The sequence below is a fragment of the Bradyrhizobium sp. USDA 4451 genome, assembly GCF_054822585.1.
Genome location: NZ_JBTRCH010000001.1, coordinates 519043 through 573221 on the forward strand (window position 1 = coordinate 519043; position 54179 = coordinate 573221).

61 protein-coding genes and 2 pseudogenes (2 of these 63 only partly in view) are annotated in these 54179 nt (G+C 65.2%); 27 read left to right on the forward strand and 36 right to left on the reverse strand.

Annotated features, from left to right (window positions below):
* The 9 genes from ACVMB0_RS02240 to ACVMB0_RS02280 all read right to left on the reverse strand — a co-directional run.
* Positions 1 to 905, reverse strand: partial view of a phosphoserine transaminase gene (locus ACVMB0_RS02240; RefSeq protein ID WP_461345184.1) — the 5' portion only. It extends 268 nt beyond the left edge of the window; 905 of the gene's 1173 nt are visible here — the first part of the coding sequence; its start codon is at positions 903 to 905; its stop codon lies off the left edge, out of view.
* Between the two features lie 78 nt (positions 906 to 983).
* The gene (locus ACVMB0_RS02245; protein WP_456752417.1) at positions 984 to 1196 is read right to left on the reverse strand and encodes a hypothetical protein; all 213 of its coding nucleotides are present in this window, start codon (positions 1194 to 1196) and stop codon (positions 984 to 986) included.
* Positions 1197 to 1363: 167 nt separating this feature from the next.
* Entirely contained in the window at positions 1364 to 1834 is a 471-nt protein-coding gene (locus tag ACVMB0_RS02250) for a GNAT family N-acetyltransferase (RefSeq protein ID WP_461345185.1), read from the reverse strand.
* Between the two features lie 18 nt (positions 1835 to 1852).
* On the reverse strand, positions 1853 to 2443 hold the full coding sequence (locus tag ACVMB0_RS02255; RefSeq protein WP_461345186.1) for a glutathione S-transferase family protein: 591 nt from the start codon (positions 2441 to 2443) through the stop codon (positions 1853 to 1855).
* Positions 2444 to 2515: 72 nt separating this feature from the next.
* Positions 2516 to 3406 (reverse strand): outer membrane protein, encoded by an 891-nt coding sequence (locus ACVMB0_RS02260; protein WP_456752414.1) that lies wholly within the window; start codon positions 3404 to 3406, stop codon positions 2516 to 2518.
* A 191-nt stretch (positions 3407 to 3597) separates the two neighbouring features.
* Positions 3598 to 4449, reverse strand: a complete 852-nt coding sequence (locus ACVMB0_RS02265) for an outer membrane protein (protein WP_456752413.1) — start codon at positions 4447 to 4449, stop codon at positions 3598 to 3600.
* Between the two features lie 307 nt (positions 4450 to 4756).
* Positions 4757 to 6013, reverse strand: a complete 1257-nt coding sequence (locus ACVMB0_RS02270; protein WP_461345187.1) for an MFS transporter — start codon at positions 6011 to 6013, stop codon at positions 4757 to 4759.
* 265 nt (positions 6014 to 6278) lie between these two features.
* Positions 6279 to 7625: a phosphoglucosamine mutase gene (gene glmM / locus ACVMB0_RS02275; RefSeq protein ID WP_456752411.1), complete on the reverse strand. Its 1347-nt coding sequence runs from the start codon at positions 7623 to 7625 to the stop codon at positions 6279 to 6281.
* Positions 7626 to 7841: 216 nt separating this feature from the next.
* Positions 7842 to 8015, reverse strand: coding sequence for a hypothetical protein (locus tag ACVMB0_RS02280; protein WP_456752410.1), 174 nt, complete (start codon positions 8013 to 8015; stop codon positions 7842 to 7844).
* A 136-nt stretch (positions 8016 to 8151) separates the two neighbouring features.
* On the opposite strand from ACVMB0_RS02280, the gene ACVMB0_RS02285 reads away from it, so the two are divergent.
* Positions 8152 to 9288, forward strand: a complete 1137-nt coding sequence (locus ACVMB0_RS02285) for an alpha-hydroxy acid oxidase (protein ID WP_461345188.1) — start codon at positions 8152 to 8154, stop codon at positions 9286 to 9288.
* 94 nt (positions 9289 to 9382) lie between these two features.
* On the opposite strand, the gene ACVMB0_RS02290 is transcribed toward ACVMB0_RS02285, so the two are convergent.
* The 8 genes from ACVMB0_RS02290 to ACVMB0_RS02325 form a co-directional block, all read right to left on the reverse strand.
* On the reverse strand, positions 9383 to 9991 hold the full coding sequence (locus ACVMB0_RS02290; RefSeq protein ID WP_461345189.1) for a single stranded DNA-binding domain-containing protein: 609 nt from the start codon (positions 9989 to 9991) through the stop codon (positions 9383 to 9385).
* Between the two features lie 171 nt (positions 9992 to 10162).
* Positions 10163 to 10741, reverse strand: a complete 579-nt coding sequence (locus ACVMB0_RS02295; RefSeq protein WP_461349580.1) for a hypothetical protein — start codon at positions 10739 to 10741, stop codon at positions 10163 to 10165.
* Positions 10742 to 10859: 118 nt separating this feature from the next.
* Positions 10860 to 11702: a shikimate dehydrogenase gene (locus tag ACVMB0_RS02300; protein ID WP_461345190.1), complete on the reverse strand. Its 843-nt coding sequence runs from the start codon at positions 11700 to 11702 to the stop codon at positions 10860 to 10862.
* A 31-nt stretch (positions 11703 to 11733) separates the two neighbouring features.
* Positions 11734 to 12375, reverse strand: a complete 642-nt coding sequence (locus ACVMB0_RS02305) for a YoaK family protein (protein ID WP_461345191.1) — start codon at positions 12373 to 12375, stop codon at positions 11734 to 11736.
* A 202-nt stretch (positions 12376 to 12577) separates the two neighbouring features.
* Entirely contained in the window at positions 12578 to 14626 is a 2049-nt protein-coding gene (locus tag ACVMB0_RS02310; RefSeq protein ID WP_456752405.1) for an elongation factor G, read from the reverse strand.
* A 293-nt stretch (positions 14627 to 14919) separates the two neighbouring features.
* Positions 14920 to 15402: a DUF992 domain-containing protein gene (locus ACVMB0_RS02315; protein WP_456752404.1), complete on the reverse strand. Its 483-nt coding sequence runs from the start codon at positions 15400 to 15402 to the stop codon at positions 14920 to 14922.
* A 260-nt stretch (positions 15403 to 15662) separates the two neighbouring features.
* Positions 15663 to 16184, reverse strand: a complete 522-nt coding sequence (locus ACVMB0_RS02320) for a DUF992 domain-containing protein (protein WP_461345192.1) — start codon at positions 16182 to 16184, stop codon at positions 15663 to 15665.
* A 254-nt stretch (positions 16185 to 16438) separates the two neighbouring features.
* Positions 16439 to 17641, reverse strand: a complete 1203-nt coding sequence (locus ACVMB0_RS02325; RefSeq protein WP_461345193.1) for a pyridoxal phosphate-dependent aminotransferase — start codon at positions 17639 to 17641, stop codon at positions 16439 to 16441.
* A gap of 633 nt (positions 17642 to 18274) precedes the next feature.
* Here ACVMB0_RS02325 and ACVMB0_RS02330 point away from each other — a divergent pair.
* The 3 genes from ACVMB0_RS02330 to ACVMB0_RS02340 all read left to right on the forward strand — a co-directional run bounded on the left by ACVMB0_RS02330 (position 18275) and on the right by ACVMB0_RS02340 (position 19500).
* Entirely contained in the window at positions 18275 to 18925 is a 651-nt protein-coding gene (locus ACVMB0_RS02330; protein WP_456756418.1) for a glutathione S-transferase family protein, read from the forward strand.
* Positions 18926 to 19105: 180 nt separating this feature from the next.
* Positions 19106 to 19282, forward strand: coding sequence for a hypothetical protein (locus tag ACVMB0_RS02335; RefSeq protein WP_456752401.1), 177 nt, complete (start codon positions 19106 to 19108; stop codon positions 19280 to 19282).
* Positions 19283 to 19344: 62 nt separating this feature from the next.
* Positions 19345 to 19500 carry a hypothetical protein gene (locus tag ACVMB0_RS02340; protein WP_456752400.1) on the forward strand — a complete coding sequence of 52 codons (156 nt, stop codon included), beginning with the start codon at positions 19345 to 19347 and terminating at the stop codon, positions 19498 to 19500.
* Between the two features lie 10 nt (positions 19501 to 19510).
* Here ACVMB0_RS02340 and ACVMB0_RS02345 read toward each other — a convergent pair whose 3' ends face one another.
* Positions 19511 to 19864: a DMT family protein gene (locus ACVMB0_RS02345; RefSeq protein ID WP_456752399.1), complete on the reverse strand. Its 354-nt coding sequence runs from the start codon at positions 19862 to 19864 to the stop codon at positions 19511 to 19513.
* A gap of 211 nt (positions 19865 to 20075) precedes the next feature.
* Here ACVMB0_RS02345 and ACVMB0_RS02350 point away from each other — a divergent pair, with 211 nt between their 5' ends.
* Entirely contained in the window at positions 20076 to 20891 is an 816-nt protein-coding gene (locus ACVMB0_RS02350; RefSeq protein WP_461345194.1) for a PAS domain-containing protein, read from the forward strand.
* Between the two features lie 92 nt (positions 20892 to 20983).
* A complete protein-coding gene (locus ACVMB0_RS02355; protein ID WP_461345195.1) occupies positions 20984 to 21445 on the forward strand; it encodes a GNAT family N-acetyltransferase in 462 nt (153 codons plus the stop codon).
* Positions 21446 to 21835: 390 nt separating this feature from the next.
* On the opposite strand, the gene ACVMB0_RS02360 is transcribed toward ACVMB0_RS02355, so the two are convergent.
* Entirely contained in the window at positions 21836 to 23065 is a 1230-nt protein-coding gene (locus ACVMB0_RS02360) for a DUF1501 domain-containing protein (protein WP_461345196.1), read from the reverse strand.
* Positions 23062 to 24633: a DUF1800 domain-containing protein gene (locus ACVMB0_RS02365; protein WP_461345197.1), complete on the reverse strand. Its 1572-nt coding sequence runs from the start codon at positions 24631 to 24633 to the stop codon at positions 23062 to 23064. The genes ACVMB0_RS02360 and ACVMB0_RS02365 overlap by 4 nt, the downstream gene beginning before the upstream one ends.
* Before the next feature lie 315 nt (positions 24634 to 24948).
* Here ACVMB0_RS02365 and ACVMB0_RS02370 point away from each other — a divergent pair, with 315 nt between their 5' ends.
* Complete coding sequence (locus ACVMB0_RS02370) at positions 24949 to 25617, forward strand: HAD family hydrolase (RefSeq protein ID WP_461345198.1); 669 nt, start codon at positions 24949 to 24951, stop codon at positions 25615 to 25617.
* Here ACVMB0_RS02370 and ACVMB0_RS02375 read toward each other — a convergent pair.
* The 4 genes and pseudogenes from ACVMB0_RS02375 to ACVMB0_RS02390 all read right to left on the reverse strand — a co-directional run bounded on the left by ACVMB0_RS02375 (position 25614) and on the right by ACVMB0_RS02390 (position 28667).
* Complete coding sequence (locus ACVMB0_RS02375) at positions 25614 to 26279, reverse strand: VOC family protein (RefSeq protein WP_461345199.1); 666 nt, start codon at positions 26277 to 26279, stop codon at positions 25614 to 25616. The genes ACVMB0_RS02370 and ACVMB0_RS02375 overlap by 4 nt on opposite strands.
* 106 nt (positions 26280 to 26385) lie before the next feature.
* Positions 26386 to 26673, reverse strand: a pseudogene (locus ACVMB0_RS02380) (TetR/AcrR family transcriptional regulator); the annotation flags it as partial.
* Between the two features lie 65 nt (positions 26674 to 26738).
* Positions 26739 to 27581: a hypothetical protein gene (locus ACVMB0_RS02385; protein WP_461345200.1), complete on the reverse strand. Its 843-nt coding sequence runs from the start codon at positions 27579 to 27581 to the stop codon at positions 26739 to 26741.
* A 489-nt stretch (positions 27582 to 28070) separates the two neighbouring features.
* On the reverse strand, positions 28071 to 28667 hold the full coding sequence (locus tag ACVMB0_RS02390; protein WP_461345201.1) for a TetR/AcrR family transcriptional regulator: 597 nt from the start codon (positions 28665 to 28667) through the stop codon (positions 28071 to 28073).
* A gap of 91 nt (positions 28668 to 28758) precedes the next feature.
* Between ACVMB0_RS02390 and ACVMB0_RS02395 the strand changes: the two are divergent.
* Positions 28759 to 29549: pseudogene (locus ACVMB0_RS02395) on the forward strand (crotonase/enoyl-CoA hydratase family protein).
* 112 nt (positions 29550 to 29661) lie between these two features.
* On the opposite strand, the gene ACVMB0_RS02400 reads toward ACVMB0_RS02395, so the two are convergent.
* Positions 29662 to 30369, reverse strand: a complete 708-nt coding sequence (locus ACVMB0_RS02400) for a glutathione S-transferase N-terminal domain-containing protein (protein WP_461345202.1) — start codon at positions 30367 to 30369, stop codon at positions 29662 to 29664.
* A gap of 48 nt (positions 30370 to 30417) precedes the next feature.
* On the opposite strand from ACVMB0_RS02400, the gene ACVMB0_RS02405 reads away from it, so the two are divergent.
* The 3 genes from ACVMB0_RS02405 to ACVMB0_RS02415 are packed head-to-tail and all read left to right on the forward strand — an operon-like array spanning position 30418 to position 32357.
* Positions 30418 to 30555, forward strand: coding sequence for a hypothetical protein (locus tag ACVMB0_RS02405; RefSeq protein ID WP_461345203.1), 138 nt, complete (start codon positions 30418 to 30420; stop codon positions 30553 to 30555).
* A 48-nt stretch (positions 30556 to 30603) separates the two neighbouring features.
* Positions 30604 to 31719 (forward strand): MBL fold metallo-hydrolase, encoded by a 1116-nt coding sequence (locus ACVMB0_RS02410; RefSeq protein ID WP_461345204.1) that lies wholly within the window; start codon positions 30604 to 30606, stop codon positions 31717 to 31719.
* Positions 31720 to 31727: 8 nt separating this feature from the next.
* Entirely contained in the window at positions 31728 to 32357 is a 630-nt protein-coding gene (locus tag ACVMB0_RS02415) for an SCO family protein (RefSeq protein WP_461345205.1), read from the forward strand.
* A gap of 12 nt (positions 32358 to 32369) precedes the next feature.
* Here the strand turns inward: ACVMB0_RS02415 and ACVMB0_RS02420 are convergent, their stop codons facing one another.
* Positions 32370 to 32603 (reverse strand): hypothetical protein, encoded by a 234-nt coding sequence (locus ACVMB0_RS02420; RefSeq protein WP_029083480.1) that lies wholly within the window; start codon positions 32601 to 32603, stop codon positions 32370 to 32372.
* Between the two features lie 273 nt (positions 32604 to 32876).
* Between ACVMB0_RS02420 and ACVMB0_RS02425 the strand changes: the two genes are divergently transcribed.
* The 6 genes from ACVMB0_RS02425 to ACVMB0_RS02450 all read left to right on the forward strand — a co-directional run bounded on the left by ACVMB0_RS02425 (position 32877) and on the right by ACVMB0_RS02450 (position 38994).
* Positions 32877 to 33779 (forward strand): LysR substrate-binding domain-containing protein, encoded by a 903-nt coding sequence (locus ACVMB0_RS02425; RefSeq protein WP_461345206.1) that lies wholly within the window; start codon positions 32877 to 32879, stop codon positions 33777 to 33779.
* Positions 33772 to 34992, forward strand: a complete 1221-nt coding sequence (locus ACVMB0_RS02430) for an NAD(P)-binding domain-containing protein (RefSeq protein ID WP_461345207.1) — start codon at positions 33772 to 33774, stop codon at positions 34990 to 34992. Before ACVMB0_RS02425 ends, ACVMB0_RS02430 begins: the two co-directional genes overlap by 8 nt.
* A gap of 359 nt (positions 34993 to 35351) precedes the next feature.
* The gene (locus ACVMB0_RS02435; RefSeq protein WP_456752380.1) at positions 35352 to 35588 is read left to right on the forward strand and encodes a hypothetical protein; all 237 of its coding nucleotides are present in this window, start codon (positions 35352 to 35354) and stop codon (positions 35586 to 35588) included.
* Positions 35585 to 35791: a hypothetical protein gene (locus ACVMB0_RS02440; protein WP_461345208.1), complete on the forward strand. Its 207-nt coding sequence runs from the start codon at positions 35585 to 35587 to the stop codon at positions 35789 to 35791. Before ACVMB0_RS02435 ends, ACVMB0_RS02440 begins: the two co-directional genes overlap by 4 nt.
* Positions 35792 to 36080: 289 nt before the next feature.
* Positions 36081 to 38030, forward strand: coding sequence for a DEAD/DEAH box helicase family protein (locus ACVMB0_RS02445; protein ID WP_461345209.1), 1950 nt, complete (start codon positions 36081 to 36083; stop codon positions 38028 to 38030).
* Positions 37999 to 38994 (forward strand): helicase-related protein, encoded by a 996-nt coding sequence (locus ACVMB0_RS02450; RefSeq protein WP_461345210.1) that lies wholly within the window; start codon positions 37999 to 38001, stop codon positions 38992 to 38994. The genes ACVMB0_RS02445 and ACVMB0_RS02450 overlap by 32 nt, the downstream gene beginning before the upstream one ends.
* A gap of 17 nt (positions 38995 to 39011) precedes the next feature.
* Here ACVMB0_RS02450 and ACVMB0_RS02455 read toward each other — a convergent pair whose 3' ends face one another.
* From ACVMB0_RS02455 to ACVMB0_RS02465, 3 genes are all read right to left on the reverse strand, one after another.
* On the reverse strand, positions 39012 to 39398 hold the full coding sequence (locus ACVMB0_RS02455; protein ID WP_461345211.1) for a hypothetical protein: 387 nt from the start codon (positions 39396 to 39398) through the stop codon (positions 39012 to 39014).
* Between the two features lie 875 nt (positions 39399 to 40273).
* Positions 40274 to 40465 (reverse strand): hypothetical protein, encoded by a 192-nt coding sequence (locus ACVMB0_RS02460; protein ID WP_456797322.1) that lies wholly within the window; start codon positions 40463 to 40465, stop codon positions 40274 to 40276.
* 98 nt (positions 40466 to 40563) lie between these two features.
* A complete protein-coding gene (locus tag ACVMB0_RS02465; protein ID WP_461345212.1) occupies positions 40564 to 40803 on the reverse strand; it encodes a hypothetical protein in 240 nt (79 codons plus the stop codon).
* 196 nt (positions 40804 to 40999) lie between these two features.
* On the opposite strand from ACVMB0_RS02465, the gene ACVMB0_RS02470 reads away from it, so the two are divergent.
* The 7 genes from ACVMB0_RS02470 to ACVMB0_RS02500 all read left to right on the forward strand — a co-directional run bounded on the left by ACVMB0_RS02470 (position 41000) and on the right by ACVMB0_RS02500 (position 45744).
* On the forward strand, positions 41000 to 41791 hold the full coding sequence (locus tag ACVMB0_RS02470; RefSeq protein ID WP_461345213.1) for a hypothetical protein: 792 nt from the start codon (positions 41000 to 41002) through the stop codon (positions 41789 to 41791).
* Positions 41792 to 42240: 449 nt separating this feature from the next.
* Positions 42241 to 42684: a nuclear transport factor 2 family protein gene (locus ACVMB0_RS02475; RefSeq protein ID WP_456752374.1), complete on the forward strand. Its 444-nt coding sequence runs from the start codon at positions 42241 to 42243 to the stop codon at positions 42682 to 42684.
* Positions 42685 to 42807: 123 nt separating this feature from the next.
* Complete coding sequence (locus tag ACVMB0_RS02480) at positions 42808 to 43068, forward strand: hypothetical protein (RefSeq protein ID WP_461345214.1); 261 nt, start codon at positions 42808 to 42810, stop codon at positions 43066 to 43068.
* 196 nt (positions 43069 to 43264) lie between these two features.
* Entirely contained in the window at positions 43265 to 43699 is a 435-nt protein-coding gene (locus ACVMB0_RS02485; protein WP_456752372.1) for a nuclear transport factor 2 family protein, read from the forward strand.
* A gap of 147 nt (positions 43700 to 43846) precedes the next feature.
* On the forward strand, positions 43847 to 44803 hold the full coding sequence (locus ACVMB0_RS02490) for a hypothetical protein (RefSeq protein WP_461345215.1): 957 nt from the start codon (positions 43847 to 43849) through the stop codon (positions 44801 to 44803).
* Positions 44804 to 44957: 154 nt separating this feature from the next.
* On the forward strand, positions 44958 to 45380 hold the full coding sequence (locus tag ACVMB0_RS02495; RefSeq protein ID WP_456752370.1) for a hypothetical protein: 423 nt from the start codon (positions 44958 to 44960) through the stop codon (positions 45378 to 45380).
* 226 nt (positions 45381 to 45606) lie between these two features.
* The gene (locus ACVMB0_RS02500) at positions 45607 to 45744 is read left to right on the forward strand and encodes a hypothetical protein (protein ID WP_456752369.1); all 138 of its coding nucleotides are present in this window, start codon (positions 45607 to 45609) and stop codon (positions 45742 to 45744) included.
* A gap of 105 nt (positions 45745 to 45849) precedes the next feature.
* Here the strand turns inward: ACVMB0_RS02500 and ACVMB0_RS02505 are convergent, their stop codons facing one another.
* From ACVMB0_RS02505 to ACVMB0_RS02515, 3 genes are all read right to left on the reverse strand, one after another.
* Positions 45850 to 45993: a hypothetical protein gene (locus tag ACVMB0_RS02505; RefSeq protein WP_024584466.1), complete on the reverse strand. Its 144-nt coding sequence runs from the start codon at positions 45991 to 45993 to the stop codon at positions 45850 to 45852.
* Between the two features lie 171 nt (positions 45994 to 46164).
* Positions 46165 to 46647 (reverse strand): MaoC family dehydratase, encoded by a 483-nt coding sequence (locus tag ACVMB0_RS02510; RefSeq protein ID WP_461345216.1) that lies wholly within the window; start codon positions 46645 to 46647, stop codon positions 46165 to 46167.
* Between the two features lie 8 nt (positions 46648 to 46655).
* The gene (locus ACVMB0_RS02515; RefSeq protein ID WP_461345217.1) at positions 46656 to 47114 is read right to left on the reverse strand and encodes a MaoC family dehydratase; all 459 of its coding nucleotides are present in this window, start codon (positions 47112 to 47114) and stop codon (positions 46656 to 46658) included.
* A 265-nt stretch (positions 47115 to 47379) separates the two neighbouring features.
* Between ACVMB0_RS02515 and ACVMB0_RS02520 the strand changes: the two genes are divergently transcribed.
* On the forward strand, positions 47380 to 47676 hold the full coding sequence (locus ACVMB0_RS02520; RefSeq protein WP_456752366.1) for a DUF4282 domain-containing protein: 297 nt from the start codon (positions 47380 to 47382) through the stop codon (positions 47674 to 47676).
* A gap of 363 nt (positions 47677 to 48039) precedes the next feature.
* Here ACVMB0_RS02520 and ACVMB0_RS02525 read toward each other — a convergent pair whose 3' ends face one another.
* The 3 genes from ACVMB0_RS02525 to ACVMB0_RS02535 all read right to left on the reverse strand — a co-directional run bounded on the left by ACVMB0_RS02525 (position 48040) and on the right by ACVMB0_RS02535 (position 49723).
* Entirely contained in the window at positions 48040 to 48720 is a 681-nt protein-coding gene (locus ACVMB0_RS02525) for a ParA family protein (protein ID WP_021081815.1), read from the reverse strand.
* 180 nt (positions 48721 to 48900) lie between these two features.
* Positions 48901 to 49233 (reverse strand): hypothetical protein, encoded by a 333-nt coding sequence (locus ACVMB0_RS02530; protein WP_456752364.1) that lies wholly within the window; start codon positions 49231 to 49233, stop codon positions 48901 to 48903.
* Between the two features lie 157 nt (positions 49234 to 49390).
* A complete protein-coding gene (locus tag ACVMB0_RS02535) occupies positions 49391 to 49723 on the reverse strand; it encodes a hypothetical protein (protein WP_461345218.1) in 333 nt (110 codons plus the stop codon).
* A gap of 273 nt (positions 49724 to 49996) precedes the next feature.
* Between ACVMB0_RS02535 and ACVMB0_RS02540 the strand changes: the two genes are divergently transcribed.
* Both ACVMB0_RS02540 and ACVMB0_RS02545 read left to right on the forward strand, forming a co-directional pair.
* Entirely contained in the window at positions 49997 to 53176 is a 3180-nt protein-coding gene (locus ACVMB0_RS02540; RefSeq protein WP_461345219.1) for a DUF7379 domain-containing protein, read from the forward strand.
* Positions 53173 to 53700, forward strand: a complete 528-nt coding sequence (locus tag ACVMB0_RS02545) for a DUF5681 domain-containing protein (protein ID WP_461345220.1) — start codon at positions 53173 to 53175, stop codon at positions 53698 to 53700. The genes ACVMB0_RS02540 and ACVMB0_RS02545 overlap by 4 nt, the downstream gene beginning before the upstream one ends.
* 33 nt (positions 53701 to 53733) lie before the next feature.
* Here ACVMB0_RS02545 and ACVMB0_RS02550 read toward each other — a convergent pair whose 3' ends face one another.
* Positions 53734 to 54179, reverse strand: partial view of a lysozyme inhibitor LprI family protein gene (locus ACVMB0_RS02550; protein WP_461345221.1) — the final stretch only. It continues 1120 nt past the right edge of the window; the window shows 446 of its 1566 coding nt (coding positions 1121–1566); its start codon lies beyond the right edge, outside the window; its stop codon occupies positions 53734 to 53736.

Here is a 54179-nt window from a genome sequence, read left to right on the forward strand (position 1 = left end):
ATCGCGGCATCCTTGGCCAGGAAGTCGATCCAGGGTGTCTTCGCCTTCCAGTCGGCAATCGCCTTGGTGTTGGCGTCGGCGCGCGCGATCAGGGCCTTCAGGCCGCCGATCGACTTTGCCCAGTTCAGCGCATCGAGATAGTCCTCGACGCACAGCATCGACGGCGTGTTGATGGTCTCGCCTTCGAAGATGCCCTGGTTGAGCTTGCCGCCCTTGGTGAGACGGAAGATCTTCGGCAGCGGCCAGGCCGGCTTGTACGTCTCGAGCCGTTCCACCGCGCGCGGCGACAGGATCAGCATGCCGTGCGCGGCTTCGCCGCCGAGTGCCTTCTGCCAGGAGAAGGTGACGACGTCGAGCTTGGCGAAATCGAGCGGCTGCGCGAAGGCGGCCGAGGTTGCGTCGCAGATCGTCAGGCCTTCACGGTCCGCGCTGATCCAGTCGGCGTTCGGCACGCGCACGCCCGAGGTGGTGCCGTTCCAGGTGAAGACGACGTCCGACTTGGGATCGACCTTGGAAAGATCGGGGATTTCACCGTAAGCCGCGTTCAGCTTGGTGACATCCTTCAGCTTCAATTCCTTGACGATGTCGCTGACCCAGCCTTCGCCAAAGGATTCCCAGGCGAGCGTGGTGACCGGCCGCGCACCGAGCAGCGACCACAGCGCCATCTCGACCGCGCCGGTGTCCGACGCCGGCACGATGCCGATCTTGTAGTCGGCAGGCACCTCAAGCACCTCGCGCGTCAGTTCGATCGCGAGCTTGAGCTTGGCCTTGCCAACCTTCGCACGATGCGAGCGGCCGAGGGCGGCGTCCTTGAGATTGTTGGGGTTCCAGCCGGGGCGCTTGGCGCAGGGGCCGGAGGAAAAATGCGGCACGTTGGGCCGCGAAGCGGGCTTCGCTGCAGTCATAATCTACCCTTCCAGATAGCTGCCTCTCGGTGGGGAGAGGTTTCCCGCCGCCGGGGATATTGGAAAGGTGCCAAAACGTCAAGGAAGTTCGGACTTGTCCGGAACAATCGCGCGATCACGGCTGATTGATGGGGCGTCCCCGACCTGCTGCACCGTCTCCTGGTCGAGCAAATCCGCCGCCAGAGTCATGATCTTAACCGCCCTGCGCCGGCTCGATATTCTCAAAATGCGCTTATCGCCGGCCTGCACGATGTACTCGTTGCCGACCCGCACGATCGAATATTCCGACATTCCAATCCCCAGTTGCCCGCGCCCCGTGGGAGACGTCCGACATACCGGACTCGTTCCGCCCCGTAAAATCACGGAGGCCGGCTTAGTTTACCGGCTGTTAACCGGATCGCCGAGCGGCGGCTACCGCAGGCGTTGCCTTGTGTGCAGCACAACTTCGCGCGCGGATATCAAAAGCGAAGCGTCATGCCGACATGACTGCGCGCAAACCCAAGCCGCTCATAGAAACGCTGCGCATCGACGCGGGTGTGATGCGTCAACAGTTCGACGAGCATGCAGCCTTGCGCCCGCGCCTCCGCGACCGCCCACTGCACAAGTTTCTCGCCGATGCCGCGGCTGCGGCAATGCTTTGCGACACGGACATCCTCGAGCAGACCGCGCGAAGAGCCCTGCGAGCTGATGCCCGGCAGCACCGCGAGTTGCAGGCAGCCGACGACGGCACCCTCCCCGTCGACGGCGACGACGAGCTGCAAATTGGCATCGCGCTCGACCCGCGCGAAGGCGTCGTAATAGCCTTGCGGCAGCGGATCCTCGATCCGCTCGCGCGCACTGCCGAGCGGATCGTCCGCCAGCATGCCGACGATGGCGGCGACGTCCGCGCGGCGCGCGCGGCGGATCGTGATCGACGAGGGTTCGGTCATGGCGGCATTCACCTGCGGTCAGCGGACCGGCGGCAGCGCGAGCACATGCTCGGCATCCGCGATCCAGCGGCGGATCGTGGGGTAGCCCTCGAGCGCGAGGCCGCCGTCCTCCGCCATCCGCGTATAGGCAAGCAGCGACACGTCGGCGAGCGAGAATTGATCTCCGACCAGGAATTGCGCACCAGCAAGATGCCGCTCCAGATGATCGAGCGCCCCATAGCCGCGCTTGATTAGGTTCGGATCGATCTCGGAGACAGGCTTGCCGAGATAGACGGCCTGAAAACGGCAAACCGCGACGTAGGGCTCGTGGCTGTTCTGCTCCCAGAACATCCAGCCATCCATCTGCGCCGCGCCATAGGGATCGCCGGGAATCAGATCGCTGCCGCGCGCGAGATAGCGGATGATGGCGTTGGACTGCGCCAGCGTGCGTCCGTCGTCCAGCTCCACCGTCGGCACCTGGCCCCAGCCGTTCAGCTTGAGGAATTCCGCGGTGCGGCTGCCGCCCTTCATGGTGTCGATCTCGACCCATGTGTACGGCAGCGCCAGCCTGTCGCACACCCATTTCACCTTCAGGCAATTGCCTGAATTGGCGTCGCCGTAGATTTTCATGCGAGGTCGCTCCGCTTGCGGAGCGATATCGGACCAGCCGCGCCATACGCTGTCAAGCTGCGCGGCTTTGCCTCAGAACTTGTAGCCAAGACCAGCGCGCACGCTGTTGAGCGAGATGCTGGTGTCCTTGATCGGCGAGAACTTCACGTATTCCCATTCGCCGCGCATGAACAGGCCGCCCCACAGGCAGTATTCGAAACCAAGGCCGGCGGTCCAGCCTGCCACGAAGGCGTTGGTCTTCTGCTCGCTGGCGGTCTGCGACAGCGATGGGATCTGGGTGAACGACGTCGACACGATCGATGTCGTTTGGTTTCCGAACGCATCGGTGGTCGTCGCGGTCACGTCGTCACGCAGCACCACATTGGTGGACACCGAACGCGACACGTCCATGCGCCCCACCGCAAGGCCGCCGAACATGTAAGGCAGGAAACCGTCGAACGCCCAGCCCGCGCGGCCGCGGAACGTGATCACGTCCTTGATCGTCGCGGCGGCAGCGCCATCCAGCGACGTGTTGTAGGTGTAGGTGTGATTGGGCGGCGCGGCCGAGCCCGGCGGGCTCACGATCGCGAGCGCCATCGACCCTTTCGACGAGCTCGAGATCCTGTTCATGTAATTGTAGTTGGCCTCGACGCCGAACACGACATCTTCCCACTGCCAGTTGCGGCCAACGAAGGCGCCGAAATTGGTGCCCTGCGCGGTGTTCTTGTTCAACAGCGTCCATGCCGATGTCGGCTGCGCAAGCACGCTGTTGCGGAAGATGAAGTTGGTCAGCGACACGATGCTGTTGTCGAAGTTCATGTCCGCGGCCGAGTAGCCGACCTGGCCGCCGGCGTACCAGCCCTCCCAGTTCCTCGTGGGCGCCGGTTCGGCCGGAATACTGCCGCGCAGGAAATCGGGCATGTCGGCCGCATGCGCGCCGGTCACTGCCCCGAACATCATCGCCGCCAGCAAGAACCTACGCATCGCAACGCTCCAATCCACTCACCGAATGCGCGCTGATCATCGCCTGTTAACCTTAACCAATCGTTGTCGCCGACGGATTTCGAGCACGCAAGTTGCAGAACTTCGCGAGGACGAGACGCAAAGCAAAAACGGCGCGGGATGATCCCGCGCCGTTGCAATCGTTAACCGTGAAGGGCCGAAATTAACCCTTATCAGCCCTTGCGGATCAGCGGGGGCGGCGGCGGCGGCGGCGGCACGTCGCAGCACGGCAGGTTGAAGCGCACGCCGAGCTTGACGTCCTGCGAGGTCATGTCGCGGTACTGGAAGCTCGAAGGCCCGGTCGGCGTGTTGTCGAAGAAGTGACCCTGGCCCTGCCCGACGGTGCCCATGTCGAGGTAGCGATAGGCCAGTTCAACCGTGAAGTTGTTGGTGACCTTGTAGGCGACACCGGCATGCAGCGCCCAGGCGAAGTTGGTCTTGGTCGCACCGTCGGCGATGTAGGAGCTGGTCAGGCCGGACCCGCTCGGGAACGTCGCATTGTCGGAGAAGGCCGAAGTCTTGAGCACGGCGGCACCGACACCGGCACCGATGAACGGGGTCAAGCACCCCCAGGTGCCGAGATCGGCGTAGACGTTGACGAGGCCGACCCAGCTCTGGACGCCGCCATGATAGGTGTCGGCCAGCGAGCTCGGCCCGGGGAACGTGAAGAAGTCGGTGCCGTTGAAGCTCACCTTCGAGCGATACTCACCGGTGATGTCGGCGCGGAACCAGCTGTTGAACTGATAGCCGACGCCGAGGCCGAACAGCATGCCGCTGTCGAAACCGTGGCCGTACTGGTTGAACGCGGTGCCGGCCGGCAGCGTGTCGTAGGCGTTGACGTGCAGCTTGGCCTGGGTGTTGGTCATGCCGATATCGCCGCGCAGATACCAGCCGCCGAAATCCTGGACCGGCGGGGGAGCATACGCCATCGGGGGCGGCGGCATGATGGGCATGTCGGCGGCGAACGCCGCCGAGGACAACAGAGATGCCGCTCCTGCGGCAATCAGGGTCTTTACGCTACGCATTGGCTTCGTCCTTTTGGGCCAAGTGAGGCGACACGAAAGCCCCACGTCTGAAACTCACGGGCGGACGATGGCAGCAAATGTTTAAGCGGCACTTAACCCTAATTTTTAAGGTTGATTTTCTCTCACCTATTTCCCTGGCTGTTGCTTATGGGTCCATAAATGCGCGCGCGTGCCGTGAAAAATGGCGACCTCGCCACAAGTGCTAATGAAGCGTTGACGCAAGGCGCGCCGCTTGCCGCGCACGCAAGCCGGGTTCGTTAGCGAATGCTTAATCGGGGCGAAGCGTACGCCCCCGCCGCCGGGAGGCTCAGCGAACCGCCTTCGGCATCTTCGGCAGGAACACCGCGAGCAGGCCGATCGCCGGCAGGAAGGCGCACAGCTGATAGACGAAGGCGATCGAGGTGTGGTCGGCGAGCTTGCCGAGCACGGCAGCGCCGAGACCACCGATCCCGAACGCAACGCCGAAGAACACGCCGGAGATCATGCCGAAGCGATGCGGCATCAGTTCCTGCGCAAACACGATGATCGCCGATGTCGCCGACGAGATGATCACGCCAATCACCACCGTGAGCACGGCGCTGGCGAACAGTCCGGCGTAGGGCAGCGCCAGCGTGAACGGCAGTGCGCCGAGGATCGAGAACCAGATCACGTATTTGCGGCCGAAGCGGTCGCCGAGCGGCCCGCCGATGAACGCGCCCGCGGCGTTGGCGGCAAGGAAGATGAAGAGATAAAGCTGCGCGGCCTGGGTCGAGACGCCGAACCTGTCGATCAGATAGAAGATGTAGTAGCTCGACAGGCTCGAGACGTAGAGCTGCTTGGAGAACAGCAGCGCGACCAGCACGATGAGCGCGATCATCACGCGCCGCTGATCCGGATGGTCCGGATGCCGCGCGATGGTCGTAGCCTTCTTACCTGCGATCTGCGGCTTGTACCAGACGCCGATGCGCCACAGGATCACGATGGCGAGGAACGCGATCGAGGAGAACCAGGCGATCGAGGGCTGGCCGAACGGCACCACGATCAACGCGGCGAGCACAGGCCCCATCGAGGTGCCGAAGCTGCCGCCGAGCTGGAACACTGATTGCGCGAAGCCGTAACGTCCGCCGGACGCCAGCCGCGCGATGCGCGAGGATTCCGGGTGGAACACCGCTGAGCCGAGACCGACCAGCGACGCCGCGATCAGGATGATCCCGTAACCATGGGCGACGCTGAGCAGCAGCAGCCCGAAGAAGGTGAAGCCCATGCCGATCGACAGCGAGAACGGCTGCGCCTTCTTGTCAGTGAAGTGCCCGACCAGCGGCTGCAGCAGCGACGCCGTAAATTGAAACGCCAGCGTGATCATGCCGATCTGCGCGAAGTCGAGCGCGTAATTGTCCTTCAGGATCGGGTAGACCGAGGCGATCAGGGACTGCATCGTGTCGTTGAGGAAGTGCGAGAAGCTGATGCCGGCAAGCACGACATAGGCCGGCCCGGCGGCGGCCACTTTCGCGGCCTGCGCAGAGGTCAGCTCGGCGACCTGCACCGGTTCCCCCAGTGCCTGTTCGCTCACGACGGGTTTGTTCACTGCAGCATCCCGGATAGTTTCGCAAAAATACCTCCGCGTCGTACGACGCGGAGGTGAGCCGGACCAGTTGCGTTAGCCGATGGCAGCGATGCGCTGTGTGGTTGCTGCCCCAGCGATCGAACTCTCCCCGTCATCCTGAGGAGCCTGCGCAGCAGGCGTCTCGAAGGATGAATCGGCCAACAGCCGAGCCGTGCATCCTTCGAGACGCGCGCAAGGGCGCGCTCCTCAGGATGACGGATCACGAGCTGATGCGGCCGGACAGCCCTTACGCCGCCGCGGCGTGGCCGAGGGCGCTGACGATGTTGTCGACCACCTCTTCCACCAGGATGCGGTCGTCGCCCTCGCCCATCACCCGGATGACGGGCTCGGTGCCGGAGGGACGGATCAACAGGCGGCCATGGCCGTTGAGGCGCTTCTCGCCGTCGGTGATCGCGGACTTGACCTCAGCGTCGTCGAGCGGCTTGCCGCTGCGATAGCGCACGTTCTTCAGGATCTGCGGCAATGGTTCGAAACGCCGGCAGATCTCCGACACCGGGCGGCGCAGCTTCTGCACCACGGCCAGCACCTGCAGCGCCGCGACGAAGCCGTCGCCGGTGGTCGAATAGTCCGACATGATGATGTGGCCCGACGGCTCGCCGCCGAGATTGTAGCCGCCGCTCAGCATCTGCTCGAGCACATAGCGGTCGCCGACCGGCGTGCGGACCATCGAAAGCCCGATGCTTTGCAGGAAGCGCTCCAGCCCGAGATTGGACATCACGGTCGTGACGATGCCGGGCTTGGCGAGACGCCCCTCTTCCTTCCAGCTCTGCGCGATCACCGCGAGCAGCTGGTCGCCGTCGACGATGTGGCCGCGCTCGTCGACCAGGATGACGCGATCGGCGTCGCCGTCGAGCGCGATGCCGATATCGGCGCGCATCTCGCGCACCTTGCGCGACAGCGCTTCCGGCGAGGTGGAGCCGCATTCCTTGTTGATGTTGAAGCCGTCGGGCTCGACCCCGATCGGCACCACGTCGGCGCCCAGCTCCCACAGCGCCTCCGGCACCACCTTGTAGGCCGCGCCATTGGCGCAATCGACCACGACGCGCAGGCCGTCGAGCGAAAGATCGCGCGGCAGCGTGCGCTTGGCGAATTCGATGTAGCGGTCATGGACGCCGTCGATGCGGCGGGCGCGGCCGAGGCTCGCGCTCTGCGCCAGGCGGCGATCGAGCGATTCGTCGAGCAGCTGCTCGATCTGCTTCTCGACATCGTCGGAGAGCTTGAAGCCCTGCGGGCCGAACAGCTTGATGCCGTTGTCCTCGAACAGATTATGCGACGCCGAGATCATGACGCCGAGATCGGCGCGCATCGACTTGGTCAGCATCGCGATCGCCGGCGTCGGCATCGGGCCGACCAGCAGCACGTCCATGCCGACCGAGGTGAAGCCCGCGACCATGGCGTATTCGATCATGTAGCCGGACAGCCGCGTGTCCTTGCCGATCACGACGCGATGGCGATGGTCGCCACGCTGAAACACCAACCCTGCGGCCTGCCCCACCTTGAGCGCGAGCTCCGGCGTGATCAGCCCATTGGCGCGGCCCCGAATTCCATCGGTCCCGAAATATTTGCGGCTCATGATACCCCCAAGGTGGACCTCTCGAACCACCCGGCGAGAGAGTCCCGAACGCCTACCAGTGTAGCGTGCATCGGCCTTATAGACTGCCAGGCGCTAAAATGACTTCAAAAAATATGATGAATCATTACCGCGGCCGAACCGCCTCTTTCGACCTTAAGGCACTGAAAATATAACATTATTCCTCTTCCGGCAATCCCCGGGAAGGCGCACTGGCCCCTACCCTTTGCCGTCACGCTTGACGTGCCGGTCGCCCTTGGTGGGGGCCGGCTGGGTGACATTGACGGGGTCGGAACCGGGAAACGTCTCCTCAAGCCCCTCTTCCAGCGCCTCGTCGAGCCGGCGCTTTTCGGCGCTGTCGTCTGCCTTCGGCTTGGAGCCTGATTGCGTCATCGCACTCTCCCATCCGTCTCCGATTTGGCAGGCCACCCAACCATGTTAGATGACGGCAAGACCGAACAGCTGCAAGGCTGATTACCGGGACTCGTTACATAGAACTTGCGACATAGAAGAAGGGCCGGGAACGTCCATGAAGCACATTACCTGCATCGAAGACCTGCGCCAGCTGCACAAGCGCCGGGTGCCGAAGGCGTTTTTCGACTATGCGGATCGCGGCTCCTACACCGAGGATACGCTGCGCGCCAATTCCGAGGACCTGCAGCAGATCAAGTTCCGCCAGCGCATCCTGGTCGACGTCTCCAGGCGCAGCCTCGCGACCACCATCCTCGGCGAGCCCTCGGCGATGCCGCTGATCCTGGCGCCGGTCGGCCTGCTCGGCATGCAGCATGGCGACGGCGAGATTTACGCCTGCCGCGCCGCGCAGGCGGCCGGCATTCCCTTCACCCAGAGCACGATGTCGATCTGCTCGATCGAGGACATCGCAGCCGCCGTCGACAAGCCGTTCTGGTTCCAGCTCTACGTCATGAAGGACCGCGGCTTCATCAAGTCGCTGATCGAGCGGGCGATCGCAGCCAAGTGCTCGGCGCTGGTGCTGACGGTCGACCTCCAGGTGATCGGCCAGCGCCACCAGGACATCAAGAACGGCATGACGGTGCCGCCGGAATGGTCGCTGTCGAAGCTGCTCGACTTCGCGACCAAGCCGGCCTGGGTGTCCGGCGTATTGCAAGGCAAGCGCCGCACCTTCGGCAACATCGCCGGTCACGTCAAAGGCATGGACGACATCGTCAAGCTGTCGGAATGGACCGCGTCGCAATTCGACACCACGCTGAACTGGAAGGACATCGACTGGATCCGCAGCATCTGGCCGGGCAAGCTGATCCTTAAGGGGATTCTCGACGTCGAGGACGCCGAACTCGCCGCCAAGAGCGGCGCGCAGGCGATCGTGGTCTCCAACCATGGCGGCCGTCAGCTCGACGGCGCGCCGTCCTCGATCGAGGTGCTGCCGGAGATCGTCGACGAGGTCGGCTCCAAGCTCGAGATCATGTTCGACGGCGGCATCCGCACCGGCATGGACGTCATGCGCGCGCTCGCGCTCGGCGCCAAATCCTGCATGATCGGCCGCGCCTATGCCTACGGCCTCGGCGCCGGCGGCCAGGCCGGCGTCGCCAAGGCGCTCGACATCCTCGGCAAGGAGCTCACCACCACGATGGGCCTGTGCGGCGTCAACACCATCGCCGAGATCGACGACAAGGTGCTGGCGGTTTGATCGGGTTGGCGTGACTGAATACGCCTATGTTGCCCCGTCATCCTGAGGTGCGAGACTCCGGGATCTTGACCTTGATGCGGAGCCCTGCCGCGCCTCACATCGGCGGCGCGATTCCATCGCGGCCGACATTGACGCGGTTGGCTTCCAGCGTGCCGTCGTCCTTCTTCACCGCGCCGAAGATGATGATGTTGGCGCCCGGCTTCAGCTCCGACTTGTCGCCGGAGACGAAGGTGACGACCGGGGTACCCGGCGGCACCACGACCTTCTTCTCACCGTCCTTGTATTTCACCGTGATGTTCTGACCGTCGGTGCCCTTCACGGTCTCGGCGACGGTGGCGTTGGTCATGGTCGAGTTGGCGCGCAGATCCCACGGGCGGAAGCCCTCGGCGGCGCCGCGCTGGTTCTCCGGGAAGATGTGAACCGCGATCGCCTTCTGCGTTCCGTCGGGCTCGGGCATCGCGGTGACGCCGATATAGGAACCGGGCTTGATCTCCGACAGATCGGTCTTGGCAACGCCGAACACCGCGACATTGTCCGTCGTCCGCACCTTCATGTCGGCACCGTCGCGCGACTTGATCGACAGCATGGCGCCGTCGACGGCCTCGATGGTGCCGCGAATGCGCACCGTCGGCGGCTGCTGTGCGGAGGCGACGGAAGCAAAGGCAACGACAAGCATTGCGGCGAAGAGCGGCGATTTCGACATGGTGTCCCTCATGGGTTGGCTGGCGAATCAGGGAACACCGGGGAGTTGGTGGTATTCCGTACAAGCCACAACTCCGTGCGGGAGCGGCGGCTCGCAGGACAACTACGCATGGGACCGGCGGCCCGTTACTGCGGTAACGGACAGGTGATGCTGCGCAGCCGTCGCAGCCCGTCACATCGGCGGCGTGAGGCCGTCGCGGCCGACGCTGACGCGATCGGTCTCCAGCGAACCATCGGGCAATTTCTTCATGAAGGCGACGATCTTGGCGCCGGCCTTCAGGTCGGCCTTGTCGCCGGGAACGTAGGTCACGACCGGCGTATCGGGTGGGACCTGGACCGTCTTCTCGCCGTCCTTGTACTTGACCTGCAATGTATGACCGTCATTGCTGACCACGGATTGCGCGACGGTCGCATTGGTCATGCTGCTGTTCGGCTTCAGATCGTAGGGGCGCGAGCCTTCGCCGGTGCCGCGCATGTTCTCCGGGAAGACATGCACCTCGACCGCCTTCGGCGTGCCGTCGGGGCCGGGCACGGTGGTGGTGCCGATGAAGGAACCGACCTTGATGTCGGACAACGCGATCTTGCTGAGACCGAGCACCACCATATTGCCCGTCATATGCAGCTTGACCTCTTCGCCGCTGCGCGACTTCACCGCCAGCGTATCGCCGTCGACGCTTTCGACGGTTCCGCGCACCCGGGTCGGCGTCGGCGGCTGCTGCGCGAGCGCGTAGAGCGTGGATGCCGTCACCATCGCAAGCGCAATGAACGGACGAACGAGATGGAAACGGCGGGCAGTCATGCTTGATCTCCGGGAGGGAACGCGGGCGGGACTAACACGAGACCCCGCGCCGGAGACGCTATTCCAGGCCTCAAGTCTTTGTGAGATCGGCTTCGACGATCGCACGCAATTCCGGCGTGACCTGCGGGCGCTGCCCGAACCACAATTCGAAACCGCGCACCGCCTGGTGCAGCAGCATGCCGAGCCCGTCGGCGGTCTTGAGGCCGCGTGCCTGCGCCGCGGCCAGCAGCGGCGTCACCAGCGGCACATAGACAATATCAGAAACAACCGCGCCCTGGGGCAACGGCCCGACATCGATCTCGAGCGCGGGCTGGCCGTGCATGCCGAGCGACGTCGTGTTGACGAGCAGGCCTGAGCGCGGCAGCAGTCCGCCGACCTTGTCCCAGGTCGCGGGATGAACACGCGCGCCATATAGTTCTGCCATCGCGCGGGCGCGATCGATGCTGCGGTTGACCAGATGGACGCGCGCGATGCCGCGCTCGATCAGGCCGAACACCACCGCGCGCGACGCACCGCCGGCCCCTAACACCAGCGCGTCCTCGGTCTGGTCCCAGCCGGGCGCACAGGCGTCGAGATTGTTGATGAAGCCTTCGACATCGGTGTTGGTCGAGCGCAACTCGCCGTCGGCAAACCAAAGCGTGTTGGCGGCACCGACCGCGCGGGCGCGCTCGTCCGGCGCCGACAGTGCCAGCGCGTGTTCCTTATGCGGAATGGTGACGTTGGCACCGACGAAGCCGCGCAACGACAGGCGGAACAGGAAATCCTTGAAATCCTCCGGCGGCACCGCCTCGATCACGTAGCCGCCCTCGAGGCCGAGCGTGCGCAGCCAGTAATGATGGATCAGCGGCGAGCGGGAATGCGCCGCCGGCCAGCCGATCAGGCATGCGGCGCGGGTCTTGGTTGCGGAGGTCATGACCGTGACATCGGCCAAGGCGGGCGCGCTGTCAATCCGTCCGCTTCGCGGTTGCGGCAACCAGCGCGCTGAGGGCGAATGCAGTGCCCGCGGCAAACCAGATCGCACCGAGATTGATCCAGTGGTAGGCCAATGCGCCGGTGAGCGCGCCCGCGACCAGCGCCGCCCACAGCAGGACGTTCGGCAACCAGGCCAAGGGCGCGCCGCCGGTCAATGCGGCTGCGATGAGCTGACCGGCCTTGATCAACGCTCCGGTGACATAGGTCAGGCCGAGCCCGGCCCCGCCTTCGAGCTGGAACACCGCGTTCTCAAGCCCCATCGCCAGCACGATGGCCGCGACCGCAGCATTCGGCAGGCCGTAGGCATAGGCCAAGGCCGCTGCCGTCAGCAGCAGCCCCTCGCCGAACAGGATCACCGGCTGCCGATGCGCGATGCGGCTGAGCACGACGAGGCTGCCGGCCGCAGCCCCCGCGACGAACAGCACGATCAGCGCCAGCGCCTCCATCGCGTGCTGCCAATGCCCCTCGGCCAAGGTCACGCCGAGCCGCGTCGAGTTGCCGCTCATGAAGGAGACGAACAGCCCGCCGAGATGCAGATAGCCGATGCCGTCGACATAGCCGGCCAGCGCGCTGAGCGCACAGGCCAGCGCCAGGTTGCGGCGGGATTCAAGCATGGGGGCGGAAATCGCTGCCTTTGTTCAGAGCGACAATGTTCATGAAACCGATCGGCTTGGGAAGAGAAGGAAGAGAAGCCCCCCTCCCCGTCATTCCGGGGCGATGCGACAGCATCGAACCTCAGATGCGCAATTGCGCATCGGGGAATCTCGAGATTCCGGATTCGCTCGCTGACGCGAGCGCTCCGGAATGACGGTAACATCACGCCGCGTCGCGATGCGCGGCGATGATCTGGTCGGCGGCGCGGCCCGTCACCTCGGCCATGCGGTCGAACTGACGGGTGAAGGTGCCGGCGCCTGCGGTCGCCGAGCGCAGCTCGACGATGAGATCGCCGATCTCGGATTCCGGCATCGTGGCGCGAACGCAGTCCCAGCCGCTCCAGCCCTCGCGGGTATCGAAGCCGAGGATCTGGCCGCGGCGCGCCGACAGGATCGCGTTGATCTTGGCGGTCGCATCGGTCGGACAGACGATCTCGACCATGTGGATCGGCTCCAGCAGCACCGGCTGGCACTGCGGCAGCCCTTCGCTGACCCCGATCCGCGCCGCGGTGCGGAACGCGAGATCGGAGGAGTCGACGCTGTGATAGGAGCCGTCGGTCAGCGTGACGTCGACGTCGATCACCGGGAAGCCGAGCGGTCCCCGCGCCAGCGCGTCAACGACGCCCTCCTCCACCGCACCGATATAATTGCGCGGCACCGCGCCGCCGACCACCTTCTCGTGGAATTCGAAACCGCTTCCGCGCGGCTTCGGCTTGATGTCGAGCACGACGTCGCCGAACTGGCCGTGGCCGCCGGACTGCTTCTTATGCCGGCCGCGCTGGGTGATGGCTTTGCGGATGGTCTCCTGATAGCCGATCGCCGGCGGATGCGATTTGACGTTGACGCCGTAGCGGTCCTTCAGCCGCTCCTGCGCGACGCGCAGATGCATCTCGCCCTGTCCCCACAGCACGGTGTCGTGGGTGCGCGGGTTCTGGATCATGGTCAGCGAGGGATCCTCCTCATTCAGCCGCAGCAGCGCCTGACCGAGCTTGACGTCGTCCTTGCGGTCGATCGCGGCGATCGAGATCGACAGCACCGCCGCCGCCGGCTCGACCTTGACCAGCGACGCCGGCGCCGTCTTGCCGCTCGAGACCGTATCGCCGGTCTTGATCGCATCGAGCTTGCCGAGCGCTACCGTGTCGCCGGTCTCGGCCTGCGGCCGCTTGCTGTCATGCGCGCCGGAGACCGCGAGGATGCCGGAGACCCGCCCGCTCTCGCCGGATGAGGATTGCAACGTCGCACCGTCGTCGAGCCGGCCCGCCAGCACGCGCGCCAGCGACAGCTTGCCGCCGTGCTGCAAATGCACGGTCTTGAACACATAGGCCAGCGCGTCCTTCTGATCCTTGACGCCGAGCCGGCTGGCGGTCTCGGCGACGCCGGGCGCTTCGTGACGCAGCGCCTTCATCAAGCGAAGCACGCCGTTCTCGCGGCTCGCGGCACCCAGCAGCACCGGACAGATCAGCCCTTCGCGCAGTTCGCGGGCGAGATCGTCGAACACGGCATCGCGCGGCGGCTGGATATCCTCCAGCAGCTGCTCCATCAGCGCGTCGTCGTGATCGGCGAGCTTCTCCAGCATCGAGAAGCGGGCTTCCTTCTCGCGGTCGAGATTGCCGCCCTCGAGCGCCATCACCTCCGACGGCTTGTGCTCGCGATAGACGAAGGCGCGCTCCAGCGCGAGATCGACAAAGCCCTCGATCAGATCGCCGTTCCAGATCGGAATCTGGCGCAGCACCAGCGGCACGCGCGACGCCGGCTGCAGCGTCGCAAGCGTCTCGCGGACGCGCTTGTTGGCGCGATCGATCTTGTTCAGGAACAGGAAACGGGGAATTGCGAGCTCCTCGAGCTCGCGCAGTATGATCTGCAGCTGCGGCAGCTTCTTCTCGTCAGCCTCGCAGACCACGACTGCGGCATCGACGGCCGGCAACGCGGCACGCATGTCGTGCGCGAATTCGATCGAGCCGGGGCAATCGATAAAGGTGTAAGTGTCCCCCATGAAGCTGGTGGTGGCGGCGGTCAGGCCTACGCCCATCTTGTGTTGGCGCGCCTCGGGGCTGGCATCGCCGACGGAGGTTCCGGCATCGACGCTGCCGCATGACTTGATGGCGCCGGTGCGCGCCAGGATAGCTTCCAGAAGTGTGGTTTTACCGCTTTGGAAAGGGCCCACCAGCGCGATGCACCGTGGACCTCGGGGACTTCTGACGTCTTGTCCCATTGCCGCCTCCTCGTTTTGGAGCTCGGCCCATGATTGGGTCGGCGACCGTTCATGCTCTGCCTGCGTTTGACTTTTGGCAAGCGGGAAAACGTCGCTGCGGTGCGGCGTCGCGCAGGTTTGCGATGGCGGAGCGAAGCGACGAAGCGCCCGGGATCGTTGCCGAAGAAGTCCGAGGCTTCTTCGGCGGATTGCAGAACGGTGTGCGGGATCAGAGCGTGATCCGGAAAAGCGCCAAGCGGTTTTCCCGCGACAAACGCGGAACGCGTCTGTGCGGAGATCATGCTTGGACGGCTTTAGCGGCCCGGACGCAGCTCCAGGCTTTCGAGGCCCGCGGCGACGTTGACGCCGACCTGACCCTGCACGCTGAGCGGCTGCAGGGCGATGGTGTTGTCGGAGCCGCCGACCAGCACGTTGCCGCCGACGCCGACACCGAGCGTCGCGCTGCCCTGTGCGCCGGCGTAATTGCCCGAGAGCGCACCCGGTCCGAGCCGTTCCACCGGTGCGTAGACGCCCCAGGCCAATGCCGACTCCTGCGTGATGCCGAGATCGATGCCGACCTTGTGGATGGTCGCGATGTAGCGATCCTCAGGCATGCCGTTGGCGCGCAGCACGCAGCCGAGGTTGGTCACGGAACCGACGATGAAGCCGATGCTCGCGCCACCGCGGCATTCCAGGACACCGACCTGCACGCGCTGGCTCGGCTGTTGGGCGTTGACGCCAACGATTGCGGTAAGCGTGGCGATGGCGGCACCGGCGAGGAGAGTGAAGCGACGCATGTTGCGGGGTCTCCGGCTGAGAGGCATGACGCGAGCAGAGAACAGAACGGCGCCGTGTCTGCGGCGCCGTTCGCATCCTATGCCATAACATCGAATGGTCAGCCAGAATTTGCGGTGCCCGGCCACCGATTGTTGGGGGATGTTGCGGTGCTGCTATGTTCCACCGGGCCTGCCGCTCTGGCCGGGCAACGGACAGCAAACCACCGACAACAAAAAAGAGGCCCGCTTTGGCGGGCCTCCCTGATCGAACACCGGCCGACTTAGCGGTGGTGATGGTGACGGTGATGGCGATGATGACGGCGCGGACCGTAGGCAACCGGCTCGAGATCGATCCCGGCGATGCCCGCCGCAACGTTGAGGCCGGTCTGGCCCTGCACGCTGATCGGCTGCAGCGCGTAGGCGTTGTTCGGGCCGCCGAACAGGAAGTTACCGCCGGCGCCGAGGCCGACCGAGGCGTTGACGCCGACGCCGCCGTAGCTGCCGGCGAGCGCACCGCGCGGAAGCTGCGTGGTCGGGGCGCTGACGGCCCAGGCGAGCTGGGTGGTCGCGGTGACGCCGAGGTCGACGCCGATGCGCTTCACGGTCGCAACATAGGGCTCGGGGCGGCGGCCGCCGCTCTGGAACACGCACTCGAGGCGGGCAACAGAGCCGACGACGAAGCCGACGTTCTCGCCGCCCTGGCATTGCAGAACCCCGGCCTGAACCTGCTGAGGTGCCGCGTTGGCGGTGGCGAACTGCGCCAGCAACGCAAGCGCTGCAAGGGTGAGAGTCGAAAGTCGCATTATCTGTCTCCGCAAGGTGAACTGAACTGGAATTTGTGCGGCGGACACAATGCAAGGCTCGTGTCCAAAACAAGGCAGTTCGCAAAGCGGCCGTAAAAACTTCCCGCGTGTGGCATCGATGTTCGCACACACGCGCGTGAAGTGAGCAGCTTGTGATTTGACTCTGCGATTTTACCGGCAGGCGATTGAACGCCACAAACAAAAACGCTCCCGCATTCGGTGCGGGAGCGTTTCTTCTATTAACTCAGAAACAATTAACGCAGATTGCCGCAGAAGCGCTGGATGCGCTTGCAGGCATCCTCGAGATCCGAGGTCTTGGTGGCGTAGGAGATACGGAACGCCGGTCCGAGACCGAACGCCGATCCCTGCACCACGGCGACGCCTTCGCTCTCGAGCAGCTCGGTGACGAACGCCTCGTCATTGTCGATCACCTTGCCGGTCGGCGCGGTCTTGCCGATCGTGCCGGCGCAGGACGGATAGACGTAGAACGCGCCTTCCGGCCGCGGGCACTCGATGCCGCTCGCCTGGTTGAGCATCGACACCACGAGGTCGCGGCGCTCCTTGAACACCTTGTTGTTCGCGGCGATGAAGTCCTGCGGACCGTTCAGCGCCTCGACCGATGCCCATTGCGCGATCGACGACGGGTTCGAGGTCGACTGCGACTGGATCGTCGCCATCGCCTTGATCAGCTGCGCCGGGCCGCCGGCATAGCCGATGCGCCAGCCGGTCATGCAGTAGGCCTTCGACACGCCGTTCACGGTCAGCGTGCGGTCGTACAGGCTCGGCTCGACCTGCGCCGCGGTGGTGAAGACGAAGTCGTCATAGACGAGGTGCTCGTACATGTCGTCGGTCATCACCCAGACATGCGGATGCCTGACCAGCACGTCGGTCAGCGCCTTGAGCTCGCTCCTGGTGTAGGCCGAGCCGGTCGGGTTCGACGGCGAGCACAGGATCACCCACTTGGTCTTCGGCGTGATCGCCTTGTCGAGATCTTCCGGACGCAGCTTGAAGCCGGTCGAGGCCGGGCACACCACCGCGACCGGCTCGCCGCCGGCGAGCGCGACCATCTCGGGATAGCTGACCCAGTACGGCGCCGGGATGATCACCTCGTCGCCCGGATTGATGGTCGCCATCAGCGCGTTGTACAGCACCTGCTTGCCGCCGGTGCCGACGATGATCTGGTTCGGCTTGTAGCTCAGGCCGTTCTCGCGCGAGAACTTGTTGATGATGGCTTCCTTGAGCTCCGGAATGCCGCCGACATCGGTGTACTTGGTCTTGCCGGCCTCGATCGCGTGGATCGCAGCCAGCTTGATGTTGGCGGGCGTGTCGAAGTCCGGCTCGCCGGCGCCGAGGCCGATGACGTTGCGGCCCGCGGCTTTCAGCGCGCGTGCCTTGTCCGTGACCGCGATCGTCGCGGACGGCTTCACACGGTCGAGCGCAGCGGACAGGAAGGCCATTATCATCTCCTGGCAAACGTCGTGAGCGGTTGGGCCACGACTTGATTTGAATGGGATCGCGGCACCCTAGGCCGGTCGCCGCTGCACCGCAAGAAGCTTCGCGGTAAAGCACGAAAACTTTCACGCACGGCTCGCGACACGCGCAATATTGCGCAAGTTCCGGAGCCGAATGACTCATATCCGGCAAGCGCGGCGGTGGCCGCTAGCCCCTGTCGGCAAGGCCTCCGGCGGCGTGCACCGGTGCGGATTGCTCCGAGGACAATGTGCCGCGCGGCGCTTGCCCGACGGCGGCGACCGGCAGGCCATCAGGCGCAGCGGCCGGGCCGTCTCGCGATCGGAATGGCGCGTTAACGTTGGTGAATTTGCAGCGTGCCGGACCATAGCGTCGATCATGGCAATCGATCACGGCATCGACCGGCACCGTGCACACGTCGCGCAACCGTGATCTCCGGTGTTCGGCCGTGTTGATGGAATCGTTCTGCACGCGTGCAGTGCGGTAGAGGTTTCGACTTTTTCCACTCTCCAGGGCTTGCGACGCCCCCCTGTCGGCATCATTGTTTAGCGGCGTTGCGGTGTGACAGGCCGCGCAATCTCGAGCGTACCGTCTCCCTGATCCGAGTGAACACCAACGCAATGTACAAGCTCTATTCGATGCAGCGCTCCGGCAACAGCTACAAGGTCCGGCTGGCGCTTGCCGTGCTGAACACGCCGTACCAGGCAGTCGAGATCGACATCCTGCGCGGCGAGAGCCGCACCCCGGACTTCCTGGCCAAGAATCCGAGCGGCCAGGTGCCGCTGCTGGAGGTCGCCGACGGCCGCTATCTCGCCGAGTCCAACGCCATCCTCTGGTACGTTGCGATCGGCACGCCGCTGGCGCCGGAGTCGCGGATCGAGCGCGCCGAGGCGCTGCAATGGATGTTCTTCGAGCAGCATGCGCTGGAGCCGAATATCGGCGCCGCCTATTTCTGGCTCTCGCTGGTCAAGGGCGGCCGCGACCTGCAAACCCATTCGCTGGAGGACTGGATGGAGCGCGGCTATGCGGCGCTCCAGGTGATGGAGAACCACCTCAAGGGGCACACCTACTTCGCCGCCGAGCAGTTCACCGTCGCCGACATCGCCCTCTACGGCTACACCCATGTCGCCGACCGCTGCGACTTCGACCTGACGACTTTCCCCTCGATCCGCGCCTGGCTGAAACGGGTCGAGCAGACCCCCGGCTTCGTCTCGATGGATTGGCAGCCCGACGCCGCCGAACCGCAGGCTCGTCTTGTGGCAGGCCTCTGAACAACGGGGGTTGGAGAGCGGGAAGAACGGGGAAACTGCCTGAACAGCGGGCAAAACCATCCCTTTTGCCGTATTTTGGCCATTTTCGGGCGGCTCCGCCGCCGCAATGTTGCCGGTGACCGTCGGCAGATTCGCTCGGATGTCGCGAGTGATTCGCTCGCGGCCAGAGGGATTTAGACCATGACACGGTGGTCCGGCACGGCAGGCTTCCACGGCCGCCCTGCCCCGGTGGCATCGTCCCGGCTGACGAACGCGATCGCCGCGTCGCTCGCGCTTGGCGCGCTGACGCTGTGCCTGGTCGTCGCGGTGACGGTGCTGTCGAGCAACCTGAGCATGGCAATAGCGATCCCGGCGTAATCAGACAATTCCAGTTGGCACCTTAATCCGCGGCAAGGCGCGGGACGGACAGCGGCGCGACCATGATGAAGACCCCAGTCGGACTTGTGACCGTGACGCTGTCGGCGGCGATCCTGCTGGCCGCGTCGCTCCTGATCGTGACCGGCACCCAGGGCGAAGACCGCGCCCACCCCGCGCCGGTGACGGCCCCCGCCGCCAAGCCGGCTCCGCATCGCTAGCGCAGCGGCACTAGCTCCATTTGTGGAAGATGAAGAACGCGCCGGCGGCGATGAAGGCAAATCCGAGCGCGTGATTCCAGCCCAGCGGCTCCTTCAGGTATAGCACCGAGAAGGCGGCGAACACGACCAGCGTGATCACCTCCTGCATCGTCTTGAGCTGCGCCGCCGAGTAGACCGCGCTGCCCCAGCGATTGGCCGGCACCGCAAGCCAGTATTCGAAGAAGGCGATGCCCCAGCTCACCAGGATGACCAGGGGAAGCGAATGATCCTTGAACTTGAGATGGCCGTACCAGGCGAAGGTCATGAAGACGTTCGAGGCGAACAACATCAGGATCGGCAGCAGCGACGGCGAAATGGCGGGCATCGATGTCCTCTTGAAAGCAAAGCAGGCGCCAACCCGCAGGCCCGGAACCGGGTTCCATGGCGATCTGCATAGCATTTGATTTGAAAGCAGCGAAAGCTGGTTCAGCCCGCGCAAGATGCGCTTAACGGTCGAGACCGAAATGCCGGCGCCGTTGCGGCGCTGTCGTCAAACTGACGCTTTATCGTTTGTTCGACAGATAGCGAGAACGCGCATGCGGTTCGACTGGCGTGCCATTTCAGGTCCGGCCCTGACGGCGATCGCGGCGCTTGCCGCCTTCCTGATCGATCGCCTGATCGTCACCGTCCCCAATCCGGCGCCGCTGTTCGTCTGCATCGTGGCGCTGGCGAGCTCGATCAGCGGCATCACGTCCGGGCTGATTTCCGCTGCGATCGCGGTGGCCGGCTCGGCACTGTTCTTCCTCGATCATCGCGCGCTGCCCGGCTACGACACCGCCGACGTCGCGCGAATGCTGCTGCTGGCGGCGACCGCGGCTGGCACCGCCGTGATCACCGGCATGCTGCGGCAGAAATGGATCCACGCCTTCGCCGCCGACCGGCAGCATCACGCCACGTCAGAGCGGCTCGCCGCCGCGCTCGACCAGGTCGACATCGGCATCGTGCTGCTCGACGCCGACACCCGCGCCGAATTCATCAACCGCGCCTTCCGCGATTACTTCGCGCTATCGGATGCGCAGGCCGAGAGCAAGCCGCCCTTCGTCGCGCTGATGTATCATGGCCGCGACACCGGCGCCTATGAACTGCCCGAAGACGAGCTCAGCGCGTTCATCACCGAGCGCATCGCGATGATGCGTTCAGGCGATTCCACGCCGATCAACCTCAATCTCGCCGACGGCCGGGTGCTGCGCTTCAGCTGCACCGCGCTGCCCGACGGCGGCCGCATGCTGAGCTATACCCCGGTGACCGACCTGGTGCGGCACACCGACGATCCGGCAAGGGTCGATGAATATCGGGCGCAGCGCGCCGGGCCCGAGCGGCATCCGGCGCGATTGCTGCGCGCCGCGAAGTGAGGCGCGACCTCCACAATTGATCCCGCGGGATAGCGACGCTAGAAGCTTGCGAGCGATGCACACGCATCGTGCAATGCGGGATCATCCAACCCATGTCCGACGACGTCACCATCCGCTTCGTCACATCAGACGATTACGCCCAGTGGCTTCCTTTGTGGGACGGCTACAACGCCTTCTACGAACGGTCCGGACCGACCGCGCTCGCGCCCGAGATCACCGCGATGACGTGGCAGCGCTTCTTCGATGCCTACGAGCCGGTGCATGCGCTGGTCGCCGACGCCGGCGGCACGCTGCTCGGCTTGACGCACTATCTGTTTCATCGCTCGACCACGGCGATCGCGCCGATCTGCTATCTGCAGGATCTCTTCACCAGCGAGGCCGCGCGCGGCAGGGGCGTCGGCCGCGCCTTGATCAACGGCGTCTACGCGCAGGCCAAGCTCGCGGGATCACCGCGCGTCTACTGGCAGACGCACGAGACCAACCGCACCGCAATGCAGCTTTATGACAAGGTCGCGGACAGACCCGGCTTCGTGATCTATCGCAAGATTCTCTGAGCGCGCATGCGCGGCCTGTGGATCGAATAAAGATGTCACCGGCACGTTACAAAGCCCGGCTAGGCTTCGCCCTGCGTAAGATCAGGCCCCCCGTCTCAGATCTTCGCCCCGAGCGGTCCCCGTCAGTCGCCGCGTCTGACCGGGACCGCTTTTTTTACCGCACTGCTTTCGCGACATTCCGTTTGTGACACTGCCTGCGCGGCAGGACGGCACCTTGCTGGCGCTTGTTCTTATGATAGTGCGCAGCATCCTTGCCTGCCCCACATACCTTCGTCATTCCGGGATGCGCCGAAGGCGCAGGCCCGGAATCCATTTCACCGCCTGCGCTGCGGCCCGATGGATTCCGGGCTCGCGACTTCGTCGCGCCCCGGAATGACGGTAGAGCGAGATCTAAACCACCAGCCCCTTCATCGGCTTCACCGGGGCGCTGTCCGGAAACACCGCATCGGCCAGCACGCGCTCGCCGAGGCCGAACTGATCGTGCAGCAGGCCCTTGATCACGGCGCGGAGGTCGGTGGTCGGGGCGAGGTCGCGGGCCTGGTAGAGATTGGCGGGCTTCAGCCCGGGCCAGTCGGTGATCATGCGGCCGCCGTTCACCGCGCCGCCGGCGAGCAGCGCGATTGTGCCGGTGCCGTGGTCGGTACCCTCGGTGCCGTTGATGCGCGCGGTGCGGCCGAACTCGGTGGCGACCACGATCACGGTGTCGCGCCAGCGCGCGCCGAGGCCGCTCTGGAATTCCGCCAGCGCACCGTCGAGGCCGCCGAGCAATTGCGCGAGCCGGCCGACCGGCCCGCCCTCATTGGCATGGGTATCCCAGCCGTCGAAGGCGAGCGCGCCGATCCGCGGGCCGTCATCGGCTGCCATCAATTTCGCGGCGCCGCGCGCCACCAGCCGCATCGCCGCTGCACCGCCGCCACCGGGCTTCGGCTTCATCTCGTCGCCCTGCGCCTGTTTCTCGAGCTGCAAGCCCTGCGTCAAAGCACTCGCCAGCATCGGATCGCGGTGCTGATAGAGATCGAGCAGCCGCATCGCGGTGTCGTCGGCGGCCTGCGGCAGCGCGGTCGGCGCCCAGCCGACGGTCGGCGCCGCGCCGCGTAGCACCAAAGGCGTGGTCGGGCCGACCGCGAGTGCGCTGGTCACCCGCTCGCCCTTCGGAAGCGCCTCCAGCGCGCGGTTGAGCCAGCCGGACTGCACCCGACCGGGACCGGGGAAGCCGCTCTCCAGCACATCCTGGCCGTCGAAATGCGAGCGATCGCGATACGAGGTCGCCACCGCATGCACCACCGCGGCCTGCTTGGCGCGATACATCTTTGCAAACTCCGGCATCGCCGGATGCAGGCCGAAGAACGGATCGAGCATCACCGCCGCATTCGCCCCATCGGACCGCAGCGCGATCGCGCCATGCAGGCCGGCATAATCGGGATCGCCGACCGGCGCCACGGTGGCAAGGCCATCGAGTGCGCCGCGCAGGATGATGGTGACGAAACGCGGATCACGGCCATCGGCGGCGCGGGCGAATTTCGGCAAATAGGCCCAGGCGGCAAACGAGGCGCCGCCGAGCAGCAGCGCGCGACGCGACGTCGCCTGCATCATCAGGCTCTCGGAGCAATCCATCGTCATCTCCTCTGGAATTCCGGCGACATCAGCAGCAGCGCCAGCGCCTGTTGCCGCGATTCCGCGCGCTCGATGGTGCGTCGCGTCTCCGCCGACGCGGCGTCGGCAGCCACGAGTTCAAGCAGGTCGCGCGGATCGAACTTGTCGGCGAGCTGGGACGCCATTTGCGCCGAGATGTCGAGCCTGAGCTTGAGGCCTTCAGGCGCCGCCCAGGCCGCGCTGGTATCCGGAAAGCCGTTCGGTCCGGCCGGCGACCACAGCGGCTGGCCGAGCACGTTGAGGCCATTGAGGTAGCGCCCCGGATCCTCCGGATTGCGCGCCAGCAGGCGGCCGGAGGCAACCAGAAATTCGTAAGGCGAGCGCATCTTGGTCGGCGGCGCCTGCCAGGCCCCGTTGGACTGGACCAGCGTCGTGGCCAGCGCCCTGAGATCGCCGTCGGTTTTGGTGAAGCTGTCCTGCAGCTTCGCCACCAGCGCCGGCGGCGGATCGTCGGCGACGAAATGACGGGCGAATTTGGTCGCGATGAATTTCGCGGTGGAGGGATGCCGCGCGATGTCGGACAGCACCGCCTCGCCCTGCGCCACACCGACCTGCGCGTAGGTCTTGCCCAGCACCTGCTGCGGACCGGGCTGGTGCGCATTGGCGTTGAACACGAAACTGCCGGGCGTGCCGAGCTGGCCCTGGCGGCCGGCAAAGGTCCAGCCGGTGATGACGCGCGCCAGCGCCGTCACGTCGTCCTGGCTGTAGCCGCCGCCGACGCCGAGCGTATGCAGCTCCATGATCTCGCGCGCGAGGTTCTCGTTCAGGCCGCGGTGGCGGTTGATGCCGGCGCGCGACTCCGGCCCGAGCGATTGCTGGTTGTCGAGGAAGAACAGCATCGCCGGATGCTGCTCGACGCTCTTCAGCATGTCCGCGAAACGACCGAGCACATGAGGGCGGATCGCCTCGCGCTCGAACGAGCCGGCCCACATCCGCGCCAGCGCGCCCTTGTTGGCGGAGATGCAGAAATGGTTGGACCAGAACACCACGAGCCGCTCGACGAAGCCGCAGTCGGCGACCACGCCGCGCTGCAGCCGCGCCAGCGCCTCGGCGCGGAACGTCTTCTGGATGATGTTGGGCGGCTCCGCCGGCGGCTTGGGCGGATTGGCCACCGTCTGCATCGTCGAAGGCTGCATCGCGGCGGACGGCATCATCGCCGCATTGGCATTGTCGACCGCCTGCGGATCCTTGCCGGCGATCTCCTTGGCCGCCGTCGAGAGCGACAGATTGCGCCGCTGCGGCGGCGTGGCATCGGACCCTTGCGGCGGTGTCTCGCTCGCGCCCTGCTGCGCGACCTTCGCGGCGTTGCGCGCCTGCTGGATCTCGAACTGATAGTCGAACACCTGCCGGCCGAGCTCTGGCGTCGAGAGCAGGCCCGGCACTTCGAGCAGCGCGCCATTCGGGCGCGCCAGTTCCGCCAGCACGAAACCGCGCGGATCGGAGGCTGCGTTGATGAAGTCGCCGGCCGCCCCGCCGCGGGCACCAAATCCAAACCGATTGAGCGCAGTCAGCGCGGCTTGCGAATCACGGGCCATCAGATTTCCTTTGGCGGCCTATTCCGGCTATACCTGTTGCAGAGCATGATAGCGCGGATCAGGATGAACCCGAGATTAATTCGCGCATTAAATCGCGGTTAGAATGGACCTCTCTTCACGTGATCGTTCCGAACGAGCATCACCGCGCCGGCTGGCCTGCACGGCGTGCGGCAGCGAATTTTCCTGCTCGCCGACAGGACCGTGCTGGTGTTCCGACGAGAGCTTCCGGCTGCCGATGCCGACCGACGGCAGCGACTGCCTGTGCCCGTCATGCCTGCGCAAGCTCGCGGACCAACAAGCTGCGGTGAGCGGCACGTGAACGCACCCTGGACCGTCGACGCCATCCTGCTCGACATGGACGGCACGCTGCTCGACACCGAGAAGGTTTACTTCGACAGCCTGGTCGCGGCGCTGAACGCGTGCGGCTACACCGATGATGTCGTCGCGCTGTGCCATTCGATGGTCGGCCTTCCCGGCCCCGTCTGCGAGGCGATGCTGCTTGACCGCTATGGCGCGGCGTTTCCGCTCGCCGAGGTCAACCGCACCTTTGTTGTCACCCGCGATCGCATGTTCGATGCCGGCCTGCCGCTCAAGCCCGGAACGATCGAGCTGCTCGACGGCCTCGCCGACCGCCAGACCGCAATCGTAACCTCGTCATCCCGCCGCACGGCCGAACGCCATCTCACGCTCGCCGGAATCCGCGACCGCTTCGACACGCTGCTGACGCTCGACGACGTGACCCGCGGCAAGCCGGATCCCGAGCTCTATCTGAAGGCTGCCGCGCGGCTCGGCGTCACGCCCATGGCCTGCATTGCGGTGGAGGATTCCAATCACGGCGTCGCCGCCGCGCACGCCGCCGGCGCGATCACACTGATGGTGCCTGACATGGCGCCGCCGACGGAAGAGACCCGCGCCAAATGCGCGGCTGTGCTGCCGGACCTGAATGCGGTGCTGGCGCTGCTACAGGAGCGTGGCGCGCTTTAGCCGTCATTGCGAGCGTGGTCGGCGGGTCCTGCAAATAGCAGCAGATTGCCGTCCGGATCCTTGACGATGAAGCCCCTCGCCCCCCAGGGCTCGCGCCGTAAGGTCTGAAAGAAGCTCACGCCAGCCGCCTGATACTCCAGGAACAGTGCCTTGATCGCTTCCGCGCTTGCGACCGTCAGAGATGCCGTCAGAAGCTGTTCGCGGTCGCGCAACGCTCCATCGATCAACGGCGTCGCAACACAGCGCAAATTGAGCCTTGCCGCATCGCGCGTGACCTGTGCGTAGAACGGCGGCTCGCCATAGGTAAAAACGACACCAAAACCGAGTTTGCTGGTGAAGAAGTCGCAAGCGGCCTTGATGTCGGTGACGAACAGCTGCGGTTCGGCGGCGGTGATGATGGGCTTGGTCGTGGCTTGCTTTGCATGTTCAGGCATAGTCGAGAGTCCTGTTTTGAGCGCCTGCCAACTCTCGAACCCATGATGCCGTGCGACCAATTCCTGCGCATCGCCCAGCTTGAAGCTGTACGCGAGAATGTCGGAGTCGGTCATCTGGCTGAAACGGGGCAAGCCGGACCTGATCTGGGCCGCGACCGGATAATAGCGGTCGCGGTGTCGACGCAGGATCGACTTGGCCTGTTTGCGGAGGTTTTCGAGATCGGGCATGGGCGCAGCTACGGTTTACGTCGCGTAGGTGGGCATTGCCCCTTCGGCCGAACGCCGATGCGCCCTACATGCAGCAGCGCGAGGATGCCGCGACGAGGCGACGCTGTCAACCGCGCCGCTTGCTACCACGGCCGGACAGCGCCATCTCGATCAGCGTGCGCGCGGCTCCGCCAGCGGTCTCCATGTAGCTGGCGTCGCGATGCAGCAGCACCGCGGCGAATGATCCGTCCAGCAACAGGATCTGCCGAGCCAGCTTCAGCGGATGGGCGATCCCCCTGCTCGGCGAAGGTCGCGCGCGGCCAGTCCTCGGACTTCTTCTTGTGCGCGGCGCGCCGATTTAGATCGCGGGATGGTCGGGCATGTTGGCGAGTTCGGCGGAGGTGCGCAGCGTGCCGAATCGGATCGCGCTTTTGCGCAGATCGGTGGGCTAACCCAGCATACGAAGCATCGCGAACCCGCTCAGGTCGTCCGCACCTTCGATGACTTCGCGGTCTTTGCGCGTTTGATCGCGGCGCGATTGTCGTGCGCTGCGTGGCGGCTGCGCGGCTTCGCGTCCCGCGCCGCCTGCCGCGTTTTGTCGCCACCGCGGTGAGCGGCATATTCCTTGCCGTCGATCGGCGCCAGATGAGGCGGGTCGAAATCGAGATAGGGCCGTGCGACGCCAAACTCCTTGCCGTGCGCGTCAACCCATTTCCAAAGCCTTTCCGACGATTTCCAGCGGTCGTCGCGAGTCGCGCCGTCGATGCTGACGATGTCGGCCGCGAGCCCATGGCCGTAGCCGCCACGGAAGCTGCCGCCGTGATACGACTTGGTGCTGGCCGCCTTCAGCCCGCTCGCAATCGACTGGCGGTAGTCGTCGCGGAAGGCGCTGGTGATGCCGGGCGACAGTCCGGCCTGTTCCGCCGCCAGCAGCGCACGAAAGAGCTTCAGCTTGAAGCTGCGATCGACGCCTCCCATGACGTAGTCCATCATCGGCATGCCGGCTCTTTCGGCCGCCTTGGCGTCCTTCCAGGCGAAATCCTCATCGACGAGCTTGGTGAAGGTCCTGGTGACCGTCACCATTTTCTTCTTTCTCTTGACCGTCACCTGCCTCTGCTCAGGCACCTTGATGGTGTCTTCCTTGGGCGTCCTTTGATAGAGCGCCCACAGATAGCGATCGACGCAGGCATTGACGTCCCAGCACTCGTCGAGGATTTCGACGGAGTCCACCGCGGGCTTGACCACGCGCGGCTTCGGATCCGGCGCGTTCGCTGCCGGCGCTTGCAGCGGTTGAATGTCCGGCGGCAGCGCCGGATCGGTCAATGCGGCCCTCGACGACAGGCTCCGTCTCGCGCGCGGTCGGCGCGGCATGGGCAGTCGCCACCGCTTCCTGTTCATTCATGGTCGGTGCACGAGGGCCGTCGACAGCTGCGTTCGACGTGGCAGTCGCCGGCGATGTCGCCGATACGGCATCGGCGATAACAGTGGGTGCGCGGGACCCATCAATCGATGCACCGGCAACTGACGCATCGGCGACTGGCGCATCGGCGACCGATGCACCGATTTTCTCGATACCAGCCGAACCGAACGCCGCAAACCACGAGACAATGCAGCCCGACAGAACGACCGTGCCGCCCAATGTCGCCGCCCGCACCCGCCGCGAGTTCATCATCCCAGCCTCCACGGCTCCTCGGGAGCCAGATTGCAAGCATGTGACGATGCGATCATCGGCTACGGGAGTGGTCGCGCAATGGCGAAAGAAGGTTAACGACCCATCTTTCCGAACGATGTTGCCCGAATGCAACTCGCGCCCTAGCCCCGTTTTTGTCCCTTCTTCTTGAGCGCTAGCTCGATCAGCGTCCGCGCGGCTTCGCCCGCGGTCTCCATGTAGCTGGCGTCGCGATGCAGCAGCACCACGGCGAATGATCCGTCCAGCAGCAGCAGGATCTGCCGCGCCAGCTTAAGCGGATCGGCGATCCCTTCGTCGGCGAAGGTCGCACGCAGCCAGTCCTCGAACTTCTTCTTGTGCGCGGCGCCGATTTTGATCGCGGGATGGCCGGGCATGTTGGCGAGCTCGGCCGAGGTGCGCAGGAAGCCGCAGCCCTTCCATTTCGGATGCCGCGCCGAGCGCGCGAGGTTCTTGAAGATGACCTCGACTTTCGCAGGCAGGCCGCCCCCGGCCTCCGCGAACCATTTCCGGAACAGCGCAAGATTGGGCTGATCGCGCGCGGCGAGATAGGCGGCGACCAGATCGTCCTTGCTCTTGAAGTGATAATACAGCGTGCGCTTGGTGAGGCCGGCCTTGGCGGCGACCTCGTCGACGCTGACGCGGCGGATGCCTTCGCTGTAGAACAGCGAATTCGCCGCCTGGACAATGCGCTCGCGGGTCGGTTCGGAGGCTCTGAGCATGCAGTCGTATGTATACTAACCAGTGAATATACTCAAATTGCGGAAGCCTCTAGGTTCGGCTGCGCGAAACGCCCATGCCGGAGACTGCACCATGTCCGAACCCATCCTGCTCGAGATCACCGACGGGATCGCCTGATCACGTTGAATCGTCCCGAACAGCTCAACGCGCTGAACTACGCGCTGATCGACCAGCTGATGGCGGCGCTCGGCCGCATCGAGGGCGATGCGAGCGTGCGCGCCGTGATTCTGACCGGCGCCGGCGAGCGCGCCTTCTCGGCGGGCGCCGACATCAAGGAATTCTCGGACAGCGTCAAGCAGGGCGCCGCCGTCGCGGTGCGCGACTTCGTTCGCCGCGGACAAGCCATGACCGCGCGGCTCGAGGCGTTCAAGAAGCCCGTGATCGCCGCGGTCAACGGGATCGCCTTCGGCGGCGGTTGCGAGATCACCGAAGCCGTGCATCTCGCCGTCGCCAGCGACCGCGCGCTGTTTGCAAAGCCCGAGATCAAGCTCGGCATGCCGCCGACCTTCGGCGGCACGCAGCGGCTGCCGCGGCTGGCCGGACGCAAGCGAGCCCTTGAGTTGCTGCTGGCGGGCGATCCGTTCCCGCCCGAGCACGCGCGCGAGATCGGGCTGGTCAACCGGATCGTGCCGCACGATCAATTGCTGACCGCCGCGCGCGAGCTCGCCGGCCGCATCACCAGGCATTCGCCCGGCTCGGTCGCCGGCACCATCACCGCGGTGACGCGCGGGCTCAACATGCCGATCGCCGAAGGCCTGCTGGTCGAAAGCGAACAGTTCGCCGCACTGGTGCCGAGCCGCGATCTCGCCGAAGGGCTCACGGCGTGGAAGGAGCGGCGCCCGGCGAAGTATGCCGAGGCATAGAGCACCAACGCTACCACGTCATTGCGAGGAGCGAAGCGACGAAGCAATCCATTGCTCAGCACGCGCGGACAGATGGATTGCTTCGCTTCGCTCGCAATGACGGCGACGAGCCCTACCGCACCACGGCCGCGGTCTGCCCGAACAGCAGCTTGCGCTCTTCCTCGGTGCGGATCGCGGGCTGGCCGAAATTCGGGTTGACCTCCTTGGCCTTCGCATAGGCACGCTCGGTCGCGGGACGCTTGCCGATCGTCTCCAGCCAGCGCTTCAGATGCGGGAAGTCGTCGATCTCCTGGCCCTGGTTCTTGTAGGGCACGACCCAGGGATAGCTCGCCATGTCGGCGATCGAATAATCGCCGGCGATGAATTCGCGGTCGGCCAGCCGCTTGTTGAGCACGCCGTAGAGCCGGTTGGTCTCGTTGACATAGCGATCGATCGCGTAAGGCAGCTTCTCGACCGCGTAATTGCGGAAGTGATGGTTCTGCCCGGCCATCGGCCCGAGCCCGCCCATCTGCCAGAACGTCCACTGGATCGCGTCGTAGCGGCCGTAAAGATCCTGGGGCAGAAATTGTCCGGTCTTCTCGGCGAGATAGAGCAGGATCGCGCCGGACTCGAACAGCGAGATCGGCTTGCCGCCGCCCTTCGGCGCGTGATCGACGATCGCCGGAATGCGGTTGTTCGGCGCGACCTGCAAAAAGTCCGGCTTGAACTGATCGCCCTTGCCGATGTTCACCGGGAAGATCTTGTAGGCGAGGCCGGTCTCCTCGAGGAAGATCGTGATCTTGTGACCGTTCGGCGTGGACCAGTAATGGAGATCAATCATGGGCGTGATCCTGCATGTCAAGGGATTGCCGGCGCATCGGCGAGAACGATGCGCGAGAAAGATGCGATTGCATTGACTTGGGCGCATAACGGCACCCAAGTCAATGGCGCCCGCATTGCACCGCGCGCGAATGTGATCTGCAAACAACGCAAGCGCCCGATTGAGCCGCGCCCCGATTGCACCTAGGCTCCGCATGCTTCGTATTCAAGAATTTTCAGAACATGGGGGATTGCGATGACACGGGATTTGGCACGACGTGAATTCCTGAAGGGCTCGGCGGCGATCGCCGGCGCTGCGGCGGTGGGCGCATTCTCCTGCGTCGAGATCGCGAGCGCGGCACCGATCCAGGTGCCGAGCGTCGACAAGCTCTCGATCCGCGTGCTGGTCGATTCCAGCTTCGACCTGTTCCTGCGGCCAAAGCAGGCGCACGGCGTCTCGATCGCGCCGGCGGCGCGCGGCGCCGACTTCCGCAAATCGCTGCACAATGAATGGGGCCTGTCGCTGTGGCTGGAATCCGAAGCCGCGGGCAGCCAGCGCAGCCTGATGCTGGACTATGGCTATACGCCCGAAGTGCTGCTCAACAACATGGAGCTGGTCGGCGTCGATCCGGCGAAGCTCGACGCGCTGATCGTCAGCCACGGACACTACGATCATTTCGGCGGCCTGAACGGCTTCCTCGACAGATTCCGCGACAAACTGCCGGCCGACGTCAAGCTCTATGCCGGCGGCGAGGACAATTTCTGCCACCGCGTCAACGCGACGGCGACCAAGGGCCAGTTCACCGACTTCGGCACGCTGGACCGCCGCCAGCTCGCCGCGCAGCGCGTCACCACCGTGCTGTGCGAGACGCCGACCGTGATCGCCGGCCACGCCTTCACCACCGGCAAGATCACCCGCCGCAGCATCGAGCGCGTGCTGCCGCAGACCTGGGTCGAGTTCGGCATCAAGGACGGGCTCGGCTGCAACGCCAGCCACTATTTGCCGGCCGAGATGGACGGCAAGATCGTGCCCGACGAGCACATCCACGAGCATGCGACCTGCTTCAACCTGAAGGATTTCGGCCTGGTCGTGATCTCGTCCTGCGGCCATGTCGGCATCGTCAATTCGGTGAAGCAGGCGCAGGAGGTCTCGGGCATCCAGAAGGTGCACGCGATCGTCGGCGGCTTCCATCTCGGCCCGGCGCCGAAGGACTACCTCGCCGAGGTGGTGGCCGAGATCAAGAAGCTCGATCCCGACGTGCTGATCCCGATGCATTGCTCCGGGCTCAACTTCGTGCAGGAGGCGACCGCGCAGATGGGCGACAAGGTGCTGGTCACCACCACCGGCAGCCGCCTCTCGTTCGGCATATGATCGCGCCGATGCTGCGCGCTATCGCATGCGCCGGCGCCGGCCTGTGGCTGACGCTGGCGGCGGCGCTGGCCGGCGATCCGCCACAACAGCAACGATCGGCGCGATCGGCCGCCGAGATCATGGACATCCTGATGTGGAACAGGGAGCCGGTCGGCGGACCGTTCGCGCTGACCGATCAGGCCGGCCATGAACGTACCGACCGCGATTTCCGCGGCAAGCTCATGCTGATCTATTTCGGCTTCACTTACTGCCCCGACGTCTGCCCGACCGATCTGCAGGCGATCGGGCTCGCGCTCGATAAGCTTGGCTCCGACGGCGATCAGGTGCAGCCGATCTTCATCACCGTCGATCCCGAGCGCGACACCCCTGCGCATCTCGCCGACTACGTGCCGATGTTTCATCCGCGATTGATCGGACTGACCGGCAGCGCCGATGCGATCCGCGAACTCGCCGATTCCTACAAGGTCTATTACGCCCGAGTGCCGCTCGAGGGTGCCGGCGACTACACCGTCGATCACACCGCCTACATCTACCTGATGGACCGCGACGGCCATTATCTCGGCTTCTTCCCGCCGGGCACCTCGGCCGACCGCATGGTCGAGATCATCCGGCCCAGGCTCGCCGAGCCGGGACGCTGACTTCCCGCTGCGTCAATGCATCCGCCCGTGCGCGCGCAAGAACGTCTCGCCGCTTTCGGTCACCATCACCCGCATGCCCTCGACCGAGGGACGGCGCGCGACGTAGCCGCGGTCGACGGCGTCTTCCCAGATCGTCAGCCGCGGGCACGAGGTGCGCCAGACCTCGAGCACCTCGGCATAGCGCCGCGGCTCGCGCGCGACCCATTCCACGAGATCGAGCACCAGGGCGTCCGTGGTTTCGGTCATCGCATGTCTCCTTCAACGACCCGAGCGCGATCGCGACTTCCCCTTCTCCCCGCTTGCGGGGAGAAGGTCGGGATGAGGGGGAGTTCTCCGCAAGGGAGGTTGCAGTGGGACTCGCGGAGGCTCCCCCTCACCCGGATCGCATCTGCGATGCGATCCGGCCTCTCCCCGCAAGCGGGCGAGGCGCCACAAACGATCGCTGCATATTACTGCGCCGCTTGGCCTCTGCCCGCAAACCGAGTTATCTTGCCCTTGCATCAGTTTTCCTGAGGGTTCATGCGGCGGCTGCTCTTTCTCAACGGCATCAAGGCATTCGAGGCCGCGGCGCGGACCGGCAGCTTCGCGGCCGCAGGCAGCGAGCTCAACGTCTCGGCCGCCGCGATCAGCCGGATGGTGCATCTCTTGGAAGAGCGGCTCGGCGTCGCGCTGTTCGAGCGCAAGGCCAACCGCCTCGTCACCACACAGGCCGGCCGCGCCTATCAGAGCGGGCTGACGCCGATCTTCGATGCGCTGGCGAGCCTCACCGCGCAGGTCACGGCGTCGGCGAGCGCGCGGGTGCTGACCGTCGGCGTCGGGCCGACATTCGCGATGAAGTGGATGATCCCGCACCTCGCCGAGTTCCGCAAAGCCGAGCCCGACATCGAGGTGCGGATCACGACCGGCGGCATGGCGGCGCCGTTCGCCGACGACTGGAGCTGCGGCATCCAGCTCGGCGACGGCCAGTGGCCGGGCCTGGTCGCCGAGCCGCTGTTCGCCGCCGACCTGATGCCGGTCTGCACCGCGCGGCTCGCCGGCACCTTGAAGCGCCCCGCCGATCTCAAGGGGCCGAGCCTGATCCGCGTCGCGCATTCGCCCGACGACTGGCCATCCTGGCTGAAGGCCGCCGGCGTGCCGCGCCTGACCGCGCGCGGGCCGGAATTCCAGTTCTACGGCCAGGCGCTGCAGGCAGCCAGCGACGGGCTCGGGATCGCGATGGGCATCCGGCCCTATATCGATGACGATCTCGCCGCCGGCCGGCTGGTGGCGCCGTTTGCGCTCAGCGTGCCGAAGGGCATGCGCTGGTATCTGGTCTATCGCGGCTTCCATGCCGAGCAGCGCGACTTCGCCGCGTTCCGGCGCTGGATCATCCGCGCCGCCGCCGAACCCGCCGCCCGCCGCAAGGGAGCGCGCAGTGCCTGAGGAGACCATCGACACGCTGGTGATCGGCGGCGGCCAGGCCGGGCTCACCATGAGCCATCGGCTGAAGCAGCGCAGCATCGACCATCTGGTGCTGGAGCGGCGGCGCATCGCCGAGCGCTGGCGCAGCGAGCGCTGGGACGGATTGATGTTCCAGTTTCCGAACTGGTCGGTGCGGCTGCCGGAGTTTGCGTTTCCGCACGGCGATCCCGACGGCTTCTCGGACACCGCGGCGATCATCGCCTTCATCGAGGCCTATGCCGCCTTCGTCGCGCCGCCGCTCCGCTGCGGTGCCGAGGTGTCGAGGCTGCGCCGCGACGTCACCGGCTTCGTTGCCGAGATCGCCGGCGGCAGCATCCATGCCCGCAACGTCGTGGTCGCCACCGGCCCCTATCAGCGGCCGCTGCGGCCGGCGCTGCTGCGCGATCAGCTCGGCCTGTTTCAGGTCCATGCCAGCGCGTACAAAAATCCCGCGCAATTGCCCGATGGCGCGGTGCTGGTGGTCGGCGCCGGCGCCTCGGGCGCGCAGATCACCGACGAGCTGATGCGCGCCGGCCGCCGGGTCTTCCTCTCGGTCGGCCGTCACAACCGGCTGCCGCGCCGCTATCGCGGGCGTGACCTGTTCTGGTGGCTGGCCGAGATGGGCATCGACCAGACGCCGGTCGAGCAGCGCGGCCCGTCCCGCCTGCTGCCGGTGATCTCGGGCGCGCATGGCGGCCACACCATCGATTTCCGCCGCTTCGCCGCCGACGGCGTGACGCTGCTCGGCCGCATCATTGCGGCACGCGACGGCGTGCTCGAGATCGCGCCCGATCTCGCCGTCAACATCGCCAATGGCGACGCCTACTACGCGACGTTCCTCGGCATCGTCGACGACTTCGTCGCGGCCCGCGGCCTCGATCATCCCGGCGATCCCCTGGCGCGCGTCCGCCTCGGCGATCCGCCCTGCCTGACCGCACCGCTTGAGGCGATCGACCTCAGCGCCGAGCGGATCACCTCGGTGATCTGGGCCACCGGCTATGGCCTCGACCTCGGCTGGATCGACATACCGGTGCTAGATGCCGATGGAGCACCACGACACCGCCGCGGCGTCTCCGACGTGCCGGGCCTTTATTTCCTCGGCCTGCAATGGCTGTCGAAGATGAAATCCTCGTTCCTGTCGGGCGTCGGCGACGACGCCGCCGATCTCGCCGACCACATCGCGGCCCGCCGATAGGGACGAGCATACTTACCTCGAATCAAACGGCAGCCTTTGCTTCACCTCGCCCCGCGTGCGGGGAGAGGCATAAGCCGCCTTCGGCGGCCGTTCTCGAGAACGCCGAAGCAGAGCTTCGGCTATGACGCATCGTCAGATGCGTTCCGGGTGAGGGGGAGTCTCCGCAAACACAGCTCTGACCGTAGCGCGGAGACGGCCCCTCACCCCAACCCTCTCCCCGAAAGAACGTAAGAACGGGGAGAGGGAGCACAGCGCCAAGTTCCGCCACTCTGCGGAAATAAACCGCGCGATTTGTGATCTGGTTCACATAGGGCACCGTGCGCCCGTGCTTCCTATGAGAAGGGCATCCCGAGGTCGCCATGATTTACAGCGGTTTTGAGATCACGTCGTTCGAAGTGGGGAAGGGGCAATGGCACGCCAGGATTCAACGGGTCGATCAAAGGCCGGTCGTCATCGATGGCATGCCGTTTCCGACGCTCGACATCGGCTTTGCGTGGTCCGATCCGGATGCGGCGATCGACGACGCGAAGAGAGCTATCGACCGCTTCCCACAACGGTCTGGCATGATGCTGCCGGTGGCCAAAGTGTCGGCGTGACCGGCAACGTCATGATTGCCGCCGTTCCGCAATGCGAGCCGGATCCGGTCTGGCCGGCTCAGGTCCGCACCAATTGCCCGGAATGCGCCGCCCAGCTCTCGCTGCTGCGCGTCATCCCGGGCCGCGCCGCCGAATACTGGACCATGCGCTGCGACGGCTGCGGCGGCATCCATCTCGACATCGTGGACAAGCCGCGCGCCTGAGAGGGTGTGAAGCTTTGTCCTCATCCACTGTTGCCGTCGCCCGGCTTGGCCGGGCGACCCAGTACGCCGCGGCTTATCGGCTCAAGCCACGACCGTCTCTGGAATACTGCATCACCCGCAAATGCGCGGGTGATGACACTGAGCAAGCTGCGTAAACCGATCCGGTCATCCTGACGCGCTGCACCGGCCTTTGCCCTGCTGCCACCCTGCTGTCAGCAGCCTCGGCTGCGCGCTAATCCAGCCGTCGTTTGCCCTTTTCTCGCTGCCGGACTCGTCCCATATTCCCGGCATGGCGAAGACACCGAACACCCCGAAAAAGCCCGGCAAATCCCCCAAATCCAAAGCTCATCGACCAGACGTGCTCCCGATCGGACCGGCGCTGGCCGAGCTGCTCAATCCCGCGATCAACCGCGGCGATGCCGGCATGGGTTCGGGCACCGGCCTGCAGCCGCCGCCGGACAATTCCTGGGACCGCCGCGCCGGCGGCGAGGCTGCCGCGCATCGCGCGCGGGCGTCGACGCGCGAGACCAGCGAAGGCGTCGCCAAGCGCGATGCCTCCGGGCTCGAGGAGGCCCCGCAGGCCAATTACGGCACCTCGGCCACGATCCCGACGCTGGATCCGGAACTGGCGCGGCAGCTTGGGCTGCCGACCGCCGAGGACGATGACGAGGCGCTGGCCCGTCCGCCGCGCAGCAAGATGGAGGCGCTCGGCGTCAAGGCCACCGCCGACGCGCTGGAGAATCTGATCCGCGACGGCCGCCCCGAGTTCCGCAAGGACGACGGCTCGATGCGGGTGTGGACCCCGCACCGGCCGCCGCGCCCGGAGAAATCCGAAGGCGGCGTGCGCTTCGAGATCAAGTCGCCCTACGAGCCGAAGGGCGACCAGCCGACCGCGATCGCGGAACTGGTCGAGGGCATCCAGCGCAATGACCGCACGCAAGTGCTGCTCGGCGTCACCGGCTCGGGCAAGACCTACACCATGGCCAAGGTGATCGAGGCGACGCAGCGCCCGGCGCTGATCCTGGCGCCGAACAAGACCCTGGCCGCGCAGCTCTATGGCGAGTTCAAGAGCTTCTTCCCCGACAACGCCGTCGAATATTTCGTCAGCTATTACGACTACTACCAGCCCGAGGCCTACGTCCCGCGCACCGACACCTATATCGAGAAGGATTCCTCGATCAACGAGCAGATCGACCGCATGCGCCACTCGGCGACGCGCGCGCTGCTGGAGCGCGACGACGTCATCATCGTCGCCTCGGTGTCCTGCATCTACGGTATCGGCTCGGTCGAGACCTATACCGCGATGACCTTCGCGCTGAAGAAGGGCGAGCGCATCGACCAGCGGCAATTGATCGCCGACCTCGTCGCGCTGCAGTACAAGCGGACCCAGGCCGAGTTCACCCGCGGCACCTTCCGGGTCCGCGGCGACGTCATCGACATCTTCCCGGCGCACTATGAAGACCGCGCCTGGCGCGTGAACCTGTTCGGCGACACCATCGAGACCATCGAGGAATTCGACCCGCTCACCGGCCACAAGCAGGACGAGCTCGAATTCATCAAGATGTACGCCAATTCGCACTATGTGACGCCGCGCCCGACCTTGGTGCAGGCGATCAAGTCGATCAAATCGGAATTGAAGCAGCGGCTCGACCAGCTCAACGACCAGGGCCGCCTGCTGGAAGCGCAGCGGCTGGAGCAGCGCACCACCTTCGATCTCGAGATGATGGAAGCGACCGGGAGCTGCGCCGGCATCGAGAACTATTCGCGCTACCTCACCGGCCGCCGCCCCGGCGAGCCGCCGCCGACGCTGTTCGAATATGTGCCGGACAACGCGCTGATCTTCGCCGACGAGAGCCACGTCACCGTGCCGCAGATCGGCGGCATGTTCCGCGGCGACTTCCGCCGCAAGGCGACCTTGGCCGAATACGGCTTCCGCCTGCCCTCCTGCATGGACAACCGCCCGCTCCGCTTCGAGGAATGGGACATGATGCGGCCGCAGACGATCGCGGTGTCGGCGACGCCGAGCGGCTGGGAGCTGAACGAAAGCGGCGGCGTGTTCGTCGAGCAGGTGATCCGCCCGACCGGGCTGATCGATCCGCCGGTGGATATCCGCCCGGCCCGCACCCAGGTCGACGACCTCGTCGGCGAGGTGCGCGCGACGGCGGGCCGCCGGCTATCGCTCGCTGATCACCGTGCTGACCAAGCGCATGGCCGAGGACCTCACCGAATATCTGCATGAGCAGGGCATCCGCGTCCGCTACATGCACAGCGATATCGACACCATCGAGCGCATCGAGATCATCCGCGACCTGCGCCTCGGCGCGTTCGACGCGCTGGTCGGCATCAACCTGTTGCGTGAAGGTCTCGACATTCCCGAATGCGCGCTGGTCGCGATTTTGGACGCCGACAAGGAAGGTTTCCTGCGCAGTGAGACCTCGCTGATCCAGACCATCGGCCGCGCCGCGCGCAATGTCGACGGTAAGGTGATCCTCTATGCCGACGGGATGACCGGCTCGATGGAGCGCGCCATCGCCGAGACCAATCGCCGCCGCGAGAAACAGGTCGAGTACAACGAGGCCAACGGCATTACGCCGGAGAGCGTCAAGAAGTCGATCGGCGACATCCTCAACTCGGTCTACGAGCGCGACCATGTGCTGGTCGAGATCGGCGACGGCGGCATGGCTGACGACGTCATCAGCATCGGGCACAATTTCGAGGCCGTGCTGAGCGACCTCGAAACCAGGATGCGCGAGGCCGCGGCCGATCTGAACTTCGAGGAAGCCGCTCGCCTGCGCGACGAGGTCAAGCGCCTGCGCGCCACCGAGATGGCCGTGGTCGACGACCCCACCGCCAAGCAGCGCAACGTGCAGAAGCAGGCCGGCGCCTATGCCGGCACCAGGAAGTACGGCGATGCCGCCAACCTGCCGGTCTCAGCGCTGAAGAACAAGTCGGCACAGACCTCGCTCAAGGCCAGCCGCGGCGGCAAGTCCGGCTCCCGCGTGCACAAGCCAGACCTCGACGAAATGCACGGCCCGGAATCGCTCCCCTTCCGCCCGAGCGGCGCGCTGCCGGCCAAGCCGTTCGGGACCACGAGCCGGATCATCCAGCCGACGGACTCACGGCAGTCGGGGCCGGAGTTCGGGCCGTCGCCGCGGTCGAGCGGGGGAGCGCCGGGGAAGCGCGGTGGGTGGAAGAAGCGGTAGCTAAGAGAAACGCAAATTCATCTTACACTGACCACCGCCACCGCCAGCAGCGACAGCATGACCATCGTGGTCACGAGTTGCAGCGAGACGCTGGGCTGGGCCCGCCATTGCACGATCTTTTCGGAGAACGACAGGCCCGCGTCGAAGAACATCGGCGCGTAGGCGTTGCCGAACCGCCTTGGGAATTTGGCAGCAAGCTGCGGCATGATCGCGGCGTAGACCAGCGAGGCGAGCACGACGAAGATCGCGGCGCCGTAGCGTTCGCCGACGATCTCGCGCGCGCCTGATATCTTCAGCACGAGCACGGCGGCGGCGAAGGTCGGCAGGCCCTGCAGGATGGCGGCGAGCGCGAAGCCTTCGAGCCGGTTCTGCGCGGGCGATTTCGGTGCAGTGATGGCGTTCATGGCGGCGTTTCCTTGGCAGTGATCCGACGGCGCCAATCTAGCCGCGCCCGGCCACCCGCGACGTGATGCGCGTCACGCGCCGGCACGAGATCGCCGGGTGCGACAAATCACCCCGACGGGCAAAATAGCGCTTCCGTCGTCGGGCAAATCAGATGTTCAATTCCGCCCGTCTCACCCGACACGAGGGGCGCTTCGCGGTCGTCACGAACGCGGGTCGAGATGCGGTGGACGCTGCGCGTGGCCTGACGAGAGCACGCAAGGCGGACGGCGAAATCGTGCAGGCCTGACGCCCTAGCGGTAGGTGTCTCTTCCGATTGCGCAAATGCGCGTCGCGAAGACGGTGACAACAAAGCCAAGTCTCGCCGGGGAGAGCACGTATAAGCCGCACAACCATCGCGCAGGGAAGGCCGGGTTGTTTCCGGTTACACCTGTGGTCCTACCCCCGTGCTTTCTACCTATTGCACGGGGCCCATGGGTGCGATCGGCACCCGGTCTTCCCTGCGTCCTCCGTTCAGACGAAGGGCAAACGAAATGCAAAGCTCGGGCAAATCATGTCGCGAGAATGCGGAGCTGTGTCCTCATCCTCAACTGTCATCGCCCGCGAAAGCGGGCGATCCAGCACGCCGCGGCTTCTCGATTCAAGCACTGCTGTCTCTGGAATACTGGATCACCCGCATGCGCGGGTGATGACACCGAACAGGCTGTTTGACAGGTGAATCAGATCCCCAGCGTCCCGGCCTGGTGGCCATTGCGCACGGGGCCCATTGCCCCAAACGCGCGACGTTGTGGCTACGATCCCGTTCACAATCGAATGCGGTGGTTATGAGTCCTGGCTTTCGCCAGGACGACTCGGGGATATGGCGCCGCCTCGTGCCCTACCCCGATCGCTTGTTGCTGGTGTTCTGGGTCAGATTGCCGTGCGCGGCCTGCTCGCGGATGTTATGCTTCTCGTCGTCGCGATGGCCCTTGGTGGTGTCGAGGGGAACGCCGGGGGCGCTGCCGGGGCCCTTGTGGCTCTTGTTGTCGTCGGGAACGGGCTGGATGGTCTTTGTCTTTGGTTTCGTCATCATCGTCTCCGTTACGCAACGAGACAACGCCGCCCGAGCGGGCGGCGTTCCCGGAACGTGCCTTCACGTTCCACGACGACTTCACAAGTGATCTTGCCTTACAGCTTTTCCTGCTGCGACGGCTGCGCCTGTTGCTGCTCGCGCTGGCGTTCCTGCTCCCTGGCGTGATGGCGGCCGTAGAGGCAGCCGGCCGCGGCGCCGAGCACGCCGTGATGGCCGGCATAATGGCCGGCGACGCCGCCGACAACGGCGCCCTTGATGCAGCCCTTGGCGTCGGCCGGGGACGCTGCGGCAAGCGCGGTGACGGCAATGGCGGATGCGAGAAGAATTGATTTCATGATGCGGCTCCAATCGAATGATGCGGCATCAACGATCGAGCCGCCGCTCCGGTTCCCGTCGGCCTCGCCGCAGAAATTCGCTGCGCGGAGCTCGCCATCGTGCTCTAAATGCCGCCGCATTGCGGACAGCGTTTTGAAGATCATGCGGACACCACATACTGCTTTGGCCTGCTTCGCCCCGGCACTTTGCGCGGCGGTGCTTTTCGCCGCGTGCCTCATCGCAAGCCCGGCCCGCGCCGAAGACAGCGACCGCGCGCTGCTTGCGACCTTCTGCGCCGCCGGCAATATCAAGGGATCGAGCTGCACGCGGGCAAAATTCTATCCGAATGGCGGGGGCCGCGCCTGCGACGTCAAGCTGACCCAGGAGCGCTACGCCGGACGCTTCCTCGCCGCCGGCCCTGCGCTGCTCGCCGTCAATTATGAAAGCGAATGCGAGCCGCACGCGACCGATTTCGGCGGCGTCGCGCTGTTCGAGCAAGCCGGCAAGACGGCCCGCTTCATCCGCTTCCTGCCCGGCGCGCAGGGTCACGATTGCATCGTGCTGCCCAAGGACCAGCCCAAGGACGACCAGCAGGACGCGCTGGTCTGCACCGTCGGTCACATGGGCCAGGGCATCGTCGAAAGCGCGGTGGCCCGGATGGAGTTCGCCAAGAAGTCCGGCAGGCGGATCGAGATCACACCGGACTTCCTGCTCCGCGCCGAGGATGCGGTCAGCGCCTATGGCTCCAATGTCGTGATGTGCAACGAGGGTCCGAAATATTTCGGTCTCTCAAACCTCGCCGTCGGTCCGCGCCGCAACACGGTGGCGGTCGACGTCGACCACGCCGACGACGAGACCGTCCGCACCGCCTGCGGCGCAGGCTTTGCGAAGCCGAAGGAACTGTTTCACGACGTCTTGCCCGGCGAGGCTTTCGTGCCGGAGGGCAACGAGAAGAAGAAGCGCTTCATCATCGATCTCGTGACCGGCAAGGCCGCACCGGCGGATTGACTAGCTCGCTGCAGGATTAGCGCACCGCGACAGCGAACCGGCGTGATCGCTCGGGTCGGCCCCCGGAGGAGCTCAAGGCCTCGACCGGCGTCGGCGCCGGCTCACCGTCGCGCGGCGCGCGCTCGGATGGGCTATCTGGAGGCAAGAACAGCGGCGACCGCACGCGACATGGTATTGCTCATGAGGAACTCCTGATCGCGGACCCGTCGCCCATGCCGGTCCAACCGGGCGCGCGCGGCGAGGTTTCATTAATTCGCGGCAACCTGCCCCGCGCGCTTCACGTCTGCGGACCGGCCCGCCGTGTGCAAATTGTGCCACAATGCACGTGTTGGTTGCCGAACCTAATCCGGTTCCGCGCGTCAAACATGTGTTTGATTGTGTGACACTTCGGGTCACAATGTGAGCCAGGGCAAGCCAGAGGCGATCGGACGGAACCGGCGGGGTCGATCATGGGCGAGGATTTGAACCGGCAGCGCGTCCTGAACTTCCTCGACGTCTATTATGCCGGCGGCATCGAGGGCGCGCTCGATCGCTGCAGCGACGACATCGCGTTTCTCGCCAATGCCCCGATCGACATTCTTCCGCATATGGGCCAGCACCGCGGCAAGGCCGCGCTGCGTCAGATGTGGACCACGATCCATGAGCGCTATTCCGACATGCGCTACGAAGCGCCAACCGTGGTGGCCGAGGGCGACATGGTCGCAGCCCAGCTGCGCGTGTTCTTCCGCAAGCGCAACAACCGCCGCGTGGTGCAGTTCGACGTTGCGGTTTTCTACACGCTGCGCGACGGCAAGATCACCGAGATCCGCGAGATCATCGACACGTTCGACCTGGTCCAGCAGGTGCTGGAGCGCGACGTCGCCGCGGCGCTGCTCGGCCAGACCGCGGAATAGCTGCTCGAAGCCGGACGACACACCCCGGCATCTCGCCGGCAAATTTGCACAGCCCAGCGTTGAACCTCGCCGGCCCGGCGCGGACCTATCACTGGGCTTGTTGCGGTCGGGGCTGAAATCATCATGAAAGTCGCATTGCTCGCTGTGCTTGGCCTGGCACTGGGTGCCCTCGGCGGCGCCGCGCTCGGCATCGGAGCCGGGCTGACCTGGATCGGGATGGCCAAAACCTCGGGGATCGACAGCGGAACGCTGGTGTTCTTCACTTTCATGCCGCTCGGCGCCGCGATCGGCGGCATCGGCGGTGCGCTGCTGTTCGCTGTCGTCGCGATCCGCGACGCCGAGATCGTGATCGAACGGCAGCCGGTCCGGCAGCGCGACCGCTGAATTGCGGTCACAATCTGGCGGCGGCCACATTCCGGCAAAGACCTCCGCAATTGTGCATTGCAAAAATGTCATTTGCGTTTTCGCCGCCCGGCCCTATTTCAGCCGGCAATAGCGATGTGCAGCAACCTGGCAGGGCGTCGGCGCTGACCCCTGCCATTCGTTTGCGTTGAAAATCCAGTTTCAGGACGAGACCAAAATGACAGAGCATAGCCTCTGGCGTTTTTCGCGCGCATTGCATCGCGCGATCAACGAACGCCAGCTTGCAGATATCGAGCTCATGCTCGACGACGAGGTCGAATGGGCCATCTATGGACCGATCGATCTGTTTTCCTTCTTCGGCGCGCGCCGCGGCAAGGCCGCCGTGCTCGAGGTGATCAAGCAGATCGGCGAGAACCTCAGGGTTCACCGCTTCGACCGGGAGCAGATCATGCTGGGTGCGGATTCCGCGGCGTCGATGCTGCGCTATTCGCTGACCGCGCTGGACTCCAACAAGCCGATCTCGGTCCGGATCGCGCATTTCGCGCAGTTCAAGGCCGGCAAGCTCATGAGCTTCCGCGCGCTGATCGACAGTTTCGACCTGGTCGAGCAGACTGTCGGCTACCCGATCCATCTGCCGCGCATCGCGGTCTGACGGCGTCACGCCTTCGTCATGTCCGGGGCCCCTCGCGCGGTCCCGGTCATCGCGATCACGCGTTGCTCACTTGCCTTTGCAGGCCCGTTGCCGCAATTTTGCGCCACGGCAAATGCATGCTGCCGCTTTGGAATTTGCGGGCTGGGAATGACTTCCACATTGCGATTTGGCTGGGCCAGGCTGCCGGTGCTGGCGGCCGGCTTTTGCATGGCGCTGGCGCTTTCGGCCGCGGCGCAGTCTCCGCCGGTGCAGCCCGCGCCCTTGCGGATCACGCCCCCGGCGCAGGACGCTCCTGCCGATAGTGCCGAGGCCACGCCCGACGCGACGCCGCCGGCGGCCGATGCCAATGATGCCGACCTCCTGAAGGACATCGACGAGAGCAAGCTCGACTGGAGCCAGCTCGACACCGATTCCACCAGCCTGCCCACGCTGGCACCGAAGAACGCGGCCAAGCGCGCCAGCGTCGCCGGCAACGATCCGTCCTGGACCACCAACAGCAACGCCAACGGCTCGTCGGCGGTGTCGGTCAAGCAGTCGGTCTCGCCCTTCCTCGACACCCGCATCGGCGCCGACATGACTGTCGCCAGGCAGGGCACGATGACCACGTCGGAGCAATTGTCGGAGCGGCTCGCCAATGGCGGCAGCCTGCCGCAGTCCGGCGGCTCGGCCTGGGCATCGATCTCGACGGGCGGCGTGGCGTCGATCTGGGACAAGACCTCGGTCGAGGCACGGGTCGACCCCGGCGCCGACCAGAGCAAGGTCGGCACCTCGCTGAGCAAGTCGGTGCCGCTGTCGGAGCAGTATTCGCTGACGCTGCAGAACGGCTACAATGTGATCCAGCAGGGCGTGGTCCCGGTGCCCGGCATCGTCGGCCGTCCATCGAGCAGCTACAACACCGATCAATCGGCCAGCCTGTCGGTCAACGACACCGGCACCAGCATCACCGCGGGCCAGACGCTGTCGACCACCGACGACAAATGGCTGCGCCGGGTCGGCGCCGAGCAGAAGCTGTTCGACGGCGTCACCGTCTCCGGCTCGGTCGGCGAGACCCCCCAGGGCACGATCAGCAAGAGCATCGGCGCCGGCTACAAGCACTCATGGTGAACGATCTGTTAGCCCTGTCGCGCTAATGATCAGGCATTGCCCCAACTTGGCCCAGATGCGGTCAAATTCGGCGGCACTGATAGGTCCGTAACTTCATCAATTCGTCGTGCGGGGGACAAGCCGCGCTTCGCTATTGCGATCCAGGGGAAAGCCGATGAACGCCACCAACCGTACCGAGGAAGCCGAAGTCGAAACGACGTCCGAGGTCGACACCAACCTCGCCGCGGTTTCGGAAGTCGAAGCCGGCATCCGCGACTTCGTGCGCAACGATATCGCCTATCTGCGCCGGCCGGTGGCGAGCCCGGAGACCGCGCCGGCCGACACCAACACCGATGCCACCGTCAGCAACGTCAACTCGCTGATCCAGCGCGTCGCCGGCACCTCGCTGGCCGAGATCGAGAAGCTGATCGGCGAGCTGGAGAGCCTGCGCGACCTGCTGCATGCCGAGGGCCAGCGCGTCCAGCGCGAGATCTCCGGCTATGCCCAGCTCAGCCAGGCCGCGATGAAGTCGACCCGCATGATCGCCGACAACGTCTCGCAGTGGAAGCGCGCCGCCGACGGCCTGCGCAACAGCTGAACCCGCTCAGGTCTTGAAAATCGACAACCCGCCGCCTCCCTGCGAGGCGGCGGTTTCGTTTGCGTGCCCGGCTCCCGCGCAGAACGATTCGTTATGCAGCACGGTGTACACTCCGCGGCGTCATTCTTGCCGAAGCCGATTTGAACTGGAGATGCCGGGCCCGCGTCCAATGCGGGATTGACCGACCGGACCGCGCCTGAGCGGGGCATCGATTTGGAGAGCATTCATGCAGAGCGTCCGGCCGGACAACGCCGATCCGATACCGCTGCGCCAGCCGCAGCAGGGCATCGGCACGATCATGATCCGGTTCGTCGGCATCCTGGCCGCCGCGACCGTCGTGATGGTGCTGATCTGGAATCGTTAATCCGCAGGGACGAAGTGTGACGCAGCTCGCCGACGGGTCACACTGAAGAGCGCAAACAGGCGCCGCTTGGCGCTCCCGCGAGCGCCGAGGGTAACAGACGGTCGATCAGCGATCGATGCTCGCGGTGGTCTCGAAGGAATAATTGCCGTCGGCAAAGCCCTTCACGACAAGTCCGGTCGCCAGCATCACCACCAGCGTCACCGTCGCGAAGATAATGCCGACGAGTTTCAACGCGCTGCGATCTGCCATGGTATCCCCAGTAGTGCTTGCCCAGATGTCCGAGTCCACAAACCATAGGCAGGGACAAAGGTTCAAAATGCGTTAGCAAAATATGGATTCCGCGCAACGCACAACTACGTCGGCAGCAGACTTAGTCCGCCACCATGGCGCCCGGGCAACATCAGAGGTACGCGGGCAACATCAGGAACCGGGCTTCCGGCGCGGCACGAAGGCGGTCGCCAGGAACGAGAACACCACCTCATTGCGCTGATTGACGCCGGTATTGCGGGCCTGAAGGATGCCCCATTCGGGCCGCTTCTCGGACGTGCGCTTGGTCTCGACCTGGTTGGTGAAGCTGATCGTATCGCCCGCCAGCACCGGGCGGATCCAGCGCAACTCGCGGAAGCCCGGCGACGGGCCCCAGACCGCGACCGTCTCGCCGCGCGCGGCGGCTTCCGCGGCGAGCTTTTTGCCGTCGGCGACGAGCAGCTTCATGCAGACGCTGGCGACGTGCCAGCCCGACGCCGCAAGCCCGCCGAACAGCGAGTTGCGCCCCGCCGCCTCGTCGAGATGGAACGGCTGCGGATCGAACTGCACGGCAAAGCGCTTGATGTCCTCGACCGTGAAGGTGAAGGAGCCGAACGCGCGCTGGGCGCCGATCTCCATGTCTTCGAAGAAGCGCATGATGCCCCCTATGCGCTCGCGCCGGCGCGGCGGCTGATGATGATCGGCGATTCCATCTCGCACAACATCTCGCCGCGCGCGTTGCGGATCGTGCCCTTGAAGGTGACGATGCCGGTCTCGGGCCGGCTCTTCGAAACCCGCGCCTCGACCACATCGACTTCCAGCGTCAAATCGTCGCCCGGACGCAGCGGCGCCACCCAGCGCATCTCGTTGACCCCGGGCGAGCCGAGCGAGGCGGTGCGGCCGATGAAGCCGTCGAACAGCATCCGCATCATCAGCGAACCAAGATGCCAGCCCGAGCCCGACAGGCCGCGGAGCATGGATTTCTTCGCCGCCTCCTCGTCGAGATGCATCGGCTGCGGGTCGAATTCGGCGGCGAAGGCGAGTATCTCTTCGCGCGAAACGTGGCGCGGGCCGAACGTGCCGAAACGGCCGGGCTTGAAGTCTTCGAGGGTCAGCGTGGTCATTGGATGAGGATATGCCGGAGGGAAGCCCGATTGTGGCCGTTATTTGCGGCAATCACAACCGGCCTGCTCGCATAGCTCGCGCCTGGACTGCCGGCGCCCGGTCCGGGCTCGCCACCGGCGGGACATGGGGCTCCTGCAGTATCGATTCCGGTGGTGCAGCGGCGCTTCGGCGCCGTGGCGCACCATTGGCCCGGCGCAACGCCGGGGGTGACGCAGTAGGATGAACGAGACGCGAATCATATTTCGGCCTGCCGGGAGAACCACGATGTTCGATTTCCAGGATCTGTTTCAGTGGGACCGCTTCATCACGCCCACGATCATCAAGACGTTCTACTGGCTGGTGATTGCCGTCATCGTGCTGTTCGGGATCTCCGGCATCCTGTGGAGCCTCACGGCGATGGCGATCAGCCCGTTCGTCGGCTTCATCCAGCTGCTTGCATCGATCGCCAGCATCTTCGTCGGCATCGTATTCTCGCGCATCGCCGCCGAGTTCATCCTGATCGTGTTCCGGATCAACGAGCATCTCGGCGCGATCCGCGATCGCGACGGGGGCATGCACTGAGGCTATCGGAGGGCCTGCCGGATGCGGCCGGCCGCGCCGGCCGTGGTTAATCCGAAGTAGCGCCCGCGCGCAAATGCCCACGAAATTCCAACCGGGATCTTAAAACCGCTCGCGTATCAACCTTGCGCATTGCATGAGACCAACGCGGGGCCGTCGTGAATTCGAGGAATGGTTTTGCCGTGAGGTCCGGTGCTGAGCCGGGCTTTACGACCGAGGATATTCTGTGGGCTGTCGGCATCTGGTCGGTGATTCTGACCCTGGCGCCGGTGATCGTGTTCTATCTGCTGATGGTGGCGTGAGGCCAGTCGACAAAAAACGCGCGAGTGCCGCGCGTTCTTCCAGTTCGAACGAGAAGCGGCGTTGTTACGCCGCCTGCTTGTGCATCGCGCCGGAGGCCGACGCCGTGCCGCGGATCGCCTTGATCGAGCGTTCGATCGCAGCCCACAGCCGGTTGATCTCGGCGGCGGCGCGGCCTTCCGCGTAATATTCGCGGGCACCTTCGCCCTGGCCGAGCGCCATCAGCAGATCGGCGCGGTTGGTGATCTGGCCGCTCCACACCGGGGCGCGGAATTTCGCCAGCGCCTCGCGTGCGATCGCGACAATGCGGCTTTCGGCGCCGTCACGCTGCGCGGGCGCGCCGTTGATCACGACGGCATAGGGCTTGCGCATCGAGCGGCAGGTCTGAATGGTTTCCTGCACCGCGTTGACGTCGAACACGCCGGGCCGCGCCGGAATGATCACCATCGTGGCGTTCTTGATCGAGTCGTCGACCACAGCCGACAGGTTCGGCGGCGTGTCGATGAACACCCACTCGATGCCGTCACGCTTGGCTTGGGCAATGATCCCGCTGACCGAGTTCACCGCCGTCTTGATCGCCGGCTCGTTGGTGCCGCGCAGCTTGTGCCAGAGCGTCAGCGAGCCCTGCGGATCGGCGTCGATCAGCAGACATGGTTTCGTCGCCTTGTGCACTTGCGCGGCGAGGTGAGCAGCCAGGGTACTTTTTCCCGAGCCCCCCTTACGCGAAGCGAAAACAATCACGTTCATACGTTGGCCTCCAGATTGACCCCAGGAGGCGAAAATGAATCAGAGCGCTGATTCGCGAAAGAAAAAATTTCTTGCAATCCGCAAAGTGGCCAAGATTACCGGTGCATTTTGCTTTTTGAGTCACACTCAACTTATGACACAACCGAAAATGGAAGCGCTAAGCGCTTGATTTGACTCGGCCTAGCGCTTTTCGGCAGCTTTGGCGCGCTCACGCGCGATCCACTTGCGCTCGATCCAGCCGAGCAATTGCGCGGTGGGTTTCTGCAACATCGGAACATCCTGCGCGAACAAAAGGAGTCCGAGCGGCAGCATCCAGAGTCCGAGCACCGGCAGGAAGCTGAAGATGCCGCCGACGATCAAGAGGATCGCCAGCGGAATCCGCACATAGCGCGACGACGGCCGGCGCAGCCACGCGACGAAGCGCGCCGGCCGTTCCGGAAGCTTGGCCTCGAACCAGGCGAAGTGCCGGTCGATCTCTTGCTTGTAGTCTTCTGGCTTGCAGTCTTGGCTCACGCGTCCCACTCCATCCGTTCCAGTGGCGGGAACGGATCTGGCTGACAATACAAGCCCCAGAGATGATGCTGCGTGACAGCGTCACAAGGCGTCAGTCTGTCGCGTATCGCACCCTTGAAATCGCAGCCGGGCGACCCGTGCGCGATGGGAAATAAGGTCAGTGCGTGGACTTCTTCGCCTTGTGCGATTTGTGGACCTTCCGCTTGGCTGCGACCGGACGCCGCTCCTCGCGCTCGCTCGCCTCACGCGGCTCAGGACCTCCGCGGAAGAACACGCGGCAGGCCGGCGACAGCTGCGCCTTGTTCCTGATCATGCAGGCGGTGATGCGATCGACGTCGGGGATATCCGAGCCACAGAGCCGGAATGCATCCGGCGTACAGGCCTGCTGCTGGTCTGGCGTGTAGGCCTCGCCTCGGCCCGGCAGCAGCAGCGCAACGGCGAGCCCTGATATCAACGCAAACGAAAAACTCCTTGAACCGGCGGTCCCCATGCGTCCCCCCAAGGTGTCACCAGGCGTCGTTAAGGTGTCGTTTCGGGGAGTGTGGGTGAAGCAACGCAGAAGTGCAAGCGGGCGTGATGACACGCCGAGGACGGAGGATCTGTCGCCCCGAGCCGCAACGCTTGCCAATTCTATTAGAGCGAGTATCGTGGCGTCATTGCTCGTCGATACCTTATTTCAGTGGCCACCTGCCCGGCCGAGTAGGCTTGCTCCGCTCGCGCCCGGTGTCTTGTGTTGTGGCCCGGCCATTGCGGGAGCGTCACATTGTCCGAACCAATCGCATTCGTGATGACCGGCGTTCGTCCGGGAGGAACGACCCGCGGCGCGCGCGGTCCGGCGCCGTCCACAATGGGACATCTGAAGGACTCCGTGATTGTGACGGCGCAACGCGGCGCCGGCGACGCGGTCATCAAGACCGCGGCTGCCGTTCCCGGCGAGGACATCGTCGTCATTGATATCGCAGGCGGGCCTTCGCTGTGGCTTCATCCCGAATCCGCGCGAGACCTTCTGCAAGCGCAGCAGGATCCGCTCGCACGCGGCGGACCCGCGTTCGGCTCGGGAGAGGTGCGTGTGCCCGGCCGGCTGCAGTGGCGCCTCGAGGACACCGCTCCGGTGTCGCGCGGCACGCGCAGCATGTTCGGCGACGTACAGGTGGGGGCCCTCCACATCGTCACCGGGCTGGTCGAGGACAAGGCGGCCGACTTCGTTGCCTCGAAGGTCGTCAAGTCGTTTGATTCACAGGTCGATCCGGGTGTCTATCGGCTGCAACCCGACAAGCTCGAGTCGCTCAAGGGGCACGCCACGTCCGCCATCGCCGCGGAGGACGGGGCGTCGCTGGTCCTGATCCACGGCACCTTCAGCCAAACGTCCGGCACGTTCGGCAAGCTCTGGACCGAGCACCCGCAGCGGGTGGCTTCGCTGTTCAAGTCCTATGGCAACAGGGTCTACGCCCTCGACCATCCGACGCTCGGCGCGAGTCCGATCGCCAACGCCATCACGCTCGCCGAAGCCGCGCCCAAGGGCGCGCGACTTCACCTGCTGACGCATTCGCGGGGCGGACTGGTTGCGGAAGTGCTGGCACGGGTGTGCGCCAATCCGCGCCTGTCCGATCTCGACCTGTTCAAGGACGACGGTTCGAGCGCGGCCGAGCTGAAAAGGCTCGCCGAGATCGTCTCGGACAAGCGGATTTCGATCGAGCGGGTTGTCCGCGTCGCCTGCCCGGCGCGCGGCACGCTGCTCGCCTCCAAGCGGCTTGACGCCTATGTGTCGGTGCTGAAATGGGCGCTCGAGCTCGCCCAGATTCCGGTCGCGCCGCAGCTCGTCGACTTTCTCGGCGAGGTCGCCCGCAGACGCGCCGATCCCGACAAGGTGCCCGGTCTCGCGGCGCAGATTCCGGACTCTCCGCTGATCCGCTGGCTGCACTCGGCAACGAACCCGATCGCCGGCGATCTGCGCGTCATCGCCGGCGATCTGCAGGGCGATTCGGTGGTGTCCTGGGTCAAGGCCTTGCTGTCCGACGCGTTTTTCTGGACCGACAATGATCTCGTCGTGCAGACGCGATCGATGTATGGCGGCTCGCCGCGGGAGAAGGACTCGACATTCGTCCTCGACCAGGGCGGCAAGGTCTCGCACTTCAACTATTTCAGCAACGCGCAGACCGCAGCGGCGGTGGTCGACGCCCTCACCAGGACGGGCGGTAGCTCCCCCGACGGGTTCAGCGTGATCGGCCCGCTCTCCTGGGCCGGACAATCATCGAGCGGGGCGCGCGCGGCACTGCCCACACGTCCCGCCAGCAAGGCGGCCGAATTGCCGGCGCTGTTCGTGCTGCCCGGAATTCTCGGCAGCAATCTCAAGATCGACGACGAGCGGATCTGGCTGGGATGGCGCGTCGTCAACGGCCTCAAGCGGCTCGCCTACCTTCCGGGCAAGGACAAGGTCGCGCCCGACGGGCCGATCGGCATCTACTACGACGACCTCGCGACCGCGCTGTTCAACGATCATGACGTCCAGCCGTTCGCATTCGACTGGCGGCGCCCGATCCTGGCCGAGGCACAACGGCTCGCCGCGGCGATCGCAACGGCGCTCGACGCGCGCAAGGCGTCAGGGCAGCCGGTGCGGATCATCGCCCATTCGATGGGCGGGCTGGTTGCACGCGCCATGCAGATCGTCGACCCCGCGACCTGGAACCGGATGATGGCATCCGACGGCGCGCGGCTTCTGATGCTGGGGACGCCGAACGACGGATCCTGGACTCCGATGCAGGTGCTGTCCGGTGACGACAGCTTCGGCAACCTCCTCGTCAATGTGGGCGCGCCGTTCGCCAGCAACGAGACGCGCCAGTTGATCGCCGGCTTTCCCGGATTCGTTCAGCTCCAGGCGGGCTTGCTGGATCGGCTCGGTACCGAGAAAGCCTGGAGAGATCTCGCAAAGTCCGATCTCGACGCGATCAGCGCGCGCAGCACGTGGCACAATCTGGGACTTCAGCTGGCTCAATTCCAATGGGGTATTCCGCCGCAAGCGGTGCTCGATGACGCCGTGGCGCTGCGTCGCAAGCTCGACAAGCAACGCGACCATGACCTGGTCTCCTGGGCCGACAGGCTTCTGCTGGTCGTCGGCAAGGCCGCAACCACACCCGCCGGCTACGAAAGCGCGAGCAATGGCGAGCGAGCGCTGGCCTATCTCGAAGTCGACGACGGCGATGGCCGGGTCACGCGGGAGAGCGCCGAGCTTCCGGGAGTGGCGACCTGGCTTGCGGATGCCGATCACGGCTCGTTGCCGCGGTACAAGGCCGCATTCGAGGCCTACCGCGAGCTTCTGAACACCGGCAGCACGGAGCGGCTCGCCCGGGTCTCCGCGGCCGGCGCCGCCCGGCAAAAGGCCGCTGAAGCCGCCGGGCCGGTCGCGCGAAGCCGTCCCGCCCGACAGCGGGTGCGGCAATCGCCGCCTCAGAGCGAGCTCGACGTGCTGTCCTCGGCCGTTGCGCGCGAACCGCAAACCGCGCCGCCTTCGGCATCCCTGCGCATCGACGTCGTCAACGGCGATCTCACCTTTATCGCCGAACCATTGCTGATCGGCCACTACCGGTCATCGAGCCTCACCGGCGCGGAAGCGGCGATCGACCGTGTCCTCAGCGGCGCGATGAGCGCGTCGTTGCAACGCGGTCTCTATGCCACGAGTCCCGGGACATCTCAGATCTTCCTCAATCTCACCCGCGATCCCGTCAAGCTGATGCCGCTGCCGGCGGCGGTGATTGTTGCGGGTCTCGGACCCGAAGGCGAGTTGCGCGGCTCGGATCGACGGCGTGGTTGGACGCAGAGAGAACTCGGACTAAAAATCGGAAGGGGCCAACCTCATGTGGCGAACTTTTTGCGCGGCCATGATCCGCTTTCGGAGTTTGCAACAAACCGTCTCCGTGAAGCACTGCTTGGAAAGAACTCACCATGATTGCCGCTGTTAAAACAGCCCCAAAACAGCAACGTCCTTGCGCGCGAGGTCGGCCATTCGAGCCTGGTCGCTCGGGCAATGCGGCTGGCCGACCCAAAGGCACGCGCAATAGGGCGACAGTGCTGTTGGAAGCTGTCACCGATGCCGATTTGGAAGCGATCCAGGCGAAGATCATCGACAAGGCAAAGGCTGGAGATCTCGCGGCCGCCAAGTTGATCTTTGATAGATTGCTTCCTCCACCCAAGAGCAGGGCAGTTCCGATTAAACTCCCCGCAATCGGACAATGGTACGGAAGCGAGACTGTGCTGTGCGCCTATCGCGAGATCTTCAGAGCTGTCGCAGAGGGAGATATTTCCCCAGAAGAGGGCCTTCAACTCGTCTCGTTGGTCGAAGCCCAGCGTGCCGCGGTGAAGGAACTGCGACCGGCAGCGATGGATCCCGAGCCAACGCCCGAACAACTCGCGGAGCGAAAACGCCTGGATGAGAAGATCGCGGAGAAGTTTAAGTCGCTTCTAGACGATTAGATGGTCGCCACGCGGCCCAAGAGCGCCACCTCTCTAGTGATAATTTGCGGTCAGCTCGCGCTCCATTTCATCGAGCTGTTGCAGGTACGAATCGCTGAGCAGGGTTCGGCAGGCTATGTCTAGGTCAGGCAATCCGATTTCGGAGCGAGCTCCCGCGACCGCCTTTTGCATATCTACGTCCGCTGCGAGCAACTCGTCTTGGGTGAGATGAACCGTCAACTTGGACATTGTCAGGAGCTGCGCGGTCCTAAACGTTCCCTGGTAACGATCACTTCGCAAACCACAAATCGCGGCCTTGTTCGCGAGTTCAGTCGCCCTAATGAGCGGTCGCATGGTTGCTTCATAGTCGAGGAGGGCCTGGGAAGCGTTGGACTGCGCTCGCGCCGCCGCCATTGCACCTCGTCGATCTTCATCAGTACAGCAAGACGATTCGATGCCCGGCCGCCACGGAGGGATAAGACCTGAGCCTGACTGGCCGT

Bases quoted from the DNA above. Each gene is read 5' to 3' on its own strand.
- ACVMB0_RS02245 (WP_456752417.1), bottom strand. From the start codon at position 1,196: ATGTCGGAATATTCGATCGTGCGGGTCGGCAACGAGTACATCGTGCAG.
- ACVMB0_RS02250 (WP_461345185.1), bottom strand. From the start codon at position 1,834: ATGACCGAACCCTCGTCGATCACGATCCGCCGCGCGCGCCGCGCGGAC.
- ACVMB0_RS02255 (WP_461345186.1), bottom strand. From the start codon at position 2,443: ATGAAAATCTACGGCGACGCCAATTCAGGCAATTGCCTGAAGGTGAAA.
- ACVMB0_RS02260 (WP_456752414.1), bottom strand. From the start codon at position 3,406: ATGCGTAGGTTCTTGCTGGCGGCGATGATGTTCGGGGCAGTGACCGGC.
- ACVMB0_RS02265 (WP_456752413.1), bottom strand. From the start codon at position 4,449: ATGCGTAGCGTAAAGACCCTGATTGCCGCAGGAGCGGCATCTCTGTTG.
- glmM (WP_456752411.1), bottom strand. From the start codon at position 7,625: ATGAGCCGCAAATATTTCGGGACCGATGGAATTCGGGGCCGCGCCAAT.
- ACVMB0_RS02280 (WP_456752410.1), bottom strand. From the start codon at position 8,015: ATGACGCAATCAGGCTCCAAGCCGAAGGCAGACGACAGCGCCGAAAAG.
- ACVMB0_RS02285 (WP_461345188.1), top strand. From the start codon at position 8,152: ATGAAGCACATTACCTGCATCGAAGACCTGCGCCAGCTGCACAAGCGC.
- ACVMB0_RS02290 (WP_461345189.1), bottom strand. From the start codon at position 9,991: ATGTCGAAATCGCCGCTCTTCGCCGCAATGCTTGTCGTTGCCTTTGCT.
- ACVMB0_RS02295 (WP_461349580.1), bottom strand. From the start codon at position 10,741: ATGGTGACGGCATCCACGCTCTACGCGCTCGCGCAGCAGCCGCCGACG.
- ACVMB0_RS02300 (WP_461345190.1), bottom strand. From the start codon at position 11,702: ATGACCTCCGCAACCAAGACCCGCGCCGCATGCCTGATCGGCTGGCCG.
- ACVMB0_RS02305 (WP_461345191.1), bottom strand. From the start codon at position 12,375: ATGCTTGAATCCCGCCGCAACCTGGCGCTGGCCTGTGCGCTCAGCGCG.
- ACVMB0_RS02310 (WP_456752405.1), bottom strand. From the start codon at position 14,626: ATGGGACAAGACGTCAGAAGTCCCCGAGGTCCACGGTGCATCGCGCTG.
- ACVMB0_RS02315 (WP_456752404.1), bottom strand. From the start codon at position 15,402: ATGCGTCGCTTCACTCTCCTCGCCGGTGCCGCCATCGCCACGCTTACC.
- ACVMB0_RS02320 (WP_461345192.1), bottom strand. From the start codon at position 16,184: ATGCGACTTTCGACTCTCACCCTTGCAGCGCTTGCGTTGCTGGCGCAG.
- ACVMB0_RS02325 (WP_461345193.1), bottom strand. From the start codon at position 17,641: ATGGCCTTCCTGTCCGCTGCGCTCGACCGTGTGAAGCCGTCCGCGACG.
- ACVMB0_RS02330 (WP_456756418.1), top strand. From the start codon at position 18,275: ATGTACAAGCTCTATTCGATGCAGCGCTCCGGCAACAGCTACAAGGTC.
- ACVMB0_RS02335 (WP_456752401.1), top strand. From the start codon at position 19,106: ATGACACGGTGGTCCGGCACGGCAGGCTTCCACGGCCGCCCTGCCCCG.
- ACVMB0_RS02340 (WP_456752400.1), top strand. From the start codon at position 19,345: ATGATGAAGACCCCAGTCGGACTTGTGACCGTGACGCTGTCGGCGGCG.
- ACVMB0_RS02345 (WP_456752399.1), bottom strand. From the start codon at position 19,864: ATGCCCGCCATTTCGCCGTCGCTGCTGCCGATCCTGATGTTGTTCGCC.
- ACVMB0_RS02350 (WP_461345194.1), top strand. From the start codon at position 20,076: ATGCGGTTCGACTGGCGTGCCATTTCAGGTCCGGCCCTGACGGCGATC.
- ACVMB0_RS02355 (WP_461345195.1), top strand. From the start codon at position 20,984: ATGTCCGACGACGTCACCATCCGCTTCGTCACATCAGACGATTACGCC.
- ACVMB0_RS02360 (WP_461345196.1), bottom strand. From the start codon at position 23,065: ATGACGATGGATTGCTCCGAGAGCCTGATGATGCAGGCGACGTCGCGT.
- ACVMB0_RS02365 (WP_461345197.1), bottom strand. From the start codon at position 24,633: ATGGCCCGTGATTCGCAAGCCGCGCTGACTGCGCTCAATCGGTTTGGA.
- ACVMB0_RS02375 (WP_461345199.1), bottom strand. From the start codon at position 26,279: ATGCCCGATCTCGAAAACCTCCGCAAACAGGCCAAGTCGATCCTGCGT.
- ACVMB0_RS02390 (WP_461345201.1), bottom strand. From the start codon at position 28,667: ATGCTCAGAGCCTCCGAACCGACCCGCGAGCGCATTGTCCAGGCGGCG.
- ACVMB0_RS02400 (WP_461345202.1), bottom strand. From the start codon at position 30,369: ATGATTGATCTCCATTACTGGTCCACGCCGAACGGTCACAAGATCACG.
- ACVMB0_RS02405 (WP_461345203.1), top strand. From the start codon at position 30,418: ATGCGCGAGAAAGATGCGATTGCATTGACTTGGGCGCATAACGGCACC.
- ACVMB0_RS02410 (WP_461345204.1), top strand. From the start codon at position 30,604: ATGACACGGGATTTGGCACGACGTGAATTCCTGAAGGGCTCGGCGGCG.
- ACVMB0_RS02415 (WP_461345205.1), top strand. From the start codon at position 31,728: ATGCTGCGCGCTATCGCATGCGCCGGCGCCGGCCTGTGGCTGACGCTG.
- ACVMB0_RS02420 (WP_029083480.1), bottom strand. From the start codon at position 32,603: ATGACCGAAACCACGGACGCCCTGGTGCTCGATCTCGTGGAATGGGTC.
- ACVMB0_RS02425 (WP_461345206.1), top strand. From the start codon at position 32,877: ATGCGGCGGCTGCTCTTTCTCAACGGCATCAAGGCATTCGAGGCCGCG.
- ACVMB0_RS02435 (WP_456752380.1), top strand. From the start codon at position 35,352: ATGATTTACAGCGGTTTTGAGATCACGTCGTTCGAAGTGGGGAAGGGG.
- ACVMB0_RS02445 (WP_461345209.1), top strand. From the start codon at position 36,081: ATGGCGAAGACACCGAACACCCCGAAAAAGCCCGGCAAATCCCCCAAA.
- ACVMB0_RS02450 (WP_461345210.1), top strand. From the start codon at position 37,999: ATGGCCGAGGACCTCACCGAATATCTGCATGAGCAGGGCATCCGCGTC.
- ACVMB0_RS02455 (WP_461345211.1), bottom strand. From the start codon at position 39,398: ATGAACGCCATCACTGCACCGAAATCGCCCGCGCAGAACCGGCTCGAA.
- ACVMB0_RS02460 (WP_456797322.1), bottom strand. From the start codon at position 40,465: ATGACGAAACCAAAGACAAAGACCATCCAGCCCGTTCCCGACGACAAC.
- ACVMB0_RS02465 (WP_461345212.1), bottom strand. From the start codon at position 40,803: ATGAAATCAATTCTTCTCGCATCCGCCATTGCCGTCACCGCGCTTGCC.
- ACVMB0_RS02475 (WP_456752374.1), top strand. From the start codon at position 42,241: ATGGGCGAGGATTTGAACCGGCAGCGCGTCCTGAACTTCCTCGACGTC.
- ACVMB0_RS02480 (WP_461345214.1), top strand. From the start codon at position 42,808: ATGAAAGTCGCATTGCTCGCTGTGCTTGGCCTGGCACTGGGTGCCCTC.
- ACVMB0_RS02485 (WP_456752372.1), top strand. From the start codon at position 43,265: ATGACAGAGCATAGCCTCTGGCGTTTTTCGCGCGCATTGCATCGCGCG.
- ACVMB0_RS02490 (WP_461345215.1), top strand. From the start codon at position 43,847: ATGACTTCCACATTGCGATTTGGCTGGGCCAGGCTGCCGGTGCTGGCG.
- ACVMB0_RS02495 (WP_456752370.1), top strand. From the start codon at position 44,958: ATGAACGCCACCAACCGTACCGAGGAAGCCGAAGTCGAAACGACGTCC.
- ACVMB0_RS02500 (WP_456752369.1), top strand. From the start codon at position 45,607: ATGCAGAGCGTCCGGCCGGACAACGCCGATCCGATACCGCTGCGCCAG.
- ACVMB0_RS02505 (WP_024584466.1), bottom strand. From the start codon at position 45,993: ATGGCAGATCGCAGCGCGTTGAAACTCGTCGGCATTATCTTCGCGACG.
- ACVMB0_RS02510 (WP_461345216.1), bottom strand. From the start codon at position 46,647: ATGCGCTTCTTCGAAGACATGGAGATCGGCGCCCAGCGCGCGTTCGGC.
- ACVMB0_RS02515 (WP_461345217.1), bottom strand. From the start codon at position 47,114: ATGACCACGCTGACCCTCGAAGACTTCAAGCCCGGCCGTTTCGGCACG.
- ACVMB0_RS02520 (WP_456752366.1), top strand. From the start codon at position 47,380: ATGTTCGATTTCCAGGATCTGTTTCAGTGGGACCGCTTCATCACGCCC.
- ACVMB0_RS02525 (WP_021081815.1), bottom strand. From the start codon at position 48,720: ATGAACGTGATTGTTTTCGCTTCGCGTAAGGGGGGCTCGGGAAAAAGT.
- ACVMB0_RS02535 (WP_461345218.1), bottom strand. From the start codon at position 49,723: ATGGGGACCGCCGGTTCAAGGAGTTTTTCGTTTGCGTTGATATCAGGG.
- ACVMB0_RS02545 (WP_461345220.1), top strand. From the start codon at position 53,173: ATGATTGCCGCTGTTAAAACAGCCCCAAAACAGCAACGTCCTTGCGCG.